Source organism: Bowdeniella nasicola, assembly GCF_900107735.1.
In the GTDB taxonomy this organism is placed as follows: domain Bacteria; phylum Actinomycetota; class Actinomycetes; order Actinomycetales; family Actinomycetaceae; genus Bowdeniella; species Bowdeniella massiliensis.
Window position 1 is genome coordinate 1 of the sequence record NZ_FNQV01000016.1, and the last position, 54,104, is coordinate 54,104.

General features: G+C 65.3%; 52 protein-coding genes and 1 pseudogene. 32 read left to right on the forward strand and 21 right to left on the reverse strand.

Annotated features, from left to right (window positions below; translation table 11 throughout):
* Nucleotides 1-25 precede the first annotated feature (25 nt).
* Nucleotides 26-1,225: an IS110 family RNA-guided transposase gene (locus BLU67_RS10765; protein ID WP_092562778.1), complete on the reverse strand. Its 1,200-nt coding sequence runs from the start codon at nucleotides 1,223-1,225 to the stop codon at nucleotides 26-28.
* Nucleotides 1,226-1,723: 498 nt separating this feature from the next.
* On the opposite strand from BLU67_RS10765, the gene BLU67_RS10770 reads away from it, so the two are divergent.
* Nucleotides 1,724-3,376, forward strand: a complete 1,653-nt coding sequence (locus BLU67_RS10770; protein ID WP_092565824.1) for a CTP synthase — start codon at nucleotides 1,724-1,726, stop codon at nucleotides 3,374-3,376.
* Here BLU67_RS10770 and BLU67_RS10775 read toward each other — a convergent pair.
* Nucleotides 3,360-4,412: a hypothetical protein gene (locus BLU67_RS10775; RefSeq protein WP_143027423.1), complete on the reverse strand. Its 1,053-nt coding sequence runs from the start codon at nucleotides 4,410-4,412 to the stop codon at nucleotides 3,360-3,362. The two genes, BLU67_RS10770 and BLU67_RS10775, sit on opposite strands and share 17 nt — an antisense overlap.
* A 1,058-nt stretch (nucleotides 4,413-5,470) precedes the next feature.
* Here BLU67_RS10775 and BLU67_RS10785 point away from each other — a divergent pair.
* The gene (locus BLU67_RS10785; protein WP_092565917.1) at nucleotides 5,471-6,076 is read left to right on the forward strand and encodes an NUDIX domain-containing protein; all 606 of its coding nucleotides are present in this window, start codon (nucleotides 5,471-5,473) and stop codon (nucleotides 6,074-6,076) included.
* Between the two features lie 37 nt (nucleotides 6,077-6,113).
* Complete coding sequence (locus BLU67_RS10790) at nucleotides 6,114-6,578, forward strand: pyridoxamine 5'-phosphate oxidase family protein (protein ID WP_176780789.1); 465 nt, start codon at nucleotides 6,114-6,116, stop codon at nucleotides 6,576-6,578.
* A 1-nt stretch (nucleotide 6,579) separates the two neighbouring features.
* On the opposite strand, the gene BLU67_RS10795 is transcribed toward BLU67_RS10790, so the two are convergent.
* The 5 genes from BLU67_RS10795 to BLU67_RS10815 are packed head-to-tail and all read right to left on the reverse strand — an operon-like array spanning nucleotide 6,580 to nucleotide 10,256.
* Nucleotides 6,580-6,906, reverse strand: a complete 327-nt coding sequence (locus BLU67_RS10795) for a branched-chain amino acid transporter permease (RefSeq protein WP_092565832.1) — start codon at nucleotides 6,904-6,906, stop codon at nucleotides 6,580-6,582.
* Nucleotides 6,896-7,597: an AzlC family ABC transporter permease gene (locus tag BLU67_RS10800; protein ID WP_092565834.1), complete on the reverse strand. Its 702-nt coding sequence runs from the start codon at nucleotides 7,595-7,597 to the stop codon at nucleotides 6,896-6,898. The genes BLU67_RS10795 and BLU67_RS10800 overlap by 11 nt, the downstream gene beginning before the upstream one ends.
* A 45-nt stretch (nucleotides 7,598-7,642) precedes the next feature.
* A complete protein-coding gene (locus BLU67_RS10805; protein WP_222842482.1) occupies nucleotides 7,643-8,599 on the reverse strand; it encodes a COX15/CtaA family protein in 957 nt (318 codons plus the stop codon).
* A 23-nt stretch (nucleotides 8,600-8,622) separates the two neighbouring features.
* Nucleotides 8,623-9,342 carry an ABC transporter permease gene (locus BLU67_RS10810; RefSeq protein ID WP_092565838.1) on the reverse strand — a complete coding sequence of 240 codons (720 nt, stop codon included), beginning with the start codon at nucleotides 9,340-9,342 and terminating at the stop codon, nucleotides 8,623-8,625.
* Nucleotides 9,339-10,256, reverse strand: coding sequence for an ABC transporter ATP-binding protein (locus BLU67_RS10815; RefSeq protein WP_176780790.1), 918 nt, complete (start codon nucleotides 10,254-10,256; stop codon nucleotides 9,339-9,341). Before BLU67_RS10815 ends, BLU67_RS10810 begins: the two co-directional genes overlap by 4 nt.
* 142 nt (nucleotides 10,257-10,398) lie before the next feature.
* Between BLU67_RS10815 and BLU67_RS10820 the strand changes: the two genes are divergently transcribed.
* Genes BLU67_RS10820 through BLU67_RS10855 form a run of 8 tightly spaced genes read left to right on the forward strand, consistent with a single transcriptional unit; the run spans nucleotide 10,399 to nucleotide 17,876 of the window.
* Entirely contained in the window at nucleotides 10,399-11,151 is a 753-nt protein-coding gene (locus BLU67_RS10820; RefSeq protein ID WP_092565919.1) for a helix-turn-helix transcriptional regulator, read from the forward strand.
* Nucleotides 11,141-12,586, forward strand: coding sequence for a Fe-S cluster assembly protein SufB (gene sufB, locus BLU67_RS10825; protein WP_092565842.1), 1,446 nt, complete (start codon nucleotides 11,141-11,143; stop codon nucleotides 12,584-12,586). Before BLU67_RS10820 ends, sufB begins: the two co-directional genes overlap by 11 nt.
* Before the next feature lie 2 nt (nucleotides 12,587-12,588).
* A complete protein-coding gene (sufD, locus tag BLU67_RS10830; protein ID WP_222842483.1) occupies nucleotides 12,589-13,788 on the forward strand; it encodes a Fe-S cluster assembly protein SufD in 1,200 nt (399 codons plus the stop codon).
* A 9-nt stretch (nucleotides 13,789-13,797) separates the two neighbouring features.
* Complete coding sequence (gene sufC / locus BLU67_RS10835; protein WP_092565846.1) at nucleotides 13,798-14,556, forward strand: Fe-S cluster assembly ATPase SufC; 759 nt, start codon at nucleotides 13,798-13,800, stop codon at nucleotides 14,554-14,556.
* Nucleotides 14,556-15,827 carry a SufS family cysteine desulfurase gene (locus BLU67_RS10840; RefSeq protein WP_092565848.1) on the forward strand — a complete coding sequence of 424 codons (1,272 nt, stop codon included), beginning with the start codon at nucleotides 14,556-14,558 and terminating at the stop codon, nucleotides 15,825-15,827. Before sufC ends, BLU67_RS10840 begins: the two co-directional genes overlap by 1 nt.
* Nucleotides 15,827-16,279: a Fe-S cluster assembly sulfur transfer protein SufU gene (gene sufU / locus BLU67_RS10845; protein WP_092565850.1), complete on the forward strand. Its 453-nt coding sequence runs from the start codon at nucleotides 15,827-15,829 to the stop codon at nucleotides 16,277-16,279. Before BLU67_RS10840 ends, sufU begins: the two co-directional genes overlap by 1 nt.
* A gap of 4 nt (nucleotides 16,280-16,283) precedes the next feature.
* Complete coding sequence (locus tag BLU67_RS10850; protein WP_092565852.1) at nucleotides 16,284-16,613, forward strand: metal-sulfur cluster assembly factor; 330 nt, start codon at nucleotides 16,284-16,286, stop codon at nucleotides 16,611-16,613.
* A 21-nt stretch (nucleotides 16,614-16,634) separates the two neighbouring features.
* Nucleotides 16,635-17,876 carry a CapA family protein gene (locus tag BLU67_RS10855; protein WP_176780791.1) on the forward strand — a complete coding sequence of 414 codons (1,242 nt, stop codon included), beginning with the start codon at nucleotides 16,635-16,637 and terminating at the stop codon, nucleotides 17,874-17,876.
* Here the strand turns inward: BLU67_RS10855 and BLU67_RS10860 are convergent.
* Together BLU67_RS10860 and BLU67_RS10865 are read right to left on the reverse strand one after the other, a co-directional pair.
* Nucleotides 17,873-18,766: a KPN_02809 family neutral zinc metallopeptidase gene (locus tag BLU67_RS10860; RefSeq protein WP_143027425.1), complete on the reverse strand. Its 894-nt coding sequence runs from the start codon at nucleotides 18,764-18,766 to the stop codon at nucleotides 17,873-17,875. The two genes, BLU67_RS10855 and BLU67_RS10860, sit on opposite strands and share 4 nt — an antisense overlap.
* A 63-nt stretch (nucleotides 18,767-18,829) precedes the next feature.
* Entirely contained in the window at nucleotides 18,830-19,639 is an 810-nt protein-coding gene (locus BLU67_RS10865) for a class I SAM-dependent methyltransferase (RefSeq protein WP_092565856.1), read from the reverse strand.
* 278 nt (nucleotides 19,640-19,917) lie between these two features.
* On the opposite strand from BLU67_RS10865, the gene BLU67_RS10870 reads away from it, so the two are divergent.
* The 4 genes from BLU67_RS10870 (at nucleotide 19,918) to BLU67_RS10885 (ending at nucleotide 24,378) form a co-directional block, all read left to right on the forward strand.
* On the forward strand, nucleotides 19,918-21,537 hold the full coding sequence (locus BLU67_RS10870; protein ID WP_092565858.1) for an HNH endonuclease signature motif containing protein: 1,620 nt from the start codon (nucleotides 19,918-19,920) through the stop codon (nucleotides 21,535-21,537).
* A 127-nt stretch (nucleotides 21,538-21,664) separates the two neighbouring features.
* On the forward strand, nucleotides 21,665-23,278 hold the full coding sequence (locus tag BLU67_RS10875) for an ABC-F family ATP-binding cassette domain-containing protein (protein WP_092565860.1): 1,614 nt from the start codon (nucleotides 21,665-21,667) through the stop codon (nucleotides 23,276-23,278).
* A 73-nt stretch (nucleotides 23,279-23,351) separates the two neighbouring features.
* On the forward strand, nucleotides 23,352-23,939 hold the full coding sequence (locus BLU67_RS10880; RefSeq protein WP_092565862.1) for a hypothetical protein: 588 nt from the start codon (nucleotides 23,352-23,354) through the stop codon (nucleotides 23,937-23,939).
* Between the two features lie 4 nt (nucleotides 23,940-23,943).
* Nucleotides 23,944-24,378 (forward strand): hypothetical protein, encoded by a 435-nt coding sequence (locus tag BLU67_RS10885; protein WP_092565865.1) that lies wholly within the window; start codon nucleotides 23,944-23,946, stop codon nucleotides 24,376-24,378.
* Nucleotides 24,379-24,382: 4 nt separating this feature from the next.
* Here the strand turns inward: BLU67_RS10885 and BLU67_RS12315 are convergent, their stop codons facing one another.
* Both BLU67_RS12315 and BLU67_RS10895 read right to left on the reverse strand, forming a co-directional pair.
* Complete coding sequence (locus tag BLU67_RS12315; RefSeq protein WP_176780792.1) at nucleotides 24,383-25,189, reverse strand: SURF1 family cytochrome oxidase biogenesis protein; 807 nt, start codon at nucleotides 25,187-25,189, stop codon at nucleotides 24,383-24,385.
* Nucleotides 25,186-25,641, reverse strand: coding sequence for a DUF3099 domain-containing protein (locus BLU67_RS10895; RefSeq protein WP_092565869.1), 456 nt, complete (start codon nucleotides 25,639-25,641; stop codon nucleotides 25,186-25,188). Before BLU67_RS10895 ends, BLU67_RS12315 begins: the two co-directional genes overlap by 4 nt.
* A 75-nt stretch (nucleotides 25,642-25,716) precedes the next feature.
* Here BLU67_RS10895 and BLU67_RS10900 point away from each other — a divergent pair, with 75 nt between their 5' ends.
* From BLU67_RS10900 to BLU67_RS10910, 3 genes are read left to right on the forward strand one after another with little or no spacing between them, the layout of a single operon-like run.
* Nucleotides 25,717-26,427 carry a beta-ketoacyl-ACP reductase gene (locus BLU67_RS10900; protein WP_092565871.1) on the forward strand — a complete coding sequence of 237 codons (711 nt, stop codon included), beginning with the start codon at nucleotides 25,717-25,719 and terminating at the stop codon, nucleotides 26,425-26,427.
* A 25-nt stretch (nucleotides 26,428-26,452) separates the two neighbouring features.
* A complete protein-coding gene (fabI, locus tag BLU67_RS10905) occupies nucleotides 26,453-27,223 on the forward strand; it encodes an enoyl-ACP reductase FabI (protein WP_092565873.1) in 771 nt (256 codons plus the stop codon).
* 42 nt (nucleotides 27,224-27,265) lie between these two features.
* Nucleotides 27,266-27,766: a SixA phosphatase family protein gene (locus BLU67_RS10910; protein WP_176780793.1), complete on the forward strand. Its 501-nt coding sequence runs from the start codon at nucleotides 27,266-27,268 to the stop codon at nucleotides 27,764-27,766.
* Here BLU67_RS10910 and serB read toward each other — a convergent pair.
* Both serB and BLU67_RS10920 read right to left on the reverse strand, forming a co-directional pair.
* Nucleotides 27,758-28,675, reverse strand: a complete 918-nt coding sequence (gene serB, locus BLU67_RS10915) for a phosphoserine phosphatase SerB (RefSeq protein ID WP_092565877.1) — start codon at nucleotides 28,673-28,675, stop codon at nucleotides 27,758-27,760. The genes BLU67_RS10910 and serB overlap by 9 nt on opposite strands.
* Nucleotides 28,672-29,910: a glucose-1-phosphate adenylyltransferase gene (locus tag BLU67_RS10920; RefSeq protein ID WP_092565879.1), complete on the reverse strand. Its 1,239-nt coding sequence runs from the start codon at nucleotides 29,908-29,910 to the stop codon at nucleotides 28,672-28,674. Before BLU67_RS10920 ends, serB begins: the two co-directional genes overlap by 4 nt.
* 85 nt (nucleotides 29,911-29,995) lie before the next feature.
* On the opposite strand from BLU67_RS10920, the gene glgA reads away from it, so the two are divergent.
* From glgA to BLU67_RS10950, 6 genes are read left to right on the forward strand one after another with little or no spacing between them, the layout of a single operon-like run.
* On the forward strand, nucleotides 29,996-31,195 hold the full coding sequence (glgA, locus tag BLU67_RS10925) for a glycogen synthase (RefSeq protein WP_092565921.1): 1,200 nt from the start codon (nucleotides 29,996-29,998) through the stop codon (nucleotides 31,193-31,195).
* 9 nt (nucleotides 31,196-31,204) lie between these two features.
* On the forward strand, nucleotides 31,205-31,996 hold the full coding sequence (locus BLU67_RS10930; protein ID WP_092565881.1) for an ABC transporter ATP-binding protein: 792 nt from the start codon (nucleotides 31,205-31,207) through the stop codon (nucleotides 31,994-31,996).
* A gap of 45 nt (nucleotides 31,997-32,041) precedes the next feature.
* On the forward strand, nucleotides 32,042-32,497 hold the full coding sequence (locus BLU67_RS10935) for an NfeD family protein (RefSeq protein ID WP_092565883.1): 456 nt from the start codon (nucleotides 32,042-32,044) through the stop codon (nucleotides 32,495-32,497).
* A complete protein-coding gene (locus BLU67_RS10940; protein ID WP_092565885.1) occupies nucleotides 32,490-33,701 on the forward strand; it encodes an SPFH domain-containing protein in 1,212 nt (403 codons plus the stop codon). Before BLU67_RS10935 ends, BLU67_RS10940 begins: the two co-directional genes overlap by 8 nt.
* Complete coding sequence (locus BLU67_RS10945) at nucleotides 33,698-34,153, forward strand: thiol-disulfide oxidoreductase DCC family protein (protein ID WP_092565887.1); 456 nt, start codon at nucleotides 33,698-33,700, stop codon at nucleotides 34,151-34,153. The genes BLU67_RS10940 and BLU67_RS10945 overlap by 4 nt, the downstream gene beginning before the upstream one ends.
* A gap of 4 nt (nucleotides 34,154-34,157) precedes the next feature.
* Nucleotides 34,158-35,033, forward strand: a complete 876-nt coding sequence (locus BLU67_RS10950; RefSeq protein ID WP_092565889.1) for a pseudouridine synthase — start codon at nucleotides 34,158-34,160, stop codon at nucleotides 35,031-35,033.
* Here the strand turns inward: BLU67_RS10950 and BLU67_RS10955 are convergent.
* Together BLU67_RS10955 and BLU67_RS10960 are read right to left on the reverse strand one after the other, a co-directional pair.
* A complete protein-coding gene (locus BLU67_RS10955; RefSeq protein WP_092565891.1) occupies nucleotides 35,030-35,557 on the reverse strand; it encodes a TIR domain-containing protein in 528 nt (175 codons plus the stop codon). The genes BLU67_RS10950 and BLU67_RS10955 overlap by 4 nt on opposite strands.
* A 92-nt stretch (nucleotides 35,558-35,649) precedes the next feature.
* On the reverse strand, nucleotides 35,650-36,180 hold the full coding sequence (locus BLU67_RS10960; protein ID WP_092565893.1) for a YbhB/YbcL family Raf kinase inhibitor-like protein: 531 nt from the start codon (nucleotides 36,178-36,180) through the stop codon (nucleotides 35,650-35,652).
* Nucleotides 36,181-36,372: 192 nt separating this feature from the next.
* Here BLU67_RS10960 and BLU67_RS10965 point away from each other — a divergent pair, with 192 nt between their 5' ends.
* Genes BLU67_RS10965 through BLU67_RS10975 form a run of 3 tightly spaced genes read left to right on the forward strand, consistent with a single transcriptional unit; the run spans nucleotide 36,373 to nucleotide 41,766 of the window.
* A complete protein-coding gene (locus BLU67_RS10965) occupies nucleotides 36,373-36,984 on the forward strand; it encodes a hypothetical protein (protein ID WP_092565895.1) in 612 nt (203 codons plus the stop codon).
* A gap of 20 nt (nucleotides 36,985-37,004) precedes the next feature.
* A complete protein-coding gene (locus BLU67_RS10970; RefSeq protein WP_176780794.1) occupies nucleotides 37,005-38,564 on the forward strand; it encodes a DNA polymerase Y family protein in 1,560 nt (519 codons plus the stop codon).
* Nucleotides 38,557-41,766, forward strand: a complete 3,210-nt coding sequence (locus tag BLU67_RS10975; RefSeq protein ID WP_092565899.1) for an error-prone DNA polymerase — start codon at nucleotides 38,557-38,559, stop codon at nucleotides 41,764-41,766. The genes BLU67_RS10970 and BLU67_RS10975 overlap by 8 nt, the downstream gene beginning before the upstream one ends.
* Nucleotide 41,767: 1 nt before the next feature.
* On the opposite strand, the gene BLU67_RS10980 is transcribed toward BLU67_RS10975, so the two are convergent.
* Both BLU67_RS10980 and BLU67_RS10985 read right to left on the reverse strand, forming a co-directional pair.
* Nucleotides 41,768-43,135, reverse strand: a complete 1,368-nt coding sequence (locus BLU67_RS10980) for an AI-2E family transporter (protein WP_092565901.1) — start codon at nucleotides 43,133-43,135, stop codon at nucleotides 41,768-41,770.
* Nucleotides 43,136-43,144: 9 nt separating this feature from the next.
* Nucleotides 43,145-43,804, reverse strand: a complete 660-nt coding sequence (locus BLU67_RS10985; RefSeq protein ID WP_092565903.1) for an HAD family hydrolase — start codon at nucleotides 43,802-43,804, stop codon at nucleotides 43,145-43,147.
* Between the two features lie 72 nt (nucleotides 43,805-43,876).
* Between BLU67_RS10985 and BLU67_RS10990 the strand changes: the two genes are divergently transcribed.
* Entirely contained in the window at nucleotides 43,877-45,610 is a 1,734-nt protein-coding gene (locus tag BLU67_RS10990; RefSeq protein ID WP_092565905.1) for an ABC transporter ATP-binding protein, read from the forward strand.
* Entirely contained in the window at nucleotides 45,607-47,514 is a 1,908-nt protein-coding gene (locus BLU67_RS10995; RefSeq protein ID WP_092565907.1) for an ABC transporter ATP-binding protein, read from the forward strand. The genes BLU67_RS10990 and BLU67_RS10995 overlap by 4 nt, the downstream gene beginning before the upstream one ends.
* On the opposite strand, the gene BLU67_RS11000 is transcribed toward BLU67_RS10995, so the two are convergent.
* Nucleotides 47,511-48,554, reverse strand: a complete 1,044-nt coding sequence (locus BLU67_RS11000; RefSeq protein WP_092565909.1) for a tocopherol cyclase family protein — start codon at nucleotides 48,552-48,554, stop codon at nucleotides 47,511-47,513. The two genes, BLU67_RS10995 and BLU67_RS11000, sit on opposite strands and share 4 nt — an antisense overlap.
* Nucleotides 48,555-48,640: 86 nt before the next feature.
* Between BLU67_RS11000 and BLU67_RS11005 the strand changes: the two genes are divergently transcribed.
* On the forward strand, nucleotides 48,641-49,834 hold the full coding sequence (locus BLU67_RS11005; protein ID WP_143027426.1) for an MFS transporter: 1,194 nt from the start codon (nucleotides 48,641-48,643) through the stop codon (nucleotides 49,832-49,834).
* Here the strand turns inward: BLU67_RS11005 and BLU67_RS11010 are convergent.
* The 3 genes from BLU67_RS11010 to BLU67_RS12320 form a co-directional block, all read right to left on the reverse strand.
* Nucleotides 49,831-51,867 carry a M3 family metallopeptidase gene (locus BLU67_RS11010; RefSeq protein ID WP_092565913.1) on the reverse strand — a complete coding sequence of 679 codons (2,037 nt, stop codon included), beginning with the start codon at nucleotides 51,865-51,867 and terminating at the stop codon, nucleotides 49,831-49,833. The genes BLU67_RS11005 and BLU67_RS11010 overlap by 4 nt on opposite strands.
* 25 nt (nucleotides 51,868-51,892) lie before the next feature.
* A complete protein-coding gene (locus tag BLU67_RS11015; protein ID WP_092565915.1) occupies nucleotides 51,893-52,903 on the reverse strand; it encodes a GNAT family N-acetyltransferase in 1,011 nt (336 codons plus the stop codon).
* Between the two features lie 70 nt (nucleotides 52,904-52,973).
* Complete coding sequence (locus BLU67_RS12320) at nucleotides 52,974-53,129, reverse strand: hypothetical protein (RefSeq protein ID WP_176780795.1); 156 nt, start codon at nucleotides 53,127-53,129, stop codon at nucleotides 52,974-52,976.
* Between the two features lie 290 nt (nucleotides 53,130-53,419).
* On the opposite strand from BLU67_RS12320, the gene BLU67_RS12325 reads away from it, so the two are divergent.
* Both BLU67_RS12325 and BLU67_RS12460 read left to right on the forward strand, forming a co-directional pair.
* Nucleotides 53,420-53,566: a hypothetical protein gene (locus tag BLU67_RS12325; RefSeq protein ID WP_176780796.1), complete on the forward strand. Its 147-nt coding sequence runs from the start codon at nucleotides 53,420-53,422 to the stop codon at nucleotides 53,564-53,566.
* A gap of 324 nt (nucleotides 53,567-53,890) precedes the next feature.
* A pseudogene (locus BLU67_RS12460) lies at nucleotides 53,891-54,104 on the forward strand (IS256 family transposase); the annotation flags it as partial.

A 54,104-nucleotide genomic window follows, 5' to 3' on the forward strand; every position in this document is an offset into this window, starting at 1 on the left:
TCGGGGGGTGTCCCTATGGTGGTTGTCAAGCAGCTGCAGAGATTCGGGGCTCGTATAGCGTGCCTGTTTTCATCATCGCGTACATGACGTTCAGTCGGCGACGCGCCAAGCACATGACCGCCGCGTTGTGGCGCTTGCCCTCGGCTCTCTTCCGCTCGTAATACGCCTTCGACAGCGGGTCGTGGCATGAGGCGACCCACGCGGACCGGAACAAAGCGTTCTTCAACCGCTTGTTCCCAGCGCGGGCGGGGAACTCACCTCGGATGGACGTCCCGGACCGTCGGGTCACTGGGGCGATCCCGGCGTAGGCGGCCAGGTGTCCTGGGCTTGGGAACGCGGACATGTCGCCGGCGGCCAGGAGGATCTGCGCTGCGGTCTTGACCCCGACTCCCGGCATTGACGTCAAGACCGTGGAAAGAGGGAAGTCGTCGACCAGCTTCTCGACCTCTTCGGCAACGATGTCCCGCTGGTGCTTGAGCTCTTTGATCTGTGCTGCGACCCTCGGGATGACGAGCTCGACAGCTTCTGCACCGGGCACCGTGACAGTCTGCTCAGACAGTGCCGTGAAAACCTGGTCGATGAGTGGGCCCGGGTCTTTCCTGCTGTGGTTACGTGCCCACCGCTTCACCCCGGCCTTCCCAGCAGCCTTGAGTCCGGCGGGTCCGTGGTAACGGATGAACAGATCCAACACGATCGCCCGGGTGAGGACGACACCAGGGAAAACGCGTTCCAAAGATGGGTAGATCTGGACCAGAAGGGACCGCAGACGGTTGATCGCGCGCGTCGACTCGCGAGCGAGGTCCTCGTCGAACCCGGACAGCACCTTCAGCGCCGATAAGACCTCGGAGTTGCGGTCCACGGCTCGGAGCGTGTGTGGCATTGTCCTGGCGGTATCGGCGATGATGAACGCGTCCCTGGCGTCGGTCTTCGACCGTCCCGGATACAGGTCCGCGGCTTTGCGCATCGCCAGCCCGGGTAGGTATGCGACTCCCGCGCCGAGATCGCGAGCGACAGCGATCGGCAATGCCCCGATCGTGTTCGGCTGGTCAACGACGACGAGCACCGAACCGTGCTGCTGAAGATTGGTGATGACTTTCCGCAGCGCGGTCTCATCTTGGGGCAGCTCGCGGTCGTACACGCGTTGCCCGTCGGCAGTGAGAGCGCATCCGTGGTGGGTGGACTTCCCGACGTCGAGTCCCAGTGTGATGGCGTATTCGGTTGTCATGACAGGCTCCCTTGTCCTGCTTGTATCCCTGGCCGCTGGTGTCATGACACCCGATGCTGGCACCCACGTTACGAAGAGACCTCAACCGAAGTCGGGCCGTGTCCCTATCAGCAGTCAACGCGCGTCCTGGACCCCTGGCGGCAACACCCCCCGGATCATCGATGACAGGGCAAGACAGCCATACCAGGGCCAGCGACCAGATCCTCTGGTGAGGACCTACCAATAAATGTAACGGGAGTTGGCCACGAAGGAGGGGGATTAGAACGTATGAATATGCCTTACGCAGGGAAAAAGGGGGCGTCAGAAGTTAGATAAAACCTCCGACAGACATGGTTAGTGTTCTTCATCATATCCGGAAAAGCCGACACTAGATTCCAACGCCGAATGTGCCTCACTTAAGGAATCTCGAGTCGCGCAGCGGGGATCACTCCCGTCAGCGCAGCCTGCGGCGCGCCGCTGCTTCCATCAGGTAGCTAGCGCGCGATAGGCTGGTGGTCCGTGGTAGAAACGAACACTCACGGCAGTGCCCAACCGGCACACATCTTTGTCACCGGTGGCGTGGCATCTTCTTTAGGTAAAGGCCTCACCGCTTCCTCCCTTGGCCGCTTGCTGCGCTCGCGCGGCTTGTCGATCGCGATGCAGAAGCTCGACCCGTACGTCAACGTTGATCCCGGCACCATGAATCCGTTCCAACACGGCGAGGTATTCGTGACCGACGACGGCACCGAAACCGATCTCGATATTGGGCACTACGAGAGATTCCTGGACATCTCCCTGACCGGAGATGCGAACGCGACGACCGGTCAGGTCTACTCGACGGTGATCGCTAAGGAACGCCGTGGCGATTACCTGGGTGACACCGTCCAGGTCATCCCGCACGTTGTGGATGAGATCAAGGCCCGTATGCGTGCCCAGGCCCGAGAGTCTGTCGACGTCATCATCACGGAGATCGGCGGAACGGTTGGCGACATCGAGTCGCTGCCATTCTTGGAGGCGGCACGCCAGGTCCGCCAGGATCTTGGTCGCGATAACGTCCTGTTCCTTCACGTCTCCCTCGTGCCGTTCCTACCGAGTGCTGGTGAACTCAAGACGAAGCCGACGCAGCATTCCGTGGCTCAGCTGCGGTCGATCGGTATCCAACCGGACGCGCTGATCTGTCGCTCGGATCGCAGCCTGCCGGATTCGGTGAAGAAGAAGCTCGCTCTCATGTGCGATGTCGATCGTGATGCTGTGGTCACGTGTCGTGACGCATCGTCGATCTACGAGATCCCTTCCGTCCTGCACGATGAAGGCCTCGACGCGTTCGTCGTGCGCCGACTCGGTCTGAAGTTTCGGGACGTCGACTGGCAAGACTGGAACGCGGTTCTGAAGGCTGTCCGCGAACCCTCTGCCCGCGTCGAGATTGCGCTCGTCGGCAAATACATCGAGCTGAAGGACGCCTACCTGTCGGTCACGGAAGCGCTCGCCGCCGGCGGATTTGCGCACTCCGCGCGCGTGGACATCCGCTGGGTCACCGCCGATGAATGCGAGACTCCGGAGGGTGCGGCTCTGGCGCTGGCCGGGGTCGATGCGATCTTAGTTCCGGGTGGCTTTGGCTCCCGCGGGATCGATGGAAAGATCGGGGCGCTGCGTCATGCCCGAACTCACGGGATCCCGACCCTCGGCATCTGCCTGGGCCTGCAGGCCATGGTCATCGAGTACGCGAGAAACGTCCTCGGAATTTCTGAGGCGTCGTCGACCGAGTTTGATCCAAAGAGTACAGAGCCAGTCATTGCGACCATGGCTGAGCAGGAAGACATCATCGCCGGCGGTGATCTGGGCGGAACGATGCGGCTCGGCGCATACCCGGCAGAACTCGCTGCCGGCTCCGTCGTGGCGAGGACGTATGGGACGACCCAGGTGAGCGAACGACACCGCCACCGCTATGAGGTCAACAATGCCTACCGCAGCCGGCTGGAGGATGCGGGTCTCGTGATCTCTGGAACCTCACCCGATGGCACGTTGGTGGAATTCGTTGAGCTTCCGAGCGATGTCCATCCCTACTACGTCTCAACCCAGGCCCATCCCGAGTTCCAATCGCGCCCGACGCGCCCGCACCCGCTGTTTTCCGGGCTCGTGGCAACAGCACTCGCGGTTAGGGATTGCGAATGACCGTTAAATGCTCGTTGGCTTGAACGAAGAGGCGGTCGCCCGCGCAGTGCAGAGCAGAGACCCCCGATAACTGCACGCGGGATTCGGGATTGATATAGGGCCGCTGGTCCGCGCCTTCGAGCTTCATGAGACCCGTGCGTCCCAGGTCAGTGGTCCCGGAGTACCACAGGTGCTTACCGCAGGCGAGAGGGGGAATGTCTTCGAATCGCGCGACTTCGGTGGCTGCACCGTCGCGATCGACCACTAGGGTCGATGGTCCAGTCTCGGAAGACCATTGGCCCACAGGGCCAGAATCGGTGAGGAAGACGCGCTCCGACGTCTTTAGCGACTCGGGGACGTCGTCGCCAACAACGGAGATGATCGATCTCGTATGCGTTGATTTGTCGGCTGCTAACGCGGTAACTCCCGTAGTTCCGGCGGTGAGTTTGAACAGGATAGTGTCGTAACAGTTTACGAGCTTTGCTTGGGTCTCGCGTCCGATGTCCCACGTCGCCACACACCAGCCCTTTTTCCCGTTTGTAACCGCTTGGCCCTTTCCATCGAGAACTGCGATGGCGGCAAAACGAAAGTTCTGTCCCTCGGGCGAGGACATGGGCGTTCTGCGCAGAGTGTCGCCATCGATCGTTATCTCTTCGATGACATCGCCCTGCTTCTCGTCGGCTTGACTTTGACTGAAAACGACAATCGAACCGCTGACTTCGACGGCGTGGGCGGCGTCTTCATTGGTCTCGATACGCAGCTCCTTCGAGCCGGGTTTTGCCTCTCGAACAGCGTATTCCAGCGTGTTGTAAGAGTTGTCTGAGCTCGGTTTAGGGACCTCCAGGAACTCAATCTCACCCGGTAGGGAGATCGCTTCGACGGTGTCTGCATCCGGTGTCGGAGACGACGTGCTCGAGGGAGTTGAGTTGGAGGCGGTGGTCTCGCTGGGCAGCGTTTCAGTTGGGTCGGTGGTGGAGCCTGTGGTGCTGGAAGTGCACGCCGCAAAGACCAGTGGAAGGACGGCGGCGCTCGCGATAGCAAACATTCGATGACGCATGGGAACTCTCATTGGCCGTTAGGGGTAGGGAAAGCCTCGCCGTTGTCGGTGAGAACTCGATCTCCTGCGCAAAGAACCATTGATGCTCCGGTGGAACTTTGCTTGGAAGAAGAACTATTGACGGGCGTTGGCGTTGCGCCATCGACCCTCATGAGGGAGGAAGAGCCGTCGACGGGTCCGATAAACCAGAGGCTTCCGGCGCATGCAACCGGGTGGGTGTCTCGCGCAATTGTGCCCACCGTGGTGGCTCCCGTGGAATCAACGAGGCGAAGCTCGTGGCTTTCCGTGCCCGAGCCTCCGACAACGTACGCTTCGGCCTCCATCGGGTATACCCGTGCAGAAGCGGTGAGGGACTCGGGAACGGCATTTCCCACGAGCGAGATAGTTTTCCCCGTCTCGCCATCGCCGCCGATCCTTGCGGTCAGTCCCGCAGCACCGGCCGTCAGATGCTCCAAGCCCTCGGGATAACAGTCATGGAGGGTTGCCATCCGATCATCGCCAAGCTTCCAACTCGCAAGGCAGACCTCGGAGTCCTTTCTCGCAATGGCATAAGCGCGATCGCCATAGATCTCCAGCTCGCTACCGTGAAAGGCGTAACCGGGTGCTTTGATCCGGGAGGACTTCAAGGCGCCGTCGCGGAACGCTACCTCATCGACTCGGCTTTCATCGTCGTTGGTGACCCCCGAATCCGATCGGATATTGGATCCTGACGAGGTGGGAACTAGTCGCGCGGATTTCTTGGTTGAACCCGGAGGCCGGTGTTATCGATTCGAAGTCCCGCTCCGTGTCACGCGCCCGTAACGCCACGTTGACACCGTTTGTTCGGTCGTCAGCGAGATATCGAGCTGCTGGACGGAGCCTGTTGATTGCTGCGATGCCGTGTCGCGATCAGCCACGCTCGGCGTGCAGCCGCTAAGAACGAAACTTGATACTGCTGATGCGGCAAAGAACGCCGCTGTCCTGCTCCCCATGGCCCAATTGTGGGCTCTCCATCTGTTGGATAGGGGGAATCAGGTCCTGTGTCGTGGTCCTATCGGTATCCGCGCGATAATGGCGTCATGACTGAACTGCCTGGAACGCATCTGCCCACCATCGAAGACCGTCTCCACGTGGGACGGACCGTGGAATCCAGTTCGCGGCCCTTTGAGGGAAAGGTCGTCAATGTGCGGATCGATGAGGTCCGGCTGTTTGACGGAAAAGACGCGGTTCGACGCGACGTCGTCGAACATCCAGGGGCGGCCGCCGTCATCGCGGTCAATGACGAGAACGAGGTCGCCTTCATTAAGCAGTATCGCCATCCCGTCGAAGGCGAGTTATGGGAGGTCCCGGCGGGGCTGCTCGATGTCGAGGGGGAAGACCCGAAGGAAACGGCACGTCGTGAACTTGCGGAGGAAGTCGACCTCGTGGCCGGGCGGCTAGACAAACTCCTGACGCTTGCGCTCAGCCCGGGTGGATCCAACGAAGTCATCCATATCTATCTTGCGACCGACCTTGAGGCGTCGGAGGAGACCTTTGAGCGCAACGACGAGGAAGCGGAATTCGAACTCACCTGGGTGCCGATCGAGCGTGCCCTCGATGCGGTGACGAGTGGGAAGATCCGCAACGCCACAACCGTCACCGCGCTGTTCGCGGCGCACTACCGGCTGAGCGGACATGAGGCCTGACCAGGACACAAAAGGCACCACACCGTCAGCCAGCGACGTGTGGGACCTACTCGCGCCCGCCACCCAGGATCGCACGGGCTTCACCGCCGGCTTCCTCGCGACGGTGGATCCGGATGAGCAGCCACGAGTGCGCGCGGTGATCCTCCGAGATGCCGACCCCAGCGCGGCGACGGTCTCGTTTGCGACCGATGTGCGATCGGCGAAGATTCGCGACATCCAGCTACGGCCTGCAGTGGAACTCGCGCTCTACGACCCGGATTGCATGCTGCAACTCCGACTCAGCGGCACCGCCGACATCGTCGCCGATCCCGAGATCTGCGCGAAGCGTTGGGCGGATCTCGCGCCACACACGCGCGAGCGATTCGAACAGATCGAGAACTTTGCGTGGGTCGCCATCTCTGTCACATCGTGCGACTGGCTCGATCTGGCTGCTGAGCCACCCCGGCGCTTCCGGATGACCGTTGCGCCAGGTCAGCACGAGACCCGCGAAATTGTGCCATAGCTCACACAAGCACGGAGACGAGCAGGACGTAACATCCCGTACCTCCAAGCATGCTGAGCGTCATCGAACCCCGCCACCACTGCAACCCGACCGTCACGGCGAGCGCTACGACCGCGGGGATCACCGCCGAGGCATCCGCTAGGGGAGTGTCGCGCAGCGTGTAGACCGCGAGAATCAGCATCACGCCCACTGGCATGTGGCGGGCGAGAAAGGCGAGCAGCTGCGAGGAGCGCAGGGGCGCCAGCACAGCGAACGGTGCCGCCCGCAGCGCCCAGGTGATTGCCGCAGCGGTGAGGACGCCGCTCGCGATATACAGGTTATGCGACACGGCGACGGCCCCAATACGCCAGCGTCAACGAACCTACGAACAGCCCCATCGCGATCGGGAGCATGTGCTCGCGACTGATGAGCAGTGCCACCAGTGCGCAACCCAGCGCCAGAATCGGAATCCGAAGTGATCGCTGCACCCGATGCCCCTCCATGGCCAGCACAACGAAGAGTGCCGTCACGGCAAACTCCAACCCGCGAACCCACGGCGGAATGAGACTTCCAAGCGCCGCCCCGAGCGTGACACACGCCACCCAGCAGGCATGGAAGAAACCCTGGATCGCGATGATGCGGGTGCGAGAAAACCGCTGCGCCGCCGGCCCCGTCGTCAGGGCGTAGGCCTCATCGGTCAGCGCGAAGGTGCTGTAGGCCTTCCACCCCGCGCCTCGCACGCGATGCAGCGGAAACGACAGCGCATAAAACACGTGCCGGAAGTTCACGAGCAGCGTGCTGAGCGCGATTTGAGTGAGGGGAGCGGCTGCCGCGAACAGCCCCACGAGGAGGAACTCCATAGAGCCGGCGAACACAATCGCCGCGAAGATCGGCGCCCACCACCAGGCGAGTCCTGATTTCACGACGAGCACGCCGAGCGCTACCCCGAGCGGCAGGACGGCGGCGCAGGCCGGCATCGCTATGTGCCAACCCATCGCTATGTCCGAGCGACGCGTCGCGCTCGACCTCGTCGCCGTCATGCCGCAAGCATAGGAAGCTAGCAGCCTCGCGCGCGGCGCGGTCCACTAGGAGGACGCGGCCACCGGTTCGATATCGCTGGCCCGCTCGATCGGCGCCAGGCGGTGCGAATAGACCGCGGCCATCGCCCACGTAATCGCCACGACGGTCAGGCCCGAGCCGAGCATATGCGCGACGACGAGGAACGGATTCAGGCCAGAAAAATACTGGATATAGCCTAGCACGCCCTGCGCCCCCAGCATTGCCAGCACGACGAGCCAGGGCCCGGCCTGCGCCTTGGAGCGCTTCGCGGCCGCGTACAACGCCACCAACACGAGGACGAGCAGCAGCCACGCCGCCACAGCATGCAGCCGCGTAATGAAGATCGGATCGATCGCGAAGCGGTAGGGCTTCTCGGCATCCCCCGAGTGCGGCCCGGTACCCGTGACGACGACGCCGAGCAGAGCCACAACGACGGTCACCACCGCGATCGCGATGTGCACGACGGACTCCGAGAGCGACAGCCTGCCCGTAAAGCTCACATTGCCCTGCTCGTCTTGCAGGCGCGGGCGGAACAGGCGGTAGACGAGCACCGTCGACAGCGAAACAAGTCCGAGCGAGAGCGCCATATGCAACCCGACGACGGCCGGGTGCAGCGTCGCCCAAACGCTCATGCCGCCCACGATCGCCTGGATCGCAATGAGGATCAGCACGGCCCAAGCATAGGGCCGCAGATCGGGGCGGGCCGGCGCAGCCTTGCGATACAGCGACCACAGCAGGCCGAGCGCGATAATGCCCAGCACGCCGGTCAGCGTGCGGTTGCCGAACTCGACGAAGGGATGGAAGCTCGAGGCTTCGTGAAAGACGGGCGTAAAGGCTCCCGGCTCGCACATGGGCCAACTCGAACACCCCAGCCCGGAGCCGGTGACGCGCACGGCGCCGCCGGTGACAATGATGCCGATTTGGGCGATGAGGTTGGCGATGGCGAACCGCCGCTGGGCGGCGTCATGTACGGGGGAACTCACGCCTTCCACTGTACCGCGCTTGCCTAGGACTCCCAGCGAAACACCCGCACGGCGACGGCCGACAGCAGCGCCGCCCATGCCGCCTGAACCACGATTGGCAGCAGCGCGATCTCGCCGAGGACCGCTGCCCGCATCCCCTCACCGAGCGCACCGAACGGGGTGAAGGTCAAAAACCACCCGGTCAGGCCACTGCCGACCGGCATGAGGACGCCGCCCGCAATCACCATGAGGACGAACCCAATATTGGCCACGGCGAGCACCGCCTCGGTGCGCAGGGTGCCGCCGACGCACATCCCGAGCGCCACAAACGTCACCGTGCCAAGGGCGATCATGATGGCCATCGCGATGATCGAGAGCACCGAGGCGGGCCGCCACCCGCCCAGCAGCGCGGCGATGAGGCACAGCACGATGACCTGGGCGGCAACGACGATGACGACGGCAATCGCCTTACCCGCCAGCAGCCCGCGCGGGCCGAGGGGAGTGGTGGCAAACATCCGCAACACACCCCACCGGCGGTCAAAGGCCACGGCGATCGACTGCGAGGTAAACGACGAGGCGATCACGGCCATCGCGAGCGCGCCCGCGAGGGCATGGGCGTTTTGCGGCTCGGGCAGGCCGAGCGCGTCGATATGAAGCAGCGCCACGAGCGCGATGATCGGCATGATGAAGGCAACCATGAGCTGCTCGCCGTTGCGAAAAATTGCGCGGGCCTCCCACGAGGCCTGATCCAGGGCCAATCTCATGCGCCCGCTCCCGTCCGCGTGATCGATAAGAAGACGTTTTCCAAACTCCGCGGCCGCACCTCCAGCGCCACGCGCCCGAACCCGCGCTCCATCAGCGCTCCCGTGAGCCGGTGCAGGACCTCGGCCTGCGATGCCGCGATCTCTAGCGTCGGGCGGGCGCCGGCAACCGTGGTGGCGCCAACTGCCGCCGCAAGCTCGGCCACGACATCACCCTCGAGGTCCGCGTCAAGGGTCACGAGCGTGCCCGCGGTCAGCTCCGCGACGGTGCCGTTGGCGACGATGCGTCCCTCATCGATGACGACGATGCGATCGGCGAGATGCTCGGCCTCATCCATGAAGTGCGTCGTCACGACGATGCTCGCCCCACGATCGCGCACGCCCGCAAGCAGCTGCCACAGATCCCGCCGCGAGTGCGGGTCGACTCCCGAGCTCGGCTCGTCCAGGAAGAGCAGGTCCGGCTCGCCGATCATCGCGCAGCCGACCGCCACCCGTTGGCGCTCGCCACCGGACAGCCGCCGCACGGCCGTGGCAAGCCGATCGGTCAGCCCCAGCGATTCCGCGAGCGCGACGTGTGCCCCGGGCCGGCCGTGCAGCTTCGCGACGTGAGCGAGGACGGCGCCCGCCGTGGGGGCCTGAGGCAGCCCGCCTTCTTGCACCATGACGCCGACGCGCGAGCGCAGCTCCGCGGCATTCGCGCGTGCCGCCCGATCCAGCCCCAGCACCTCGATGTGCCCGGAATCGGGCGTCCGCAGCCCGGCGCAGCATTCGATGGTCGTCGTCTTACCGGCACCGTTCGGCCCAAGGACCGCGGTGATCTCACCGGCGGCGGCGCTAAAGGAGACATCGTCGACGACGCGACGCGAGCGGTAGGCCTTGGTGAGGGAAGAAACCACGAGGGCAGGATGAGGACTCACGCCCTCAAGCCTAGGCCACCGTGCCCCATGGGACTTATGTCCCAATTTGAGTACTTCGGCTTGCGAAGGTATACCTTGGTTGTTGGGAATGAATAATGCAACAACAATGTTGCCTATGTCGGAAGCGAAGGAGGAAGCCCCAATGAGCAACAACGTCTCGGGAGCCACTCCCGCGACCGAGATTCTCGCCCGTTCCGAGCATGGCGAGCTGAGCGAGGATGGCGCCACTCGCGCCCGAATTCTCGACCTCATTATTGAACGCGGTCCCATCACGGCCCGCGAACTCGCCTCAATCCTAGAGCTGACCGCAGCGGCCATCCGCCGCCACCTGTCAATCCTGCTCGATCACGAGCTGATCTCCGACCACGAAGCAGCACCCGCGGGTGCCCGCGGTCGGGGCCGGCCCGCCCGCCATTTCATCGCAACCGACAAGGGTCGCGGGGGAGCGGCAAACCCGTATTCGACGCTCGCCTCCGAAGCCCTCGTCCAACTGGCCGAGATCGCCGGAGCGGACGCTGTTGAGACCTTTGCCAAGGAACGGTTCTCGCGCCTGGCAGAAAAATACCGGCCGCAGGTCGAGGCCGCTGGCGCCGACCCGCTCGCCCGCGCCGAGGCGCTGGCCGAAGCCCTGACCGCCGACGGCTACGCCGCGACGGTACGGCCCGTCGGGGAAGGCTCCATCGCCCTGCAACTGTGCCAGGGACACTGCCCGGTGCAAGCCGTGGCCGAGAATTTCCCACAACTGTGCGAAGCGGAAACACAAGCGTTTTCTACCCTGCTCGGTGTCCACGTCCAGCGCCTCGCGACGCTCGCGTCGGGGGAGCACGTGTGCACCACCCACGTTCCGCTGTTCATCCGCCCTCGCCGAGATTCGGAAGGAAATCATGACCACTGATACCAGCCAGGCACCCCAGCCGGCGCCCAGCACCGACGAGGAGATCATTAACTCCATCGGTGCCTACAACTACGGCTGGCACGATCCTGACGTCGCCGGCGCCTCCGCGCGCCGGGGACTGAGCGAAGAGGTCGTGCGCGACATCTCCGCGTTGAAGAACGAGCCGGAATGGATGCTCAAGCGCCGCCTGAAGGCCCTGAAGCTCTTTGAAAAGAAGCCGATGCCGACCTGGGGCGCCAACGTCTCCGATATCGACTTCGACAACATCAAGTACTTCGTGCGCTCCACGGAAAAGCAGGCCACCAGCTGGGAGGACCTGCCCGAGGACATTAAGAACACCTACGATCGCCTCGGCATCCCGGAGGCGGAAAAGCAGCGCCTCGTTGCTGGTGTTGCCGCGCAGTACGAATCCGAGGTCGTCTACCACCAGATCCGCGAGGACCTGGAACAGCAGGGCGTCATCTTCCTGGATACCGACACCGGTTTGAAGGAACACCCCGAGCTGTTCGAGGAGTACTTCGGTACCGTCATCCCCGCCGGTGACAACAAGTTCGCCGCGCTGAATACCGCCGTGTGGTCCGGTGGCTCCTTCGTCTACGTCCCGCCGGGCGTCCACGTGGAGATCCCGCTGCAGGCCTACTTCCGCATCAACACGGAAAACATGGGCCAGTTCGAGCGCACGCTCATCATCGCCGACGAGGGCTCCTACGTGCACTACGTCGAGGGCTGTACCGCCCCGATCTACAAGACCGACTCGCTGCACTCGGCCGTCGTGGAAATCATCGTGAAGAAGGACGCACGCGTTCGCTACACGACGATCCAGAACTGGTCGAACAACGTCTACAACCTCGTCACCAAGCGCACGACGGTGGAAGCCGGCGGCACCATGGAATGGGTCGATGGCAACATCGGCTCCAAGGTGACGATGAAGTACCCGGCTGTCTACCTCATGGGCGAGCACGCCCGCGGTGAGACCCTGTCGATTGCGTTCGCCGGCGAAGGCCAGCACCAGGACACCGGTTCCAAGATGGTCCACATGGCGCCGCACACCTCCTCGTCCATCGTCTCGAAGTCGGTGGCGCGTAACGGTGGCCGCTCCTCCTACCGCGGCCTCGTCCAGGTGATGGAAAACGCGAAGCACTCCAAGTCCAATGTCCTTTGTGACGCGCTGCTCGTCGATCAGATCTCCCGCTCCGATACCTACCCGTATGTCGATGTGCGCGTCGACGACGTCGAGATGGGCCACGAGGCGACCGTCTCGAAGGTGAGCGAGGATCAGCTGTTCTACCTCATGAGCCGCGGCATGGAAGAAACCGAAGCGATGGCGATGATCGTGCGTGGCTTCGTCGAGCCCATCGCGCGCGAGCTCCCGATGGAATACGCGCTCGAGCTCAACCGACTCATTGAACTTCAGATGGAAGGATCCGTGGGCTAACCGTGACCCAAGTTTCAACCGACCACTCCCGCGCAACCCTCGCGGGCGATCACTCCCACGGGAGCGCGCCCGCCGCGGATAAGGCCGACAAGCCCCGTTCCTTCGAGCTGTCGGCGTTCCCGATTCCCGGCGGCCGCGAAGAAGATTGGCGCTTCACGCCGATCGCGCGAATGGCGGACCTGTTCGCCGATGAGCTCACTGGCAGCGCGCCGGACATCACCTTCGATGGCGTGCGCCTGGATGAGGGCGCCGCGGACCTGCCCTTCGATGTCGTCTTCGACTCCTGCCCGTGCGTGGGTTCCGTCGGCGCCCCGTCCGACCGCACTGCGGTCGTCGCCTGGGCCAACCGCGGCACCCCGACGTGCGTGACGATCAGCGAATCGCTCGAGCGCCCCTACGTCTTTGAGATTGTCGGAAACTCCAGCGAGGCCGCGGCCCAGCACCTGACCCTCAACATCACCGAGGGTGTCACCGCGACCGTCGTGCTGCGCCACACCGGCACTGCGCGCCTGACCCAGACCGTCGAGATCGACGTCGCCGAGGGCGCAAATCTCACCGTCGTCACGACCCAGGAATGGGATGAGGACGCCGTGCACGCTGCCGCGCATCGCATCTCCGCGGGCAAGGACGCCGTCGTCAAGCACATCGCCGTCACCCTTGGCGCCGACCTCGTGCGCCTGACGACCGACGTCGAATTCGCGGGCGAAGGCGCGGACGTGGAACTGCTCGGCCTGTACTTTACCGACGCCGGCCAGCACCACGAACACCGCCTCTTCATGGAGCACCGCCTGCCCAACTGCGTCTCGGACGCGACGTACAAGGGCGCGCTGCAGGGCAAGGATGCGCACGCCGTGTGGGTCGGCGATGTCCTCATCGGCCACGACGCCACCGGTACCGACACCTACGAGCTGAACCGCAACCTGCTGCTGACCGAAGGTGCGCGCGCTGACTCCGTGCCCAACCTCGAAATTGAGACCGGCGAGATCGCCGGCGCCGGACACGCCTCGGCGACCGGTCGCTTTGATGATGAGCAGCTCTTCTACCTCATGAGCCGCGGCGTACCCGAAGACCTCGCCCGCCGCCTCGTCGTGCGCGGCTTCTTCGCCGAACTCATCAACCGCATCGGCGTACCCGAGGTGCAAGACCGCCTCATCGCCGCCATCGAAGCGGAACTCGACCAGACCATGGCCCTCGTTAAGTAAGGATTAGAATTGTCCACTCTTGAAATCAAGAACCTCCACGTCCAGGTCGAGACCAACGACGGACCGAAAAAGATCTTGCAGGGCGTCAACCTCACCATCAACTCCGGTGAGATTCACGCCATCATGGGCCCCAACGGCTCCGGCAAGTCGACCCTGGCCTACTCGCTGGCCGGCCACCCCAAATATGAGGTGACCGAGGGCGAGATCTACCTCGACGGCGAAAACGTCCTGGAGATGAGCGTCGATGAGCGCGCCCGCGCGGGCCTGTTCCTCGCGATGCAGTACCCCGTCGAGGTTGCTGGCGTCTCCGTGTCCAACTTCCTGCGCACGGCGCGCACCGCGATCGACGGCGAAGCGCCCAAGCTGCGCACGTGGATCGGTGAGGTCAAGGAAGCCATGGAGCGGCTGCGGATGGATCCCGACTTCGCTAACCGCGACGTCAACACCGGGTTCTCCGGCGGCGAGAAGAAGCGCCACGAGATCCTGCAGATGGACCTGCTACACCCGAAGTTCGCCGTCCTGGATGAGACGGACTCGGGCCTGGACATCGACGCGCTGCGCGTCGTGTCCGAGGGCGTCAACCGCGTGCACGAGCAGGCCGACACCGGCATCCTGCTCATCACGCACTACACGCGCATCCTGAACTACATCAAGCCGGACTTCGTCCACGTCTTCGTCGACGGCCACATGGTCGAGCAGGGTGGCCCCGAGCTCGCCGAGCGCCTCGAGGCCGAAGGCTACGACCGCTTCCTGCAGGCGGCCAAGTAATGCCGACGTCGCCCGTGGCACCGCGCTCCGACTTTCCCGCGTTGGAGCGCAACCTCGGCGACGTCGCGCTGACCTACCTGGACTCGGCGGCCACGTCGCTGAAACCGCAATGCGTCATCGACGCTGAAGCCGATTTCTACGCCCGCCTGGACGGCGCCGTACACCGCGGCGCCCACCAGGTGGCCGTCGAGGCCACGGAAATCTATGAGGGCTCGCGCGCGAAGTTCGCGGCCTTCGTCGGCGCGAGCACCGATGAGATCATCTGGGCGAAGAACGCGACCGAGGCGATCAACCTCGTCGCCTATTCGCTGCTCAACGCCTCGATCGACGAACTCTTAAAGCCCGGCAGCGTCGATGAGCGTCTGCTCATCCGCGAGGGCGATACGATCGCCGTCACCCAGGCCGAACATCACGCGAACTTCGTGCCGTGGCAGCAGCTTGCCGCGCGCACCGGCGCGGACTTCCACGTCGTGCCGGTGCTCGCCGATGGCACGATCGACTACGCCGCGCTCGCCGAGCTGCCCGAGCGCACCCGCGTGTTGGCCTTCACCCAGGCCTCCAACGTCACGGGCGCGCTCACCGACGTCGCGGCGATGGTCGCGGCCGCTAAGGCGCGAGGCGCACTGACCGTCATGGACGCCTGCCAGTCAGCGGCGCACCTGCCGCTCGACCTGGAAGCCTCCGGGGTCGATTTCGCGGCCATGAGCGCGCACAAGATGCTCGGGCCGACGGGCGTCGGCGTGCTCTTTGGCCGCTCCAGCCTGCTCGCCGCGATGCCGCCCTTCATTACGGGCGGCTCGATGGTGGCGATCGTGACGGCCGAGGCCACGCGCTTCATGCCCGCGCCGATGAAGTTCGAAGCCGGCACGCAAATGACGGCGCAGATCGCGGGGCTGAACGCCGCGATCGACTACCTGCGCGGACTGGGGATGGATAACGTCGCGCGCTACGATCTTGAGCTTGGCGATTACCTGCTCGACGCCGTGCGTGCTGTGCCCGGCACGCGCATCATCGGGCCCGAGAGCGGCGAGCGGCTGGGCCTCGTCGCCTTCCAGCTCGGCGATGTCCACCCGCACGACGTCGGCCAGTACCTGGATGCCGCCGGCATCGCCGTTCGCGTCGGCCACCACTGCGCCCAACCCGTGCACCGCGCCCTCGGCGTACAATCATCCACGCGCGCCTCGATTGGTCCCTACACCTCGCGCGCCGATATTGACCGCTTCGCCGACCGCCTCGCCGGCGTCCTACCCTTCTTCCAAGGAACCGCCTAATGGATGCGATGGAACAGCTTTACCAGCAGATCATCCTCGATCATTCCAAGGCCCGCCACGGTGCGGGCCTGCTGCCCGACTACGACGGTGAATCCTTCCAGGTCAACACGACATGCGGCGACCAGGTGCTGCTGCGCGTCGGCCTCGATGGCGATCGCATCGCCGCCATCGGTTACGAGGGGGAGGGCTGCTCGATCTCGCAAGCCTCCCTGTCGATCATGCACGACATGACGAGCGGGCAATCCCGCGAAACCTTCGATCACCTCTCCGACGTCTTCACCGAGATGATGCACTCGCGAGGCGTCTTCGACGAGACCAAACTCGATGAACTCGACGACGCCTCCGCCTTCGTGGGCGTCGCCAAGTTCCCGGCGCGCATCAAGTGCGCGCTGCTCGGCTGGATGGCGCTCAAGGAGGCCATCGCCGACGCCGACCAAGGTAAGGAAGAATAACGACATGACTGAGCAGACCCCCAGCCCCGTGACTGCCGCCGACATCGAAGAAGCGATGCGCGACGTCATCGACCCGGAACTCGGCATCAACGTCGTGGACCTCGGCCTCGTCTACGGCGTGAACCTCGAAACCGACGGCACGGCCGTCATCGATATGACGCTCACCTCAGCCGCCTGCCCGCTGACCGACGTCATCGAAGATCAGACGTATTCCTGCCTGGAAGGCCTCGTCAAGGATTCGCGAATCAACTGGGTCTGGATGCCGCCGTGGGGGCCCGACAAGATCACCCCCGAGGGCCGCGAACAGCTGCGCGCACTCGGCTTCAACGTCTAGTTCTAGCTGTATTCTAGCGAGGTGAAGTCCCGCCTGGTTTTCCTCGCTCCGGCTCTTGCCGCGACGCTCCTTGCCGCGTGCACGAGCACGGCCCCGACGCAGCCACCGGCGTCCCCAACACCATCGGCGACGACCCCGTACGCGAGCCCCTGGCCCTCCGACGGCAACACCGAGGTCCCCCCAACGACTTTCACGGTCGTCTCCGCGGGCGATATCCTGCCGCATACCTCGGTGTATGAAGCCGCAAAAAAGCCCGACGGCACCTATGACTTCGTGCCGAAAATGGCCGCGTCCCGGCCATTCGTCGAGGGCGCCGACCTCGCGCTGTGTTCGCTCGAAATCCCCATCGCGCCCAAGGGCACGAAACCCTCGGGCTATCCGATGTTCGGCGCGCCCACGGAGCTCATCGGCGATCTGAAAACCCTCGGCTGGGATGGCTGTACGATCGCGACGAACCACACCGGCGATCGCGGCTGGGATGGCCTGAAAACCACGCTCGACCTGTTCGATCAGCACAAGCTTGGCGCGACGGGCGCGGGCCGCAGCGAGGCCGAGCGCCTTTCCCCGGCCTACTACCGCCTCACCAAGGACGGACGCACGGTTACGGTCGCGCACGTCTCGGGCACCTACGGCCTGAACGGCTTGCCCGATCCGGGCAAGGCGCAGGGCTTCCAAGCCGTCAATATGCTCGAGGACATGCTCGAGGCCGCCAAGAGCGCCAAGGCCGCCGGCGCCGACATCGTCATCGTCAGCCCGCACTGGGGTATCGAATACCAGATGCAGCCCAACGACGAACAGGTCACGCTCGCCCGCGCCCTCGCCGAATCGGGCGCCGTCGACGCCATCATCGGGACGCACCCGCACGTGCCGCAAAAGATCGAGAGCCTTCCCGGCCCAGGCGGCGCCAAGGTGCCCGTCGTCTACTCCACGGGCAACTTCTACTCCGGTCAGGACGAAAACTGCTGCACACGGGAGACCGCCACCGGCGTTATGGTCCAACTCGCGATCGAAGCCGATGACACCGCCGCCACTGTCAAAGCGATGACCTACACGCCGGTCACGATGGATCTGGCCGCCGGTCGCACCCAGTACCTGCTCGCGCCGCTGCACCAGGGCAAGCGCCCCGAGGGCCTCACGCTCGAGGCCTCGCGCATCACCAAGCGCTGGGAGGCGCTGCTGGCCGTCATGGGAAGCGAGCTCATGAACACCACGGCACCCACCGGCAAGGCGAGCGTCGAGCTCATCACCGAGCCAACGCGCTAGGGCTGCTGCACGCTCCACGTATCGCAGGACTGCATCGTGCCGTGCTTGTAGCCCTGCACGAACCACTTCTGGCGCTGTTCCGCGCTGCCGTGCGTCCACGTCTCCGGTGAGACACGGCCCTGCTGCGCCTGGATCCGGTCATCGCCGACGGCAGCCGCCGCGGCCAGCGCATCGTTAATCTGCTGCTCGGTGGGCGGCTTCAAGAAGGTTTCGCCGGTTTCCGGGTCGACGGAATTGGCAGCGTGGTGCACCCAAATACCCGCATAGCAATCGGCCTGCAGCTCGCTGCGCACCATCGTCGAAGCCGGACCCGTATCATTGTGGTCGACGCGGCGCAGCTGGCCCGTGAGGTTTTGAATGTGGTGGCCCCACTCGTGCGCAATGATGTACTCCTGCGCGAGCGGCTCGTTCTTGGCCCCGAGCTTGGTTTCGAGCGCGTCATAGAAATTGACGTCGATGTAGACGGTGCCATCGGCGGGGCAGTAGAACGGACCCGTCGCCGACGACGCCGAGCCACAGCCGGTGTTCACCGCATCGGTAAAGATCCTAAAGTCGGCTTGCTGGTAGTTGCGTCCCGCCTCCTTAGGCAGGATCGGCTTCCACACCTCATCGAGCGACTCGACGGTGGCGAGCACCCGGCACTCCGAGTACTTGTTCGCATCCGCGCCGGTCTGGCACTTTTCCAGGACGTCGGTCTGCTCCTCCTGGGCACCACCCCCGCCGGCGCCGGGCCCGATCGGCGCGCTGGACGGATCCCCGCCCATGAACATGTACAGCAGGAGCAAGAGCAGGCCGCCCAGGCCACCGACACCGCCGGCCACCATGCCACCGCGACCGCGCGACGAACTTCCGCGTCCCGGATTGGTCCGGATCCCCTCGTTAAAGGTCATGTTTCCTCACCCGTGTCAGCGCTGGTGCTAGCCCAGCCAAGCCAAAAGACTGGTCACCTAATTTTAGTCACGTCTGTACAGCCACGCCACACAGGTATAGGGCAACTCGATCGGATCCGCCTCGCCGTAGCCGAGGTGATCGCGCAGGTACCACCGAAGATTGTCCTGCATTCTCGCGCGTGTCGCGGCGCTAGCCGCCAAGTACGAGGAACGGGTACGCGCCAGCGCCATGACCTCATCAGGAAGCAGCCGCTGACTAAAGGACGACGTAATGCGCTCGGGCACGCCGAAGTACGGCGGCAGGTCCCGGTAACCGCGCGTGAGGTGCACGTCCCCGCTGCGCATGATCCGCGTCAGCCGGTGCACCCACGGCACATCGGTCGCGAACTGGTTCCAGATGAGCGCGAGCGTGCCATCCGGCCGAAGGATCCGCGCCGCCTCCGCCGCCGCGGCCTGCTCATCGACCCAGTGCCAGGCCTGCGCATAGGTCACGACGTCGGCGCAGCTCTCCGGCAGTCCCGTTTCTTCGCCACGCGCCTGCTCGACGCGCACCCGCGCGGCCAGCGGGGGAGTGTCACAGGTCCTACGCAGCTGATCCGCCATCGCGGCCGCGGGTTCAATCGCGGTGATATCAAGGCCGCGCGCCGCGAGCAGTCTCGTGAACTTTCCGGTCCCGGCGCCGCAATCCACGACGTGGCCCCCGTGGGGCGCCCGCGCCGCGACGGCCGAAACGATCGCCTCGGGATACTCCGGCCGAAAGCGTTCGTAGGTCTCATCGGCCACCTGAAATGCGCGCGCCCGCTGCAGGCGCGTGCGCCGATCCCGGCGCGATGCTCCCACCGCCTGCAACGCCTGCTGCTCCTCATGTGTCACCTGCCCAGTCTACGAATCGCGCACACCCACGCAGCCCGCCCCCTTGGCGAACCCCCACAACCTGGCCGTGAGAATCCACAAAATGCTCAAAAACCCGCGGCCAGCACCCCGATGCCAACCCGTTCGCACCACGCCAGCCATCCACCCTGTGGACAGTCACTCACGCCAATGTCGACATCGCCAGTTATCCCCAGCCACCTGGCAGCCGCGAGTGGTAGATGAGCCCAAATTTAATTCTCACCATTGAAGTTTGATTCGAACACTCGTACGATCGACGTATGAGTTACCCGCCCGGCGAGATGCACGAAAGCCTCAGCAGCGTCCTAGCGCAGCTGCGGCCGCTTCGCGCGTCCCACATGTCCGGTGGGAGCGACGACGAGCGGATCGCCGTCATGAAACTCCTCATGGATATTGAATCCGAACTCGCGGGCTTGAAGACGGACCTGCTCGCCGAGCTCGAAAAGGATGAGACGACAACGCGCGCCACCGGGCTTGCCACCTCATCTTGGGTACGCCACACGAGCAATGTGCCGCAGCGCGTCGCGCGCTCCATGGTGAAGGACGCGAAGAAGACCGCAAAGTACCAACGCTTCGTCGAAGCCGTCCGAGCCGGGTCGATGACGGAATTCCACCGCCGGATCGCGGTTGCCGCCATGGAGACAATCGAGCAGGACCCGCACGCCCTTGCTCATCCCGAGATTCTCGACATCTGCGAAGAGGCCCTCGTGCAGATGGCGCGCGAGCACGATCCCGATACGTTCCGCGCCAGGGCCAGAGAGCTGCAAGAACGAATCGCCGCTGAAACCCTCCAAACGCAAGAGGAAGAAGCCGCCCGCAAAGCGCAGCGCAACCACGAAGCACGCTTCCTCAAGGTATCCCAGAGCTTCGATGGCTCGATGACCTACGTCAACGCGGCATTCCCGACGGCAAGCGCCCTCGGCGCCCTCGCTGTCCTCAACGCGCGAGCGCAAGCAAAGTTTGCCACGACTAACTCCGAGGAAGGTACCGGCGAGGCAACGATCGCCCAGTACCGCGCAGACGCCTTCCTCGAGGTCATCGCCGAGGACCAGATTGGTAGCCGCTCGCCGGTACTCGGCGGCGATAGGCCCCGCATCGTCATCACCGCCGACTTCCGCCAGATCTTGGCGGAGAACTGCCAGCTCCTAGGCATTACCGACGACGAATTGAGCGAAGCCAGTGTCGCTGACGATCTCTTCTCTGCCGTGTTCGACTCTGTGGCGCCCACGACGCCATCCGATTCCCAGGTAGGCGACAATCACGCCGCCAGCGCCGGCGCCGGCGCTATCTTCGCTCGCAGTGAGAGCGAGATCCGCGCCCGCGCACGGGCCATGGTCGACGCCCTACGCACGACGGCCTCGCGCTACTGGCACCGAACCACCGATACCGGCATCCGCCTGTCAGCCCTGGATCTCAGACTGCTCGCTTGTGACGCCGAAATCATGTTCGTCGACCTCGACGAGCAGGGCGTTCCCCGCGGCTCCACCTCCAGAAGCCGAACGGTCGGCGCCAAACTCCGGCGCGAACTCACGGTGCGGGATCGTGGCTGCGTCTTCCCGGGGTGCACTGTGCCCGCCACGGGATGCGAAGCCCACCACATCGAGCAGTGGGTGAGAGGCGGGCCAACCTCGCTGGGCAACGTTGTCCTCGTGTGCGCCCACCACCACCGCCAGGTCCAACACGACGTGGGGGATACCGAGCATTGGCGGATCCGCATGTCCGAAGCCGGAACCCCCGAGCTCATCCCACCCGAACGCGTCGATCCGCTGCAGCGGCCGATCATCCACGACCGCTACAAGGCCTACCGCGAGCCCATCACCATTCGCGATGTGAGAGCCGGAACGCCGGATCTACCTAACAGCGGCGCGAGCGCCGCCTAACAACCCACAGGTATGGCCCGCACGCTCAGTGTGGGCCATTAGCCATGCCCAGAGGCGAAAATAACCGGCTCGATACGCGCTCGCTTCGCTAGCATGGAGCGCGGCCAAGGAAAGGACCACCACCCCCATGATCTCCGTTCAGCACCTATCCTTGCGGATCGGGCCGCGCGAACTCATCCACGACGCGACGTTCCACGTCGGCGCCGGGCAGCGCATTGCCCTCGTGGGGCGCAACGGAGCGGGAAAAACCACCCTTACCAAGCTCCTGGCCGGCGAAGAAGGCACCTCAAGCGCCATCTCCTATGAAGGAACGGTCCTACGCAAGGGCGATATCGGCTACCTCCCGCAAGACCCTCGCACCGGTGACCTGAACCAGCTCGCCAAGGATCGTGTCCTTTCCGTTCGCGGCATCGACGAGATCATCCGCCGGATCGCCAAGGCTGAACACGAGATGTCGACCGCCACCGGCGCCAAGCAGCAAAAGGCCATGGAGCGCTACGTCCGTCTCGATGCCGAATTCACGGCGCAAGGTGGCTGGGCAGCCAACGCCGAAGCTGCTCGCATCACCTCCAACCTAGGCCTGCCCACCCGCGTCCTCGACCAGCCACTGGAGACCCTTTCGGGCGGCCAGCGCCGCCGCGTCGAACTCGCGCGCATCCTGTTCTCCGACGTCAAGACCCTTCTGCTTGACGAGCCCACCAACCACCTCGATCATGACTCGATCCTGTGGCTGCGCGACTACCTGAAGACGTACTCCGGCGGCCTCATCATGATCTCCCACGACGTCGACCTCGTCCGCACCGTGGCAAACGAGGTCTTCTACCTCGACGCCAACCGCGCCGAACTCGATGTTTACAAGATGGGGTGGGACGCCTACCTCAAACAGCGCGACGCCGACGAGCGCCGCCGCAAGCGCGAGCGCGCCAATGCCGAGAAGAAGGCCTCCGCGCTCCTGGCCCAGGCCGACAAGATGCGCGCCAAAGCCACGAAGGCCGTGGCCGCCCAGAACATGGCCCGCCGCGCCGAACGAATGCTCGCCGGCCTCGCGGAGGAACGCCGAGCAGAGAAAGTCGCCCACCTGCGCTTCCCGGATCCGGCCCCCTGCGGCAAGACCCCGCTGACAGCCGAAGGCCTGTCCAAGTGGTACGGCTCCCTCGAAGTGTTCACCGGCGTCGACCTCGCCATCGACCGCGGCTCTAAAGTGGTCGTGCTTGGCCTAAACGGCGCTGGCAAAACCACCCTGCTGCGCCTGCTTTCGGGAATTGAAGCCCCCGACACGGGTCGCGTCATCCCCGGCCACGGGTTGAAGCTCGGCTACTACGCGCAGGAACACGAGACCCTCGACATGACGCGAACCGTCGTCGAAAACCTGCGTAGCGCCGCCCCCGATCTCGACGACACGCAGGTCCGCTCGATCCTCGGCTCCTTCCTGTTTTCCGGAGACGACGCGAACAAACCCGCCGCCGTCCTATCGGGAGGCGAGAAGACACGTCTTGCCCTCGCCGTCCTCGTCACCTCCTCGGCCAACGTCCTGCTCTTGGACGAGCCAACGAACAACCTCGATCCGGCCTCGCGCGACGAGATCCTCGCGGCGCTCGCGGCCTTCACCGGCGCCGTCGTCCTCGTCTCCCACGACGAGGGAGCGGTCCGGGCCCTGAACCCCGATCGCGTCCTGTTGTTGCCCGACGGGGACGAAGACCTCTGGAGCGAGGACTACGAGGAACTCATCTCCCTCGCCTGATCAAGTCTGATATGTCACTATCAGGCAATACTGTCTGATAGTAAAGAATCAGACATTATTGTATGATGGTCCTATGTTTGTTCTGACGGTGGACCAGATCGATTCCGGATCCAACCCGGATCGGGTACCGGAGGGGGTCGCGGCGCTGAATGCGCTTGACCCCATCATCGCCTTCGAGCGGACGGTCGGCGACGAGTTCCAGGGCGCCTTCGAGGCCGCCGACGACGTGGTCACGGCGCTGCTCGCATTAGCCCAGCAGGATTGCTGGCATATCGGACTTGGTATCGGTGAGGTCGAGAAGCCCCTGCCAAAGCACTCGCGCGAGGGGGACGGTCCGGCTTACCGGGCAGCGCGCCGAGCCGTGGACCTCGCCAAGCGGCAGCGGGCGGTGACCTTTGAGGCGGGTACCAAGGCAGCTGCGGAGGCGACCGCGAACGCCCAGGCCACCTACCGGCTCATGGCGGCCCTGCTTTCCCAGCGCACGGAGCGGCAGTGGGAGCTGGCCGCGCTCGCCGAAACCGAGACTGGCGCTGCCATCGCGAAGCAGCAGGGGATTACGCCGCAGACGGTCTCGGCCGTGCTGAAATCTGGCCACGCTCGCGAGATCGACGAAGCCCGACCGGTCCTTGCCCGGTTGCTGCACAGCGCAGATATAGGCTAGGTGCATGGACCCGTACCAATTCGTGTTCTCGCCCGGGTTGCCGCAGCGCCTGGTCCTCATCGCCATATTCGTCGTGGCCTCGGCCGTGCTCGGCTGGATCATTACAGCTGCGATCTTGCGCATTGCCAAAGTTCGGCGGCCGCTGCGAGAACCCGACAAGGTTCCCGTCATCGAGGCGGAGGTGCCGCCAGTAGAAGTCATGCGCGGCGGAGCCCTCATCGGCGTCCTCGAGCGTACCCTCGTTACCGGGGTCGTCATGCTCGGGCAGCTCTCCCTAGTCGCGGTCATTCTCGCCATCAAGGGACTGGGACGCTATCCCGAACTGAAATCGACGCCGGAGGCCTCCGAACGCTTCATCATCGGGACGCTCACGTCGGTCGCCGTTGCGCTGCTGGCTGGCTATCTCGGCCACGTCGCGCTGCTGTACATCACCTGGTAAGACGTTAGCGCAACTGCGTTTCTACGAGCGCGTCCTCTTCCGATTCCAGCGAGGTCCGAGCAGCCTTCGGGGTAACCTCGCCGGCATTTTCCGCAGCCTCTCGCCGCGCCAGAATGGTCAGGCCCACGATCGTGCCGAGGGCGAAGACCCACCACTGGAAGGCGTATGACAGGTGGGGGCCCAGGTTACGTTCGGGCTTCGGATAGGAGCCAAGGCCCTCCATGCCATCGCTGACTTGGACGTAGCCGTACAGCACCGGACGCTGCGATGCGGCCGACGCATCCGGGCCGTGAATCGCCGAGACCAGCTGTTCTGGGTTGATCGATTGCGCCTGGCCGTGAGCGATGCCGCGGGTATCGACGGGTTCAGCAGGACGCAGCCGGCCGGTGAGGTGCGCCGTGCCAGCTGGAAGCGGCGGGGGAGCGGGATTATCGTCCGTGACGGGGATCCAGCCCCGATCGACCAGGACATCGACGCTGTCAGTGTGCAGGAGCGCCAGAACTCGATAGGCATTCTCGCCGCCCACCGCACGGTTGCGGATAAGGATCTGCTCCGGCGCCCACGTGCCCGTCAGCTCAACGGGCTGCCACTCCCGATCCCCGCTCACCGTAACGCCGGCGGCAATTACGTCAGAAAGCTGGGTTACAGGGGCGTCATAAGCGGCGTCGAATTGGGCGACGAGCTCCTTTTTATACTCGTAGCGTCCCCACTGCCACAGCCCTAAGAAAATGCACGTGACGACGACGATGAGGCCCGTGAGGATCAGCCCCACCCAGCGGCCGCTGGAAAGGAAACGGTAGGAGCGTTTCACCGCAAAAACTCCGTCTCGTCGGTGAACCACTCGGGATGGCGGGCGCGCTGATAGCTCGTGGACGATGGGTCTGCTGGCACCTCGGCCTCCCGCATCGTTGGGGCGGCCGCCAGCTCGCGGGATTCGATGATTGAACCATCGGGGGCGATCACCGGGCCGGAACCGGGCGGCAGCGCAGTGTGCTGTTCCGCGGCGCCACCGGTGGCGCGTTCGTCGATTGTGCCCGACGGTTCGCGCCCAGCATTGGCCACCATGACGGCAAGCATCGGGAGCAGGATCGCGCCCGCAGCAAACAGCCAGCGGTACCAGCCCGGAGTCACGGCGCACAGAATAAAACAGACGGTGCGAAACACCATCGTCACGAGGTAACGGGTCGTTCGATCATCCACGTCCTCGGACAGGGCGCGCCGAGCTGACGTGATGTGATAAATCCGCTCGGCCTTTGTGCCCATACGTGCAGGCTATCGCGTCCTTTTGTTGGGTGTACACCAAGGCCGAGTGCGACTGGGCACGATAGCGTCGAGGGGATGGATACCACACGCATTGCAGTAGTGACCGGCGCGAACCGGGGAATCGGCCGAGCAATCGCCACCCGCTTACTGAGCGACGGCTACACCGTCGCCGGGATTCACCGTTCGGGGGAGCTTCCCGAGGGGGCCCATTCCTACCGCGCGGACCTGACCGATAGTGAGTCCGTGACGACGGCCTTCGACGCGATTCGCGAGGATCTCGGGCCGATCGGCGTTCTCGTGGCCAACGCGGGCATCACCAAAGACGGCCTGCTCGCGCGGATGAGCGAAGAGGACTTCGCCGCCGTCATCGACACGAACCTCACCGGCGCCTTCCGCTGCGTGAAGGCGGCGAGCAAGGACATGATGCGGGCGCGCTATGGACGCATCGTGCTCATTTCCTCCGTCGTTGCCACCTATGGCGGTTTCGGCCAGGTCAACTATGCCGCGGCGAAGTCGGGCCTCATCGGCATGGCGCGCTCAATCGCCCGCGAACTCGGCGGGCGCGGCATCACCGCAAACGTCATCGCTCCGGGCTTTGTCACGACGGACATGACCGCCGAGTTGCCCGAGAAGATCGCCGCCGACTACCTCGCGCGAATCCCCGCCGGCCGGTTCGCCGCCCCCGAGGAGATCGCCGCCGCCGTCTCTTTCCTCGCCAGCGAGGAAGCCGGATACGTCAATGGCACGCTGCTGAACGTCGACGGCGGCCTCGGCATGGGCCACTAAGTAGCTAGAAAATTAAGGACCACGTATGAGCACCCTCGTTAAAGACAAGACCCTCCTGATTACCGGCGTCTTGAAAGAAACGTCGATCGCGTTCCACGTCGCGCGCCTCGCCCAGGAGCAGGGCGCGAACGTCATCCTGACGGCCCCCGGTCGCCAGACCCGACTGCTCAGCGCGATCGCCCGTCGCCTGCCCGAGGCCGCTCCGGTCCTCGAACTCGATGTCACCGACGAGGACAACCTCGCCTCGCTTGCGGACCGGGTGCGGGAGCACACCGATGAATTGCACGGCGTCGTCCACTCCATCGGATTCGCGCCCCAGTCGGTCATGGGCGGCAACTTCCTGGCCGGCACCTGGCCCGATGTCTCGACGGCGGTGGAGGTCTCGGCGTTTTCGCTGAAGTCGCTGGCCGTCGCGGCCCAGCCGCTGATGAAGCCGGGCTCGGCGATCGCGGGCCTGACCTTCGATGCGCAGTTTGCCTGGCCGGTCTATGACTGGATGGGCGTTGCCAAGGCCGCTTTCGAAGCGACCGCGCGGTATCTTGCACGTGATCTTGGTCCCGCTGGCATTCGCGTCAATCTCGTCTCGGCCGGGCCGCTGCGCACGGTGGCCGCCACCTCCATCCCGGGCTTTGACCAGATGGAAAACACGTGGGATTCCCGCGCCCCGCTGGGCTGGGACGTCACTGATGCCGAGCCCGCGGCCAAGGCCGTGCTGGCGCTGTGCTCGGACTGGTTCCCGGCGACGAGCGGTGAGATTGTGCACGTCGACGGTGGCGTGCACATCATGGGCCAGTAGTCGGCGTTGTCGCGCTTCGCGACGTGTGCGATAGTAGGCGCCGTGAAAACTCTCGTTCTCCTTCGCCATGCCAAGGCGGAAGCGGAAAATGAACTCGGCGACTACCTGCGCGCCCTGTCCGCTGGCGGCCGCCAGCAGGCCAGCCAGCTCGGCGAGCTGATTCGCGAGCAGGTCGGCGACGTCGATACCGTCCTCGTCTCTTCTGCGCTGCGCACGAAAGAGACCTATCGGCTGCTAGCGGCCGAGGACGCCGACTGGCCCGCCGGCACCTCCATGGATGCGCTGTATGAGGCCGGCCCGCGCGAACTCATCGAGATCCTTGGCGGCCTTGATGAATCCGCGCAGACGGTCCTCGTCGTCGGCCATGAGCCGACGATGAGCTCGCTGGCGCACATGCTGCACGATACGAAGGACGAGATCGGCCAGCAGATTCGCCTCGGGGTGCCCACCGCCACCGCGTGTGTCCTCGATGTGCCGGTTGCCTGGAACGAGTTGGCGCGTAAGTCCTGTCACGTGCGCGCCGTCGTGCGTCCCCTAACGTAGGCCGAGCAGCGCGGCGACGATATCCAGCCGCCGCACATTCACGCTGACATCGGCGACCTCGCGCAGCGCGGGCTTGGCATCGAATGCGATCCCGAGGCTCGCGGCGCGCAGCATCTCGATATCGTTCGCGCCATCGCCGATGGCGACGGTATAGGGGCCCGGCGCCCAGATGCGCAGATAATTGGCTTTCGCTTCAGCGTCCACGATCGGCCCTGCGACCGCGCCGGTCAGGGTGCCGTCCGCGACCTCGAACCGGTTGGCCGCGCACCGGGTGATGCCGACCTCGGCAAGGATCGGGTCAATCATCTCGTGGAAGCCGCCGGAGACGATTCCGAAGCGGAGGCCGTGATCGCGCGCGGCCGCCGCGAGCGTTGCCGCCCCGGGCGTGAGCGTGAGCCGGCCTTGCGCCTCGTCAATAAGATCGCTGTCGGTCCCCGCGAGCAGCGCCACCCGCTGCGTGAGGGAGCCCGCGAAATCGAGCTCGCCGCGCATCGCCGCCTCGGTCACGGCCGCCACCTCGGTACCTTTTCCGGCGAGCGCCGCCAGCTCATCGAGGCCCTCGTCGTTAATGAAGGTCGAATCCATATCGGCGACGATGAGGTCCGGGACGGTGGTGGCCGCGGCGCCCGCGACATGCAGCGTCGCGAGCCCGAGGGCCTGCAGGCCGGAGATGAGTTCGGCGAGCATCGCGTCGTGATCGTGATCCGCATGCGTCGGCACGAGGGGTGGCACCTTGCCGCGGTAGTCGATCACCGCAAGCGCGGTTGGTGCATCGGCTGCAGGCTCGATCTCGCGGCGAGTCGCGCTCAGCCCCAGCCACCCCAGGTGGGCGAGCGTGTGTTCGACGTCGGGCAGGAGGTGTTCGGGTAGGTCGCCGGTGCTGACGAGGCTCAGGCGGTGATCGATCACCGCGTGACTCGCCAGCCCTTTGGCACGACGGTGATGCCGCCCTCGGTGACGGTGAAACCGCGGGCCCGATCGTATTCCTGATCGACGCCGACGTGAGCGCCTTCTTCGACGATGACGTTCTTATCCAGAATTGAGCGCACGACGGTGGCGTTGCGGCCGATGTTGACGTTGTCGAAGACGACGGATTCGCGCACTGAGGACCAGGAGTTGACCCGCACATGGGGGGAGATCACCGAGCCGAGGACCTCGCCGCCGGAGATGATGACCCCGGGGGAGATGATCGAATCGAGCGCGTGGCCGAGACGCTCTCGGTGGCCGTAGACGAACTTGGCGGGCGGCAGACCGGTGTAGCCGGTGAAGACGGGCCAGCGGTCGTTATAGAGGTTGAAGACGGGCGTGACCGAGATGAGGTCCTGGTGCGATTCGTAGAACGCGTCGAGGGTTCCCACGTCGCGCCAGTAGTTGCGATCGCGGTCCGTGGAGCCCGGCACCTCGTTGAACGTGAAGTCGTAGAGGCCGGCCTGACCCTGGGCGACGAAATCCGGCACGATGTTGCCGCCCATATCGTGGGCGGTGTCTTCCTCGGAGTCCGCGGTGACGGCCTCGCGCAGGGCGTCGGCATTGACGACGTAGTTGCCCATTGAGGCCAGGACCTCGTCGGGGGAGTCGGGTAGGCCCTCGGCTTCGGCGGGTTTTTCCAAGAACTCGGCGATCTTCAGCGGGTTGTCCTTGCTGGCCTGAATGATGCCGAACTGGTTGGCGAGCGCCCGGGGCTGGCGAATGCCCGCGACCGTCATCGGGAATCCCGAGTCGATGTGCTGGGCGACCATCTGGGAGAAGTCCATGCGGTAGATATTGTCCGCACCGCAGATGACGACGATATCGGGCTTTTCGTCGTCCAGGAGGTTTAGCGACTGGTAAATAGCGTCAGCGCTACCGAGATACCAGTTCTTGCCCATGCGCTGCTGGGCGGGCACCGGAGCAACATAGTTACCGAGCAGCGTCGACATCCGCCAGGTCTTAGAAATGTGCCGGTCCAGTGAATGGGATTTGTACTGCGTGAGGACGACGACGCGCAAATAGCCGGAGTTGACGATGTTTGACAGCGCGAAGTCCACGAGGCGATAAATTCCCCCAAAAGGGACTGCAGGTTTCGCGCGTTCTTCGGTCAACGGCATCAGCCGTTTACCTTCACCACCAGCAAGGACGATTGCCAGGACCCGAGGTTTAGCCATGCCCTTAGCGTAGGCATAACTGGGAACGCAAAGTGGGGTTTTTCGAAGCTCGGTATAGGACAATGGAGCCGTGAGTGAGAACACCATGCGAGTCGACCTGTTAACCCGTGAATATCCGCCACATATTTATGGCGGTGCCGGCGTGCACGTGGCGGAGCTGAGCCGCGTGTTGCGTCCCCATATCGACGTGCGTGTCCACGCGTTTGATGGACCGCGCGACGAGGAGGGAGTGAGCGGGTTTTCCGATCTGCCGGAGCTCGCCGAGGCGAATCCCGCGCTGCGGACCTTTGGCGTTGACCTGCTGCTCGCCCAGGCATGCGAGGGTGCGGACCTCGTGCACTCCCACACCTGGTACGCCAACCTCGGCGGCCACCTCGCCTCCTTGCTCTACGACATCCCGCACATCCTCAGCGCGCACTCGCTCGAACCGCTGCGGCCCTGGAAGGCCGAGCAGCTCGGCGGCGGCTACGCCCTGAGCTCCTGGGCCGAGCGCACGGCCTATGAGGGCGCGACCGGCGTCATCGCCGTCTCGGGCGGCATGCGCGAGGACATCCTGCGCGCCTATCCCGCCGTGGATCCAGACATCGTGCACGTCGTGCACAACGGCATCGACCTGGCCGCCTGGCAGCCGCCGAGCGACCCGGAGCACCGCGCGCAGGTGCTGCAGCGCTACGGCATCGATGATTCCCGCCGCGCCGTCGTCTTCGTTGGCCGCATCACGCGGCAAAAGGGCCTGCCCTACCTGCTGCGCGCGGTGCGCGAGCTCGACGATGACGTCCAGGTCATCCTGTGCGCCGGAGCGCCGGACACGAAGGAAATCATGGCCGAGGTCGTGGGTCTCGTCGAGGAGCTGAAACAGACCCGCGATGGCGTCATCTGGATCGAGGACATGCTCCCGCGCGAGGACCTCATCGCGGTGCTATCGGCCGGCACCGTCTTTACCTGCCCGTCGATCTATGAGCCGCTCGGGATCGTGAACCTGGAGGCGATGGCCGTCGGGCTGCCCGTCGTCGGAAGCGCGACCGGCGGCATCCCGGAGGTCATCGACGATGGCGTGACGGGCGTGCTCATTCCAATCGAGCAGGTCCAAGACGGCACCGGCACGCCGCTGGACCCGGACACCTTCATCGCCGATATTGCCGAGCGGCTGAACTACGTGCTGTCCGATCCGGCGCGGGCCGCGCAGATGGGCCAGGCCGCGCGCCGCCGCGTCGAGGAGCATTTCTCCTGGGAGGCGATCGCCGAGCGGACCCTTGAGGTCTACCGCCGGGTGCTTGCCGGGTAAGCTTGGGACATGACCGACGAAGTCCTCGCACTCGATAACGTCAGCGTCACACGCGGCGATAAGACCATCATCGATTCCATCTCGCTGACCGTGCGAGACGGTGAGCGCTGGGTCGTGCTCGGGCCCAATGGCGCCGGAAAAACGACCGTGTTGCAGCTCGCGACCGGGCGGATGTACCCGACGAGCGGTGAGGTCCACATCCTGGGGGAGAAGCTTGGCCGCCTCGACGTTGCCGAGCTGCGCTCGCGCGTCGGGCTCGCCTCCTCCGCCCTGGAGGGGCGGATCCAGGGTCGCGAGCGCGTCAAGGACGTCGTCATGACCGCTGCCTACGGCATGATCGGTCGCTGGCGCGAAGCCTACGACGATTTCGATGAGACGCGCGCCGAGGATCTGCTTGCCGCCTTCGGGGTTGCCCACCTTGCGGAGCGCACTTTCGGCACGCTGTCGGAGGGCGAACGCAAGAGGGTGCAGGTCGCCCGCGCGCTCATGAGCGATCCCGAGCTGCTGCTGCTCGATGAACCCGCGGGTGGGCTTGACCTCGGCGGGCGCGAAGAGCTCATGTGGGCGCTGACGGAGATCGCGGGGGACCACCGCTCGCCCGTCATCATGCTCGTGACTCATCACGTCGAGGAAATCCCGGCCGGCTTCACCCACGCCCTGCTGCTGCGCAATGGCAAAAAAGTGGCCGATGGACCGCTTGAGGAAACTCTCACGCCGCATCTGCTCTCGGAGACTTTCGGGCTCGAACTGGAGGTCGAGCGCCACCGCGGCCGGTGGGCGGCGCGCGCCGCACGGCGCTAACGCCGCGCGCTAGAATAACTCCAGACAACAGAAAGGGGGACCGCCATGGGTTGGCTTTGGTGGCTCGGCGCTGTCCTTGTCCTTGTCGTCGTGGAGATGCTCACCGTCGACCTCATTTTCCTCATGCTTGCCGGCGGTGCATTCGCCGCCATGGTCGCCCACCTCGCCGGCGCCGAACTGTGGGTGCAGGTACTTGCCTTTGCTGTCACCTCCGTCGTGCTGCTGTTCGCGGTGCGCCCGGGCGCCAAGCGCTGGATGCAGCGGCATACGCCGACGACGCTCACGAACGCCGAAGCACTCGTCGGCCGCGAAGCCGTCGTCCTGCACGATGTGTCGCTGCAGGGCGGGCGCATCAAGCTCGCCGGTGAGGTCTGGACGGCGCGGGCGAAGGATAACGTCGTCATCCGCGAGGATTCCACCGTCTACGTCTACAAGATCGACGGGGCGATTGCCATCGTCGACGAAGTCCCACCCATCACCACCGGAGGCGCTCATGCCTGATCTTGGTTCCACACTCCTGCTGATTATCCTCATTCTCCTAGCGGTCGTCGTCATCGTTGCGATCGCGCGCGCGGTGCGCATCGTGCCGCAGGCGGTCGCGCTCATCGTGGAGCGCTTCGGTAAGTTCCAAACGGTGATGTATGCGGGCATCCACTTCCTCATTCCGTTCGTTGACCGTGTGCGCGCGGGCGTCGACCTGCGCGAACAGGTCGTCTCCTTTGCGCCGCAGCCCGTCATCACCTCTGATAACCTCGTCGTCTCGATCGATACGGTCATTTACTTCCAGGTGACCGACCCCAAGTCCGCGACGTACGAGATCGCCAACTACATCACGGGTATCGAGCAGCTGACGGTCACGACGCTGCGTAACGTCATCGGCTCGATGGACCTGGAGCAGACCCTGACCAGCCGCGACCAGATCAACGGCCAGCTGCGCGGGGTGCTCGATGAAGCGACGACCAAGTGGGGTATCCGCGTCAACCGCGTTGAGCTGAAGGCCATTGACCCGCCCGCATCCGTGCAGGGCTCGATGGAGCAGCAGATGCGCGCCGAGCGCGATCGTCGCGCCGCGATCCTCACCGCCGAGGGCGTCAAGCAGTCCCAGATTCTGGAGGCCGAGGGTGAAAAGCAGTCGGCGATTTTGCGCGCCGAGGGCCAGGCCCAGGCCGCGATCCTGAAAGCGCAGGGTGAATCCCGCGCGATCCTGCAGGTCTTCGAGGCGATCCACCGTGGCAACGCCGATCCCAAGCTGCTGGCCTACCAGTACCTGCAGACGCTGCCGAAGATCGCGAACGGCTCCTCGTCCAAGATGTGGGTCGTGCCGACGGAGTTCACGGCGGCCTTCGGTTCGATTGCTCGCGCCTTTGGCGGCGAGGACGGCGGCGACAACCCGCTCGCTGGCCCGCCGGCTGGACCCATTGGAGATGGCGGCGGTTTCAGCGACGACTTCCCGGAGACGAGCCTGCAGGATCCCAAGGAGGCCCTGGCCGAGGCGCGCGGCGAAGCCGAGCGTGCGGGCGATGAGGCCTCGGTTGCGGGCGAAGGCAGCGGGGTGCCCTATTCGCGGCGCGCCCAAAGCGGCCAGGCGCCCCATGGTCAGTCCTCACCGGCAGATCCGCGAGCCTCGGCCTGGAACGTCGAGGACGATGAGGTCGAGGCCATCAAGCGCGGCGACGTGCCGCCGCAGCAGCGCCCCGAGCAGTGATCATCCTCGCCCATAACACCGAGCTGCTCGTCATCGTCGATGGCGAGTGCCGGATGTGCCGTGCCTTCGGTGCGGCTGCCGCGAGCCGGCAGACGCCCGTGACGCGCGTCGTTTCGACGACGAGCCAGAAGCTCACGGGGCTTAGTCAGCTGCCCATGCTGAGCGAGGAGCTCGGCGAGGATGGGCTCGCGGACCTGCTGACAGGCGAAGACCTGTCCGCAACGCTCGTCGTGATCGAGCTGCGCCGCGGCGGACGCCCCGTGATCTATCGCGGGGCGCGCGCCGCCGGCAGGGTCAGCGCCTTGCTGCCCGGCCCGTGGCGACTCCTATCGGCGGCGATGAGGGGCCCGCTTGGCGCCCTGGGGGAGCGGATCTATCCGGTTATCGCTCGCAATCGTCACCGCCTCGGCTGCGGCGATACGTGCGCCGCCGGGCAGGCTCCCCGGTCCTAGCTCGATGGAGCGCGCGCCCATGCGCGGCGGGCTGCCTGCCCGGCAGCTCGCGCGACCGCCCGGCGAGATCACGACGGCCGAACAGTGGGTGGCGGGCGCACTCGGTGCGCTGCTCACGATCGATGGCGCGGAGCTTGAGCGCATCACGCAGACTGCCTTTGCTGACGGCCGCGTCGTGACGGCGCGCGAGGAAACGCTCGCGCCCGATTCACCGCCGCCCACCGCGCTGTTCCTGCACCGGCCGGTGCCCGATGAGTTAGCCGCGCCAATCACACTCACCGTCGTTGGCGAGGGCGATGGCTGGCTCGCGATCGATAAACCCTCGGGCCTGGCGACGATGCCGCGCGGGTCGTATGTGGCGCGATCAGCCGTCGTGCAAGCGCGGCGACAGTTCGGCAACGATGCGATCATCCCGGCGCACCGGCTCGACCGACTGACCTCCGGGGTGCTGCTGCTCGTGACCGATCCCGCTCGCCGAGCCGAGATCCAGGGCTGGTTCGCCCGCGGCCTGGTGACCAAGCACTACCGGGCGTGGAGCGTGCCGGGGCCAGTAGCGCTTGCCGATGGCGATTGGCATGACATCCGGCTGCGGCTGGCGCGCAAGGATGGGACGCTGCCCACGCTCATCGTGCCAGGCGAGCCCAATACCCATACCCGTGTCCGCGTCATTGCCACGAGCGAGCACTGGCAGTGGGAACTCATCCCCGTGACCGGTCGCACGCATCAACTGCGGGCAACCCTCGCACACCTCGGTGCGCCGATCTGTGGCGACCCGCTGTATCCCGTCGTTGCGCCCACGGATGATCCTCGATGGGTCTCGGGGCTGGGGCTGCGGTCCTGCAGCCTGGTGACCCCCGAGTTCCAGGTGAGTGTCCCTTAGCGCTGGCAGTAAGCGTTACGACCTCGCAGTGGCTCGGAATTATCGATTCGATCCAGGTGGGTGGTGCGACGGGCGTAGGCCTGTTCGATGAGATCGGACAGCTCGGCCACGTCACTGGGGTAGGGGGCAAACACCGCATAGCCAGATTCCACGTTGGCGGCCAGCCGCGAGCGCCAGTGCGTCGTCGTCTCACTGTGGGCGTAGGGCAACGTCAACACCAGCAACCCGGAATTTTGCTGATCACCATCGAGCGAGGCAGCAATTTCCCAGTCCACAAACTTTCGCGACCACGTGCAGGGGCCGAGTAACACGATCGTGACCACGGAATCACGTAAATACGTTTGGCGGATCGAGCGTTTAATGTACTCATGGTTAGACGACCCGACGATCGCACCCGCCATCTGGGCACCGATACCGCGGTCTATCAGGCGCTGCCAGGCGCCCGTAAACTCCTCAGTAAAGCGCATCGCGTGCTCATAGTCGGCTCGATGGTAGGTCAAAAAGCAGACGCGTGAATTCGGCATGAGAAACTCCAATCACCGTTGGTTGGGGGATTAACTCGGAGTGTAATGCACAACGACGCGTCGTGGACCGGCTTACTGAGCCGGATGGTGGGCTAGGTGTTCTGGTAGGTCACCGTGAGGGTGGCGCGGGCCAGGGTGTGGAAGAGCATCGTGAATGCCGCGACCGTCGGGCTGGCGTTCTCGTCCAGGTCCAGGGTGTCAACGTCGAGGGCGTGGACGGCAAAGATGTAGCGGTGTTCCCGGTCGCCCTTCGGGGGAGCGGCGCCCATGTAGGAGTGGCCGCCGCCGTCATTGCGGACGTGGAAAGCGGCCCCATCGAGTTCGAGATCGGAGGTGCCGGCCCCGGCGAGCAGCTCGGTCGTCTCGGCGGGAATGTCGAGAACCGTCCAGTGCCAGAAACCGGCCGGGGTGGGAGCATCGGGGTCAAAACAGGTGACGGCAAATGACTTGGTGTCCTTCGGGAAGCCGGACCAGCTCAGCTGCGGGGAGGTGTTGCCGCCCTCGGCGACCTGGGCGTCGGGCATGGTGTCGCCGTCGCGGATTTCGGTGGAGGTCAGCGTGAAGGACGGGACCTCGGGGAGCATCTCGTAGGGTTCGGGGGCGATGGGGCGGGACAGGTTCATGTCTCCTCATTTCTGGCTTGCCGATGTATCGGATGCGTCACTACCAGGCTAACGGGAGCAGCGAGTTTTCGTTACCGCAACAGGCCGGCGGCGCTCGCCCGTGATTCGAACAGGTGTTTGGTCTTGCCTGGCGCAGCGTCGGGGAGGCGTTCTAGAATCGAACACACGTTCGTATTCGGGGAGGAGGTTCTCGTGGATCGGTTAGCCCACGCCCGCTCAATTTTGCAGGTGGCAGAAACCCGGACCGGGGTGCGCCCACCCGATGAGGAGGACCGCGTGCCCGACGCGCTGCGCGGACTCCTGCCACGCGGGGTGCCCGCCGGCGGCATCGTGCACGTCAGCGGCTCGCGCACCATCGTGTGGTCGCTGGCCGCCACACTCATGGGCAGCCGGGGCTGGTGCGTCGTCATCGGGCTGCGGGACGTCGGCTGGTATGCCGCCAAGCAGGCCGGGCTGGATCTGGCTCGGGTGCTCTATCTGCCCACCGGCGCGACCCCGCCCGTGCTCGCCGCGGCGATCGATGGCGCGGACGTCCTTATCGTGGGATCGGCGCGCTCGCTCGGCGCCGGCGATCAGCGGGCGGTTGCCGGGCGGCTACGCAATCGCGGAACGCGGCTCATCACGACGATTCCCTGGCCCGGCGCGACCCAGATTACGGCGAGCGTCGTGCATGCTCACGGCTGCGATGACGGGGCCGGCTACCTCACCGAGCGCGTCATTCACGCGCGCTCACAGGGCCGCAGCGTGCGGCTGGCCGCCGGGGACGAACTGACGGCCTACCGGCCCCTGGCGGTGGTCTCGTGACGCGGCAGGTGTGTTTGTGGGTGCCCAACTGGCCGCTCGCGGCGGCGATCAGCGAGGGACTAATCGACCCGGAGGCGCCGGCGGTCGTCCACGATGCGCGCGGGGTGCGGGCGCTGTCGCCCGCTGCCGGGCGGCGGGGTGTGCGGCGCGGGATGCGGCGACGCGCGGCGGTCGCCACCTGCCCGGAGCTCGTCGTCGTGGCCGACGATCCGGCGCGCGAAGCGCGAGTCTTTGAAACGGTGCTGACGGGCCTGGACGAGGTCATCGCGCTGCCGGTCATCATCCGGCCGGGGCTCGTCATCGCCGATGCGCGCGGCCCGGCGCGGCACTGCGGCGGCGAATGGGAACTGGCCGAGGCACTGACCGGCGCGGTCGTGCGCGCCTCGGGCGCCGAGGCGCACGTCGGGATCGCCGAGGGGACGCTCGCGGCGATCCTCGCCGCCCGCAGCCAGGGCGTCGTGCCAGCGGATCAGACGGCGCAATTCCTCGCCGCCCAGCCCATGACAGCGCTGAGCGCGGTCACCAGCAGCGCCCGGCTGGCGCGAGACCTCGAAGAGCTCATCGAACTGTGTGACCGCTTTGGGATTCGCACGCTCGCCGATTTCCTCGCACTGCCGCGCGCCGCGGTCGCGACCCGCTTCGGGACGACCGGCATCACCGCCTACGATCTGGCGCGCGGCCACGACGTCGTCATGCCGCACGCGAGCAGCGAGCGCGCCGAGGTGGGAGCCGGGCGGGAGTATGACCCGCCGCTTGCCACGAGCGAAGCCGCAGCCTTCGCCGCGCGCAGCCTGGCCGAAGAGCTCGCCGACCGCCTCACCGGTCGCAGCTGCACGCACCTACTTGTCACGGCTCGCACGACGACGGGCACCAGCCACGAACGCACGTGGGTCGTGGCCGGCGCGGACGGTGGGGGCCGCCTGACGCCCGCCGCCATGACCGATCGGGTGCGCTGGCAGCTCGATGCGTGGCTCACGCGCCGTGGCAAGGACGCGCCCGATGGCGAGCTGAGCTACCTCGAGCTGCGGGCCCAAGGGGTCGGATCCGGCGATGATCGCGGCACCCCGCTGTGGGGGCGCGGCGATGATCGGGAGCGGGTGGATCGGGCCCTGGCCCGGTTGCAATCGCTCGCCGGAATCTCCCGCGTCAACGTCCTGGTCGAGCAGGGCGGGCGCGATCCGCGCTCCCGCGTTGCGGTGCTGCCCGCCGTCGCGCCACACGATGGACTGCGCCCGGTGGCCGGCAGCTGGCCCGGCGCCCTGCTCGGACCGGCACCGACGGTGCTGCTGGAGACGACGGTGACGATCCAGCTCTTTGATTCTCGCGGCGAGCCGATCGCGGTGCCGCCGGCGCATCGCGGCTGGCTCCCGGCCCCCGCGAGCTATCGCCTGAACGAGGCACTGCCCGCTATCCCGCCGCAAGGCGCCGTCGTGCAGTGGGCGGGCCCCTGGCCGCTACTGGAGCGCTGGTGGGAGGGGCTGCCCGAACGCTGCTACCTCCAGCTCGTCATCGCCGACGGTCCGCCCCTGCTCGTCGTCGGAGCGCGGGGCACCTGGCGGATCGAGGGGCACTATGACTAGGCCGCGATACGCCGAGCTGCATTCGCATTCGGCCTTCACCTTTTTGCGCGGCGCAACGGACCCGGCCCGCCTGGCCGAGCGCGCCGCCGAGCTTGGTCTTGCCGCGCACGCCCTGACGGATCGCGACGGACTCTATGGCGTGATCCAGCATTCGCGGGCGGCAGCGGACGTGGGGCTGCCCGCCGTCACGGGAGCCGAGCTCACCCATCGCGGCGCGAGCGGTGACTACGCGCTCGTGGCACTCGCCCGCCACGAGGCTGACTATGCGCACCTGTCACGCACCCTCGCCGCCGCCCACCTTGCGACCGGGACCGAACAGGCCTCCCGCCTGCGCCCGCTGCACGTCAACCTGGAGGACCTCGCCGCCGGAGGCGACTTCCTCGTGCTGACGGGAGCGCGCGATGACGGCGAAATCCCGCGCCTGATTCAAGCCGGCGATTGCGACGCCGCCAGCGCTGCCCTGGATCGACTCGTCGCGCTGTTTGGCAGCTCGAACGTCGCTGTCGAGATCACCGCCACCGGCCGCGGGGATGACGCAGCGCTGCATGATGCCCTGGCCGAGCTCGCGCAGCGCTTTAGTCTGCCCCTCGTCGCGACGGGGGATGTCTACTGCGCCCGGCCCGAGGAATTCGCCCTGCTCACGGCGTTGCGGGCCACCTCGTGCAATGAACCGCTCACCGTCGCGGACGCAGAGCTGCCGCCCGCCCCGCCCTACCTGCGCAGTGCCCAGGAGATGATGCTCTTACACCGCAGGCACCCCCAAGCCGTATCGACGGCCGCGGAACTCGGCGCGGAATGCGCCTTTGATCTGTCCCTCATCGCGCCCAACCTGCCGCCGCATCCGGTGCCCGATGGCCACAGCGAGGCAAGCTGGCTACGAGAACTCACGATGCGCGGGGCCGCCGCGCGCTATGGCCCGCCGGAGGCGGAGCGCGTGCCCGGTGCCTACGCGATGATCGAGCACGAGCTTGCCGTGATCGAAAAGCTCGGGTTTCCCGGGTATTTCCTCATCGTGCACGAGATCGTCGACTTTTGCCGCAGTGAAGGAATCCTGTGCCAGGGGCGTGGCTCGGCGGCGAATTCAGCCGTGTGTTTCGCCCTCGGTATCACCGCCGTCGATGCGGTGACCCATCGCCTCTTGTTCGAGCGCTTCTTATCTCCCGGACGCTCGGGCCCACCCGATATCGATATCGATATCGAATCCGGCAGGAGAGAAGAGGTCATCCAGTTCGTGTACCGGCGTTACGGGCGCGAGCGCGCCGCCCTCGTCGCCAACGTCATCAGTTATCGGACTAGGTCCGCGGTGCGTGACGCCGCCCGCGCACTCGGCTACAGCGCGGGCGCAAGCGATGCGATGACGAAAAAACTCGAACGGTGGGGAGCGGTCGATGCTGATGCGGGCGTGCCGCAGCCGGTCGCGAACCTGGCCGAGCAGTTCATGCGGCTGCCGCGCCACCTGGGGATCCATCCCGGTGGCATGGTGCTGTGCGACCGCCCGGTCATTGAGGTATGCCCCATCCAGTGGGCGGCGATGCCCGGCCGCACGGTCCTGCAGTGGGATAAGGACGATTGCGCTGATGCGGGGCTCGTGAAATTCGATCTGCTCGGCCTTGGCATGCTGACGGCGCTGCGCCACGCCTTCAACTCGCTGACCGAGCTCGGCATCACCCACGACGGCCGCCCGATCGACCTGCACGATATCCCGCAAGAAGACCCCGGCGTTTATGACCTGCTGTGTGCCGCCGATACCGTTGGTGTCTTCCAGGTCGAATCGCGCGCCCAGATGCAGACCCTGCCGCGGATGCGGCCGCGGTGTTTTTACGACATCGTCGTCGAAGTCGCGCTCATTCGGCCCGGTCCAATCCAGGGCGGATCGGTCAACCCCTATCTGCGACGGCGGCTGGGGCGAGAGCCGGTCACCTACCTACATCCGCTGCTGAAGCCCGCACTAGAAAAAACCCTCGGGGTGCCGCTGTTTCAAGAACAGCTCATGCAGATCGCCGTTGATGCCGCAGGATTTACGCCCGCAGAAGCCGATCGATTACGCAAGGCCATGGGGGCCAAGCGATCCTTGGAACGCATGGCCGAACTCCATGACCGGTTGATCGAGGGGATGGCACAGCGCGGCATCGAAGCGGGAATCGCGGAGCAGATTTATACGACGCTGGAGGGCTTTGCGAGTTTCGGTTTTCCCGAGTCGCACTCCTTTTCTTTTGCCTATCTCGTCTATGCCTCCGCCTATCTCAAAGTGCATCATCCCGAGTCGCTGTATGCCGGCCTGCTGGCAGCCCAGCCCATGGGGTTTTACTCGCCTCAATCCCTCGTGGCTGATGCTCGGCGCCACGGGGTGCGGGTGATCCCGGCCGATGTCATGACCTCGCAGGTGCACGCGAGCGTCGTGCGTGGGGACTTCGAGACCGATCCGCGCAAGGATCCCGAATACGATCCGGCCGTCGGCAACCTGTCCCATCCGGATCCGCGGCTCGCGGTGCGTCTGGGGTTAGCCTCCATCCGGGGGATCGGTGAAGCCGCAGCCGAGCGGATTGTTGCGGCTCGCCCGTTTCGCGATCCAATGGAGCTGGCCGCCCGGGCCCGCCTGTCGACGACCCAGATCGAGAATCTCGCGAGCGCGGGAGCGCTGCGCGCCTTTGGCTCCCGGCGCGAGATGCTGTGGTCGGCCACATGGGCGGGGGCCGCGGCCGGGCGGCGCCACCGGGTGGGGGATATCGTCTACGAGCAACTGCCCATTCCAGGCATCGATGCGGTCGCCACGCTGCCGCAGCTCCCCGAGCTCACGACGGTCGAGCGCAGTGTGCTGGACGTATGGTCGGCGGGTGTGAGCCCCGAACACCCCGTGTCTTTCGTCCGCGAAAAGCTCCGGGATGCGGGGGTCTTGAGCGTGGCCCAGTTTAAGGAACTGCCAGACGCCACCCGGGCCCGCACGGCGGGCCTTGTCACCCATCGCCAGCGCCCCGGAACCGCCGGCGGCGTCACTTTTCTTGCCCTGGAAGACGAAACGGGAATTATCAACGTCATCTGTTCTCCCGGCGTATGGCAGGCCTACCGTCCCATCGCGCGCGGGCAGGCGGCACTCATCATCCGGGGCCGGATTCAAACTCAGGACGGGGTCGTCGCGTTGCAAGCGGATCGCTTCGAGCCGCTCAGTTTGCAAGTTCCCTCGCGCTCGCGAGATTTTCGCTAGCTCACTCCGCGATGAGTTCGTCCTCATCGACGTGCGGGAGTCGAGACATCGGCGGATCCGGGTTCGATAGCGTCCGGTAGACCGCCCACACCACCGAGATAATCGGGATCGCGATGATGGCACCAAACAAGCCCACCGCGAACGTACCGGCGGTCACGCCCACCGCCACGACGACGGGGTGCAAAGAGACCTGTTTGCCCATCACCAGGGGCTGTAAGACGTGGCCCTCAAACTGGCCGATCAGCGCAATACCGATACCCACAATCGCGGCCTTACCAACGCCCCCGGCAGCGAGCGCCACCACCATGGCGATGACCATGGCCGCGGGCGCACCCACGAGCGGAATAAAGGCACCGATGATCACGAGTACAGCGAGCGGAGCCGCGAGCGGAATATCGAGGATCCACAGCAGGATGAAGGCAAAAATACCGTCGGAAACCGCGACGATCATCGTGCCGCGAGCGTATCCGGAGAACGTCAGCCAGCCAGCGGCGGCGGCGCGATGGGTGTTCTCGCGGTTGCGCGCAGGCAGCAGGTTGAGGAACCACAGCCACATCTTGTCGCCAGTGGTGAGGAAGAAAACCGCGATGAACAAAGACAGGGCAAGAATCGTAAAGATGATCGCGACGGTGCCCGCGTTCGATAGCACCTGAGAGGCGAGGTCCCCAGCGTTTTCTTGCACGTAGGTCGTGCCCTTGTCCACCAGGTCCTTGACACCGTCAGTGATTTCTTGGCGCGTCAGGTGCCAGGGCAGCGGGCCCCGCTCCAAAAAGTCGATGATCGTATCGACGCCGTCGGAGAACTTGGTGGCGAGATCATTCCACTCTCCAGACACGGAGTAGCCGACGTAGAACATGAGGCCACCGAAAACCCCGAATGCCCCAAACAGCGAGAGAGCTGTGGCAAGCGGGCGCGGCATGAATAGTGCCAACCAGGAGACGATCGGCCACAGCACCGAGGTGGCGACGAGCGCGAGGAAGACGGCAATGAAGACGAGTTCGATCTTGGCGGTGACAAAGACGATCCCCGAGATCACGAGGACGATGCCGATGAGGTACCAAGCACCCAGCCCGTACTTCGACAGCCACCGCGGCACCGAGGACTGGCCACGGGAGGAGACCGCTCGCTCCGGCATCCGGCGCACGCTCACCCGGCCCGCGGTCGTCGCGCGGTAGCGCCGCGGCGGGCCTTCCGGCAGACGGGGCGGGGGAGACGCCGTTGGGGTATTCGGTACTAGCGGGGTCGCCGAGGTCGACATGGGAGGATTGGCGGGACGGCGCCGCACCCGAGAAAGGGCATTACCGGAGGAGCGCATCGCGCGCGAACCAGCACGCGTGACTGCTTTGGCGGCTCGCGTGAAACGGTTCATGGGCCCAGTCTATGGCTGGCCCTGGCCGGGTGCAGGTTCCCACTCGGCAAGGAGCTCACTTGGCGCATGAACGATCGGGAAGCCATCGGCCTCACTCGGCGAGCCATAGCCCCATGCGACGAACACGGCGTCAATCCCGTTGACGCGCGCACCCTCCATGTCATAGCGGCGATCACCAATCATCACCGCGGCGGAGGTCTCGATGCCCGCCTCGGTAAGGCGATTCAAGCAAAGCTCAACGACCTGCTCCTTGTGGTTGATGCCGCGCGTCGGATCGGCGCCCGTGATGACGGTGAAGTGATCGGTGAGGTTCTTCGCGGCAAGGATTTCGCGCGCGGCCACCTCGGGCTTGGCCGTTGCGATGGCGTGAATGACGCCGTGACGCGTTGCGGCCTCGATCGTCTCGATGACTTCGGGATAGATGGGGGCGCTCGTCATCGTCGCGCCATAGATCCGGCGATACTCGGCGATGACATCATGCACGGCATCAAGCGGCACGCCGCAAAACCGGGGGAGGCCTTCGATCAGGGGCGGGCCAACGCAGCCGCGAGCCTGTTCTTCGGGCACATCGGGCAGGCCGCATGCGGCAAGGGCCTGCCGGATTGAGCCGATGATTGTCGCGCCAGAATCGATCAGCGTGCCATCAAGGTCCCACAGAAAAACTCGCACGACCTCACCCTATCGACGATTTGGGCTTAGACTGAACCGGCTTCGCCATATTGAAACTCTCAGAAGGACTCCATGCTCGTCAGGCTTTATCGCAGATACTTGGCGGAACACCGCACAACTCTCGCCTTGATCGTGCTCTTCCAGCTGATCCAAGCCGGCTCAGCGTTGCTGTTGCCCTCCCTATCGGCCGACATCATCGACCACGGCGTGCTGCAGGGCGATGTCGGTTATATCTGGCGGATGGGCGGCTGGATGCTCGCCCTGTCCATCGCCCAGATCATCGCCACGATTGTTGCCGTCCGGCTCGGTGCCCGTACCGCGGCCGCCGTCGGTCGCGCCGCGCGGCGCGACGTCTTCTCCCACGTCCAGAACTTCGCCACCCCCGATATCTCCACGTTCGGCGCCCCCTCGCTCGTGACGCGAGCAACCAATGACGTCCAGCAGATCCAGATGATCCTGACCTTCGTGCTCACCATCTTGGTGATGGCGCCCGTCATGGCCGCGGGCGGCGTCGTCATGGCGATCCGGCAAGATGCCGGGCTCTCGCTGTTGCTCGTCGTCGCCGTCCCGATTCTCGCGGCCGTGATGGTGGCCGGCATGGTGAAGCTGCGGCCGCTGTTTAAGGTCATGCAGGAACGCATCGACGCGGTCAACCGCATCATGCGCGAGCAGCTGACCGGAGTCCGCGTGATTCGCGCTTTCGTCCGCCAGTCAGAGGAACGCTCCCGCTTTATGACGGTCAACGCCGAGCTGCGGGACGTCTCGATCTCCACTGGATACGTCATGGCCTGGCTCTTCCCCTCGGTCAACGTCATCATCGGGCTGTCCTCTGTCGCCGTCGTCTGGTTTGGCGGCCTGCGCGTGGACAGCGGCGATATGCCGATCGGCTCGCTGATCGCCTTCCTCGCCTACATCATGCAGATCTTCATCTCGGTGATGCTTGGCAGCTTCATCCTCATGATGGCGCCGCGCGGCGAAGTCTCGGCGGGACGTATCCTCGACGTGCTCTCTCACGAGCCGTCGATCGCGAATCCGGCGGCGACGACGCCGCTGCCAGATGAGCGATTGACCTTCGAATTGCAGGATGTCTCTGTGCGCTACCCGGAGGCACAGCGGCGGGTGCTTGCCGATGTCGATCTGAGCCTCCTGCCGGGCACGACGACCGCCGTCATTGGCGCGACGGGCTCGGGAAAGTCGACTCTCGTTAATCTGCTGCCGCGGCTTATGGACATCACGGAGGGCCGGATCAGCGCGGGTGGAATCTCCTATGAGGACCTCGACTTGGCAGCGCTGCGGCAACGCATCGCGCTCGTGCCGCAAAAGTCGTTCCTATTCTCCGGCACCGTGCGCTCCTCGCTCACCCTCGCCAACCCCAACGCCACCGATGAGGACATCTGGCGTGCGCTCACGATCGCGCAGGCTGCTGACTTCGTTAGTGCCCTCGCCGACGGGCTCGATGCGACCGTCGATCAGGGCGGACATAACTTCTCCGGTGGCCAGCGCCAGCGCCTGACGATCGCACGGGCGCTGCTGCGCGATGCCGACCTGTACATCTTCGACGATTCGTTCTCGGCGCTTGATACCGCAACCGAAGCGCGGCTGCGTACCGCGTTGCGGGGCGCCATCGGCGAGGCGGCCCAGCTCGTCGTCGCGCAGCGGGTCTCCTCGGTGCGCACGGCTGACGCCATCGTCGTCTTAGATGAGGGGCACATCGTCGGCTATGGCACCCACGATGAGCTCATCGCGACGTGCGAAACCTACCAGCAGATTGCCAGTTCCCAGCACGCGATTGAGGAGGACGCATGAGCCGCGGAGTAGATCCCACGCGCCGCTCGCGCGATGTCAAGGGCGCTGTCAAACGCACGGTAGCCTACCTACGTCCCGAGCGCACCGCCCTCATCATCGTCGTGGCCCTCATGGCGCTGGCCGTCGCCGCACAGGTCTACGGTCCGAAGGTGCTCGGCCAGGGCACGAACCTCATCGTCGCCGGCATGGTCGGTCGCTCAATGCCGGCCGGTGCCACCGCCGAGCAGGTCATCGCGGGATTGCGCGCCGCCGGCGAGCAGCGGATGGCCGATGCACTCTCGACGATGGACTTCACACCCGGCGTCGGGATCGATACCGGCCAGCTGGCGCGGGTCCTAGGCCTGGCCCTGGTGCTCTACGTCGCCTCCACGCTGCTCATGTGGATCTCCTCGCGGATGATTGCAGGCATCGTGCAGCGCTCCGGCTACCGGCTGCGCGCCCAGGTGAACGAGCACATCGACGCACTGCCGCTGTCCTATCTCGATTCGCACGCGCGCGGTGATCTGCTCTCGCGCGTCACGAACGATATCGACAATCTCACGCAGACGCTGCAGCAGTCGCTCTCGCAGATCATCCAATCGGTGTTCACCGTCGTAGGCATCCTCGCGATGATGGTGTGGATCAGCTGGGAGCTCTCGCTCATCGCGCTCATCGTCGTTCCCGTCGCGCTCATTGCGACGGCCCTGATCGCCAAGCGCGCCCAACCGCACTTCGGCACGCAGTGGCGGGCCACGGGCGAGGTCGGCGCCATCGTCGAAGAGTCTTTCACCGGCCACGAGATCATCGCGGCCTACGGCCTGCAGTCCGCCTCCGAGGCCGACTTCGCCAAGCACAATGAGGAACTCGCCAACGCCGTCTACCGCTCGCAGTTCATCTCCGGCACCATCATGCCGACGATGAACCTGCTGTCGAATATCTCCTATGTGCTGATCGCCGTCGTCGGCGGCATCCGGATCGCGAACGGCCAGATGAACGTCGGCGATATTCAGGCCTTCATCCAGTACTCGCGCCAGTTCAACCAGCCGCTGGCCCAGCTCGGCTCGATGGTCAACCTCATCCAGTCGGGCGCGGCTTCCGCCGAGCGCATCTTCGACCTGCTCGATGCGCCCGAACAACGCCCGGACACCTCCGCGGCGCACCTGCCGCCCAATGCCCGCGGCGTGAGCTTTGAACACGTGCGGTTCTCCTACAAGCCCGGCGTCGAGGTCATCCGCGATCTTTCGCTTACCGTGGAGCCCGGCCAGACCGTGGCGATCGTCGGGCCGACGGGTGCGGGCAAGACGACGCTCGTCAACCTCCTCATGCGCTTTTACGAGGTGGACTCCGGCCATATCCGCATCGACGGGATCGACATCGCCGACGTCGACCGCGACGAGCTGCGGGAGCGCTTCGGCATGGTGCTGCAGGACACTTGGCTCTTCGAGGGCACCATCGCGGACAACATCGCCTTCGGTAAGGCGGGCGCGAGCCGCGCCGACGTCGAAGCCGCGGCAGTCGATACCGGCGTCGATGCCATGATCCGCACGCTGCCCGAGGGCTATGACACGGTCATCAGCGAGGAAGCCGAGACGATCTCGGCGGGCGAGAAACAGCTCATTACGATCGCGCGCGCCTTCCTCGCCGATCCGCAGATCCTCATCCTCGACGAGGCCACGAGCTCGGTGGATACCCGCACCGAAATGCTCGTCCAGCAGGCCATGACGCGGCTACGCGCCGGGCGCACCGGCTTCATCATCGCCCATCGCCTGTCAACGATTCGGGATGCCGACGTCATCGTCGTGATGGAAGACGGTGACGTCGTGGAGACGGGCAATCACGACTCGTTGCTCGCAGCCGGCGGCCACTACGCCAACCTGTATCAGGCGCAGTTCGCGGGCATCGGGATGGGCGAGGCGGACGATTAACGGATCGGGCGCGGATCACCGCCGCGCGCCGCGAGCTCGGCCTCGCACATGTCGCGGCCACCGAGCTCCAGGCCGGCAAGCTGGCTTTCGCCGCGGTAGCGCGGCCGTCCGCGCTCAAAGACGGCCAGGCGCATGTGGCCGGCCAGGTGTTCCAGCGCCCCGGGCGCGTTGCGCCGGTCATCCACGAGCGGCACGGGAAGGACAAAGCCCGCCTGCTCGCCATCGGTTGCCGCGATCTCGACCTGCCAGCGCGCTGAGCGCCCGGACAGTTGCCAATGGCCCTTCGAGGTTTCGGCGCGCACTGGCGAGGTCACGGGGTTGCCAAGCCGGATGACGGGCCCATCCGGCAGCGCGACGACGAGGCCGGTGACCTCGACGGCTGCTTGCCGGCCGCCGATGCTCGGTCCCGCGGTGACGATCCCGCCCGCGAACGCGACGCACGTCTCGGGCTCTGCAAAGCCCTGGGCCTGGCCCCACCACCAGGCCGCGGGAAAGCCGCCGCGGCCCCAGTTCTTCTCGGCATAGACCTGCCAGCCGTCGATCCGAATGACCTCGCCGTTGATGCGGGCCGTGCCATGTGCGCGGCCGCCTAGCAGCCACGGATGCCAGTACTGGTTGAGCCCCGGTACGACCTGGAAATAGGAGGAGCCGCCAAACCGGCGGCGCGGCCAGGGCCGGTGATCCGTGACGTCGATGTCGAGCCCGCAATCACCGACGGCGAAGGACACGTGCTCGGTGTCCGCGACGACGTGATCGCGGCCCGGCTGGCTGGTGCCCACCTGCACCCCGAAGCGCACCGGATCGGCCCACGCGCCGGCGACCTCGCTCGTAGCAAGGACCTCCTCCGGTTCGGTCGCGATTCCGACTGTCGCCCAGCTCCCGGCCCCATCGGATGGCGTATTGACCCCGACGAGCGCGATGATGACGCGGGAGGTGGCGGGGCAGGTCAGGCGCCAGAAATAGCCCTCCATCGAGACGCCGTGTGCGGGCAGGGGATCGGAAAAGGGCAGGTCGGCTCCGGTAGCGCGGTAACGTGACATGCCCCGATTGTGTCAGCGCTTGGGGAGGGGCGCGCTTTGGGGCAGGGCTGTGCCAAGCTAGAGGAAGCTTGAGGGCGGGAGGATACGTGAGCGGCACTGGTCTCATGCCAGGACACGGCGATTATGCGCGCGCAACCGCCGCGCTGTTCTTTCTTGGCATCGCCGCCTTCGCCCAGCTTTACACCGTCCAGCCGCTGCTCGTTCCCATCGGTGAGGAGTTCGGAGTCGGGGCCGCCGATACCTCCTGGCTGATGTCGGCAACGACCGCCGGAATCGCCCTCGCGGTGCTGCCCGTCGGGCACTATTCGGGGCGCTGGGGCCGGCGCCGCACGATGCTCATCGGGCTCGCGCTCGCCACCCTCGCGGGGATCGCCCTGCTCGGCGTGACATCCTTTGCCGGGCTCATCGCCATCCGCGCCGTTCAGGGCGCAGCCCTGTCGACCGTCCTCGTCTCCGCCATGGCCTGGGTCATCGCGGCGGCGCATCCGCTCGCGGTGACGCGCCTCGGCGGGCTGTATATCGCGGGCACGACGGTCGGCGGGATGACCGGCCGACTCGTCGCGGGCTATGCCGCGGAGCTCGGAACCTGGCGGACGGGCGTGCTGACCGCGACGATCGTCGCCGCGGCTGCCGGGGGAGCGGCCCACCTCTTACTGCCCGGCGGCGAAGTCTACGAAGACGCGGTCACCGCGCGCTCCGCTCCCGATCCTTACCGCCGCATTCGGCTTGCGATGTATGCCATCGGGGGACTGGGAATGGCAACGTTCGTCGGCATCTTCAACGTCATGGGCTACCGGCTGGCAGGCCCGCCCTTCCACGTTGGCACGGCCATCACCTCGACGCTGTTCCTCACCTATCTCGCGGGCACGGCGACTTCGGCGATCGCGGGCCGAATCGCAGCTCGCACCGGGCTGAAAGTCGCGGTGCTCAGTGGCCTGGCCGTCGCGACGGCAGGCATCGCGCTGACGCTCGTGGACTCCCTCGTCGTCATGTTCATCGGCCTGCTCGCCCTGTGCGCCGGGTTCTTCCTCGCCCACGCCCTCGCCTCATCGAACGCAGCACGCTATAGCCCGCGCCCGTCGGCGGCCTCCTCACGCTATTCGCTGTCCTATTACGCGGGCAGCTCGATCGGAGGCGTCCTGTTGGGCTACGCCTGGGAAGGCGGCGGCTGGCTCGGGACCGTCGCGGGCGCGGTGGCGCTGCTGGCCGCGGCGGGCCTCATCGTCGTGCTGACTCCAAGAGCGCAATCAGCAACCGACGATGAGGCACCGGCCGCCTAGGCCAAGCCGCGGCGCGACATGAGCGCGCCGATTTCGGGGTCGCGGCCACGGAAGGCAAGGAAGGACTCGCGCGGATCGCGCGAATAGCCGCGCGAGAGCACCTCAGCGGCCAGGTGCGCACCGGCCTCACGGTTCAGCCCGCCATCGCCCTCGCGGGTGGCCTCGGTGCGGAACCACTCGGCGGTGTCGGCGTCGAGGACCTCGGCCCACACGTAGGAGTAGTAGCCCGCGTCGTAGCCGCCACCGAAGGTGTGATTGAAGAACGTCGTGCGGTAACGCGGCGGCACGACGTCGATCCCGAACTCACGCAGCGTCTTCGCCTCAAAGTCCGCCACCTCGGATATGTCGGTGGGAATCTCATCGGGGCCAAGGCGATGCCACGCCTGGTCCAGCAGCGCCGCTCCGAGGTACTCGCTCGTAGCAAAGCCCTCGCCGTAGGCGCCCATGGAGGTGAGCGTCTCGATGTAGCTGGCGGGGATTTCCTCGCCCGTTTCGTGGTGGCGCGCAAAGTTCTTGATGACCTCGGGGTTTTCCATCCACATCTCGTTGAGCTGGGAGGGGTATTCGACGAAGTCGCGCGGCACCGAGGTGCCGGATTGGCTCGGCCAGCGCACATCGGAGAGCAGGCCGTGCAGCGCGTGCCCGAATTCGTGGAAGCAGGTACGAACCTCGTCCCAGGTGAGCAGCGTCGGGAAGCCCTCTTGCGGCTTCGCAACGTTCAGATCGTTGGTGACGACGGCCTTGCGGTCAAGCAGGTGGGACTGCTCGACGAAGCCGCTCATCCACGCACCGCCGCGCTTGCCCTCGCGGGCGTAATAGTCGGCGCTGAACAGTCCGATGCCCTCACCGGCTTCGTTGAAGACCTCCCAAACGCGCGCATCGGGGGTGTGCCCGGTAATGTCCTCTCGGCGGGTGAAGCTCAGGCCGTAGAGCTTATTGGCGGCGAAGAAGACGCCATTATCGATGACGTTTTCCAGCAGCAGGTAGGGCTTGAGCACGGAGTCGTCGAGGTTGAACTTCTCGCCGCGCAGCTTTTCCGAGTAGTAGGACCAGTCAGACACGGCGAATGGCCGCGGATCCTCGCGTGCCATGAGCTCGGCGAGTTCGGCCGATTCGGCCTTAGCGTTGCGTGCGGCCGGAGCGGCCATCGCGGTCAGGCGCTCCATGATGGCCTGCGAGGTTCCGGCAGCGGCGTCCTCGGCGACGTAGTCGGCGTGATGGTCATAGCCCAGCAGCTGGGCGCGCTCGGCGCGGGCGCGGGCAAGGTCCAAGACGATCTGGCGGGTGTCGTTCTCGCCCTGCCAGTTGCGCGACTGCGAGGTCTCAAACAGGCGGGCGCGGGTGTCAGAATCGGTGAGCGAGGTAGCCAGCGGCTGCTGCGTCGTGGATTGCAGCGCCACCTTGTAGCTGCCGTCGTCCTGCTTCATCGCATCGAGTTCGGCGTCATCGAGTCCGGCCAGCTCGGTGGCCGAAAAGCTCGGGGCGTGTGCCTCCAGGTCTTTGACGACGCGGCGCCCGAATGCTGCCTGCAGCGAGGCGATGCTCGAGTTCAATTCGCGCAGTCGATCCTGCTTCTCGCCCTCGAGCTCGACGCCGGCCCGGCGGAACCGCTTCAGGTAGGTCTCCAGGAGCCAGGCGGTGTCCGCATCGAGGTCGAGGTTCGCGTCTGCCAGCTGTGTCAGGCGGTCATAGATGCGCTGATCAAGGTAGAACGCGTCGCTGTGTTCGGCGAACAGCGGGGAGAATTCCTCCTCCAGGGCATCCAGCTCGTCACCGCCAACGGACGAGAGCTGGGAGAAGAATGCGCTGGCAGCGCGCGTCAGCAGGTCGCCCGACTTTTCAATCGGCTCCAAAACGGTTTCTACTGTGGCCGGAGAAGTGTCGGTCGCGATCTCCTCCCACTGGGCGCGCTGTTCGGCAAAGCCCTCTCGCAGCGCGGGGGCAAAGTGCTCGACGCGGATGGCATCGAAATCAGGCATCCCATAGGGCAGGGAGGACGGCTGGGCAAAAGGATTCTCAGCGGAAAGTGACATAGGTCCTATCGTGCCATGGCTCGCCTCAACGCTCGAACAGAGCACCGCCGGTTTCGCCCTCAGAGTGAAGAATCGCCGCGAGGTTCGGCGGCTCGAAGTGTGGCCCCTTTCCGACCTTGCCGTCCGCCCGCAGCACCGGCTTGCCATCGGGGCCGAGCTTGGTGAGGTTGGACCGGTGGATCTCGGCGATCACCGAATCGAGCGGAATATTAGCCAGGATCGCCATGCCATAGATGACGTAGGCGAGATCTCCCAGCGCGTCGGCCGTCGCGATGAGGTCGGCGTTCGTGGGACCGACGTCGATCGTTTCGAAGGCGGAGCGAACGGTCTCGGCGGCTTCGCGACCCCGCACCGCTTCGATAAGTTCGCAGAACTCTTCAGCAATGAGTCGTAGACGCATCGCCATATCCGGATGATCGACGGCCGCGGCTCCCTTGCCAATCACCATCGAGTAGACCCGGTGGAATTCCACCACCATGTCGTGCACGGTGGCGGGTCGAGGTCGGGTGCCTGCGAGAAAGTCGCTCGCCGTAAGCGAGCCGATCCAACCGTCATGCTGCTCACCCTTCAGAGAGATCAAGCCGGGAACAACGGCGTGCATCGTGAATCCGAGACGGCGGGCAAGCGCTAGGGAAGCGAGGTTCGCGGACTGAATCTGGATGTGGACTGTAGCCAGCTCGAGGTCGTTGAAAGCGTGCGCAAGCAGCGCTGTCGCGGCCTCCGTAAGGAAACCGCGGCCACGAAAATCTCGGTGAGCCCAATACCCAATCTCCGCTACGTTGCCGTTCCTCTTGTGGAGGTCGATGGCGCCAACGAGCTGGCCATCGTGGGTGGTGATGAGGAAAACGGGCAGACCGTCGGCGGCGCTCTGGGCGACAATATCGGTGATGAAATACTCAGCATCGGCGCGGGTATATGGCTCGGGGACTGCCGTAAACCGTGCGATGTCCGGATCGCTGCAGGCCTCAATGATTGCGTCGCAATCGGCCATCGTTGGGGGTCGAAGAATCAACCGAGTGGTGCGCAGCTCCGTCATGACTGAAGACTAGGGCAGGGCGCAGGCATAGCAAAAGCGCGGACGAATCTCGTCCGCGCTTGTTGCCTACTTAGGCAGCCATCGTGAGGATCTCGACGTCCTCGAGGTTCGACCACTCGATTCCGAAGGGCTCTCGCCAGCCGCGTACGGCGTCTTCGATCGCGTGGTAGTCGATCCCGGAGGCGGTCCGACCGGTCAAATGGTCCACGATAGTAAGTTTGCTCATCTTCATCATTCCTTCAGTCACATGAGTCATGGGCACACACCTCCGTGGTGCGTGCTGCAACCGGTACCGTCACGGTTTGACGGGGCAGCCAGTCAGCCAGTTGGCCTCGGCAGCACGGTGGGCTTCCGAACGAACCAAAATCGGCGCCAAGGCAACTTTACAAGATTACCAGATGAGCGATATGTGAGCAACTATGTCGCTAGGGTTAACAGTGGCATAGCCGCTTCAGCACAGAGGAATCGTCAATGCGAAGGCGAAAGAAGGACCATCAATAACTCTCCGAGTTTCCCGTGGCCAAGCTCCAGGTCGGCTACGGAGTCGGCGCCGTGCTCTGGTTCAAAGGAGGCCTGGTGAAGATCTCGGATCCCGAACTCCGCAAACGATTTTATGACTGGGGCGAGTTCTTTCTCGACCATTACGACATCGACGCGGGCTAGCCGACGAGGGACCACGCCGCCCGCCACTTTAGAAACGCGGCGGAAATTCTTACCGACCTACAAGAGCTCTACAGCGACTGGGCGATCTACCACGCGATCTGGGAAGAGTGGTACTTGAGACGAGAACAAACCTGCGGGACCAACCCTAACGAGTACCCAAGCGTATGCGCGGATCGGAAACTCCGGGTTACCGGCCAAAACGTGTTGCTTAAGATCGGAGTTTGCCGCGTTGTGGTGCGGGAAAGTCGGGGTGATTAGCTCGAAATGAGCTAATCCCGGCGGGTTGTTGACATCGGCCTGGTTGTGTGCGGGTCAACTTGACCGGTGCGAACCAAGTCCCCCAAAGCTCGTAAGTGTCAGATCTGTTTCCAGCCGATGCGTAAATACGGACGCAGCGCGGCCGGGGCTCAGCGATGGAGATGCAACTATTGCGGGGCCACGGTTTGCTTCCGTCGCGAGGATCAAACACAGCAAGCTACCTTCGCCGCGTTCATCGATTATGTGCTCGGTAAGAACGCCCAATACGAGGTCGATGGCA

What these genes read in the sequence shown, in the direction of transcription:
- BLU67_RS10765 (WP_092562778.1), bottom strand. Translation starts at nt 1,225, where the DNA reads ATGACAACCGAATACGCCATCACACTGGGACTCGACGTCGGGAAGTCC.
- BLU67_RS10775 (WP_143027423.1), bottom strand. Translation starts at nt 4,412, where the DNA reads ATGCGTCATCGAATGTTTGCTATCGCGAGCGCCGCCGTCCTTCCACTG.
- BLU67_RS10785 (WP_092565917.1), top strand. Translation starts at nt 5,471, where the DNA reads ATGACTGAACTGCCTGGAACGCATCTGCCCACCATCGAAGACCGTCTC.
- BLU67_RS10800 (WP_092565834.1), bottom strand. Translation starts at nt 7,597, where the DNA reads ATGACGGCGACGAGGTCGAGCGCGACGCGTCGCTCGGACATAGCGATG.
- BLU67_RS10810 (WP_092565838.1), bottom strand. Translation starts at nt 9,342, where the DNA reads ATGAGATTGGCCCTGGATCAGGCCTCGTGGGAGGCCCGCGCAATTTTT.
- BLU67_RS10820 (WP_092565919.1), top strand. Translation starts at nt 10,399, where the DNA reads ATGAGCAACAACGTCTCGGGAGCCACTCCCGCGACCGAGATTCTCGCC.
- sufB (WP_092565842.1), top strand. Translation starts at nt 11,141, where the DNA reads ATGACCACTGATACCAGCCAGGCACCCCAGCCGGCGCCCAGCACCGAC.
- BLU67_RS10840 (WP_092565848.1), top strand. Translation starts at nt 14,556, where the DNA reads ATGCCGACGTCGCCCGTGGCACCGCGCTCCGACTTTCCCGCGTTGGAG.
- sufU (WP_092565850.1), top strand. Translation starts at nt 15,827, where the DNA reads ATGGATGCGATGGAACAGCTTTACCAGCAGATCATCCTCGATCATTCC.
- BLU67_RS10850 (WP_092565852.1), top strand. Translation starts at nt 16,284, where the DNA reads ATGACTGAGCAGACCCCCAGCCCCGTGACTGCCGCCGACATCGAAGAA.
- BLU67_RS10860 (WP_143027425.1), bottom strand. Translation starts at nt 18,766, where the DNA reads ATGACCTTTAACGAGGGGATCCGGACCAATCCGGGACGCGGAAGTTCG.
- BLU67_RS10870 (WP_092565858.1), top strand. Translation starts at nt 19,918, where the DNA reads ATGAGTTACCCGCCCGGCGAGATGCACGAAAGCCTCAGCAGCGTCCTA.
- BLU67_RS10875 (WP_092565860.1), top strand. Translation starts at nt 21,665, where the DNA reads ATGATCTCCGTTCAGCACCTATCCTTGCGGATCGGGCCGCGCGAACTC.
- BLU67_RS10880 (WP_092565862.1), top strand. Translation starts at nt 23,352, where the DNA reads ATGTTTGTTCTGACGGTGGACCAGATCGATTCCGGATCCAACCCGGAT.
- BLU67_RS10885 (WP_092565865.1), top strand. Translation starts at nt 23,944, where the DNA reads ATGGACCCGTACCAATTCGTGTTCTCGCCCGGGTTGCCGCAGCGCCTG.
- BLU67_RS10895 (WP_092565869.1), bottom strand. Translation starts at nt 25,641, where the DNA reads ATGGGCACAAAGGCCGAGCGGATTTATCACATCACGTCAGCTCGGCGC.
- BLU67_RS10900 (WP_092565871.1), top strand. Translation starts at nt 25,717, where the DNA reads ATGGATACCACACGCATTGCAGTAGTGACCGGCGCGAACCGGGGAATC.
- fabI (WP_092565873.1), top strand. Translation starts at nt 26,453, where the DNA reads ATGAGCACCCTCGTTAAAGACAAGACCCTCCTGATTACCGGCGTCTTG.
- BLU67_RS10920 (WP_092565879.1), bottom strand. Translation starts at nt 29,910, where the DNA reads ATGGCTAAACCTCGGGTCCTGGCAATCGTCCTTGCTGGTGGTGAAGGT.
- glgA (WP_092565921.1), top strand. Translation starts at nt 29,996, where the DNA reads ATGCGAGTCGACCTGTTAACCCGTGAATATCCGCCACATATTTATGGC.
- BLU67_RS10930 (WP_092565881.1), top strand. Translation starts at nt 31,205, where the DNA reads ATGACCGACGAAGTCCTCGCACTCGATAACGTCAGCGTCACACGCGGC.
- BLU67_RS10935 (WP_092565883.1), top strand. Translation starts at nt 32,042, where the DNA reads ATGGGTTGGCTTTGGTGGCTCGGCGCTGTCCTTGTCCTTGTCGTCGTG.
- BLU67_RS10940 (WP_092565885.1), top strand. Translation starts at nt 32,490, where the DNA reads ATGCCTGATCTTGGTTCCACACTCCTGCTGATTATCCTCATTCTCCTA.
- BLU67_RS10950 (WP_092565889.1), top strand. Translation starts at nt 34,158, where the DNA reads ATGGAGCGCGCGCCCATGCGCGGCGGGCTGCCTGCCCGGCAGCTCGCG.
- BLU67_RS10955 (WP_092565891.1), bottom strand. Translation starts at nt 35,557, where the DNA reads ATGCCGAATTCACGCGTCTGCTTTTTGACCTACCATCGAGCCGACTAT.
- BLU67_RS10960 (WP_092565893.1), bottom strand. Translation starts at nt 36,180, where the DNA reads ATGAACCTGTCCCGCCCCATCGCCCCCGAACCCTACGAGATGCTCCCC.
- BLU67_RS10975 (WP_092565899.1), top strand. Translation starts at nt 38,557, where the DNA reads ATGACTAGGCCGCGATACGCCGAGCTGCATTCGCATTCGGCCTTCACC.
- BLU67_RS10980 (WP_092565901.1), bottom strand. Translation starts at nt 43,135, where the DNA reads ATGAACCGTTTCACGCGAGCCGCCAAAGCAGTCACGCGTGCTGGTTCG.
- BLU67_RS10990 (WP_092565905.1), top strand. Translation starts at nt 43,877, where the DNA reads ATGCTCGTCAGGCTTTATCGCAGATACTTGGCGGAACACCGCACAACT.
- BLU67_RS10995 (WP_092565907.1), top strand. Translation starts at nt 45,607, where the DNA reads ATGAGCCGCGGAGTAGATCCCACGCGCCGCTCGCGCGATGTCAAGGGC.
- BLU67_RS11000 (WP_092565909.1), bottom strand. Translation starts at nt 48,554, where the DNA reads ATGTCACGTTACCGCGCTACCGGAGCCGACCTGCCCTTTTCCGATCCC.
- BLU67_RS11010 (WP_092565913.1), bottom strand. Translation starts at nt 51,867, where the DNA reads ATGTCACTTTCCGCTGAGAATCCTTTTGCCCAGCCGTCCTCCCTGCCC.
- BLU67_RS11015 (WP_092565915.1), bottom strand. Translation starts at nt 52,903, where the DNA reads ATGACGGAGCTGCGCACCACTCGGTTGATTCTTCGACCCCCAACGATG.
- BLU67_RS12320 (WP_176780795.1), bottom strand. Translation starts at nt 53,129, where the DNA reads ATGAGCAAACTTACTATCGTGGACCATTTGACCGGTCGGACCGCCTCC.